At 67.4% G+C, this 55,789-nt stretch carries 53 protein-coding genes, 2 pseudogenes and 1 riboswitch (1 of these 56 running past the window's edge); of the genes and pseudogenes, 30 read left to right on the top strand and 25 right to left on the bottom strand.

Annotated elements, in window-relative coordinates; genetic code table 11:
* Positions 1–34: 34 nt before the first annotated feature.
* Entirely contained in the window at positions 35–1,051 is a 1,017-nt protein-coding gene (locus WT53_RS25125; protein WP_034205619.1) for a 1-aminocyclopropane-1-carboxylate deaminase, read from the bottom strand.
* 195 nt (positions 1,052–1,246) lie between these two features.
* Between WT53_RS25125 and WT53_RS25120 the strand changes: the two genes are divergently transcribed.
* The 3 genes from WT53_RS25120 to WT53_RS25110 all read left to right on the top strand — a co-directional run bounded on the left by WT53_RS25120 (position 1,247) and on the right by WT53_RS25110 (position 4,445).
* Complete coding sequence (locus WT53_RS25120) at positions 1,247–1,747, top strand: Lrp/AsnC family transcriptional regulator (RefSeq protein WP_034205618.1); 501 nt, start codon at positions 1,247–1,249, stop codon at positions 1,745–1,747.
* 145 nt (positions 1,748–1,892) lie between these two features.
* The gene (gene poxB, locus WT53_RS25115) at positions 1,893–3,614 is read left to right on the top strand and encodes a ubiquinone-dependent pyruvate dehydrogenase (RefSeq protein WP_034205617.1); all 1,722 of its coding nucleotides are present in this window, start codon (positions 1,893–1,895) and stop codon (positions 3,612–3,614) included.
* 243 nt (positions 3,615–3,857) lie between these two features.
* Entirely contained in the window at positions 3,858–4,445 is a 588-nt protein-coding gene (locus WT53_RS25110) for a class I SAM-dependent methyltransferase (RefSeq protein ID WP_034205616.1), read from the top strand.
* Between the two features lie 148 nt (positions 4,446–4,593).
* Here WT53_RS25110 and WT53_RS25105 read toward each other — a convergent pair whose 3' ends face one another.
* The gene (locus tag WT53_RS25105) at positions 4,594–5,730 is read right to left on the bottom strand and encodes an acyltransferase (RefSeq protein ID WP_034205615.1); all 1,137 of its coding nucleotides are present in this window, start codon (positions 5,728–5,730) and stop codon (positions 4,594–4,596) included.
* Positions 5,727–6,236: pseudogene (locus WT53_RS25100) on the bottom strand (penicillin-binding transpeptidase domain-containing protein); the annotation flags it as partial. The gene WT53_RS25105 and the pseudogene WT53_RS25100, both read right to left, overlap by 4 nt.
* 89 nt (positions 6,237–6,325) lie before the next feature.
* Here WT53_RS25100 and WT53_RS25095 point away from each other — a divergent pair.
* A complete protein-coding gene (locus WT53_RS25095; protein ID WP_034205614.1) occupies positions 6,326–7,378 on the top strand; it encodes an RNA-guided endonuclease TnpB family protein in 1,053 nt (350 codons plus the stop codon).
* A 5-nt stretch (positions 7,379–7,383) separates the two neighbouring features.
* Here the strand turns inward: WT53_RS25095 and WT53_RS25090 are convergent.
* Positions 7,384–7,692, bottom strand: a pseudogene (locus tag WT53_RS25090) (penicillin-binding transpeptidase domain-containing protein); the annotation flags it as partial.
* Between the two features lie 331 nt (positions 7,693–8,023).
* Positions 8,024–9,175: a porin gene (locus tag WT53_RS25085; RefSeq protein ID WP_060262039.1), complete on the bottom strand. Its 1,152-nt coding sequence runs from the start codon at positions 9,173–9,175 to the stop codon at positions 8,024–8,026.
* A 572-nt stretch (positions 9,176–9,747) separates the two neighbouring features.
* Between WT53_RS25085 and WT53_RS25080 the strand changes: the two genes are divergently transcribed.
* The 3 genes from WT53_RS25080 (at position 9,748) to WT53_RS25070 (ending at position 12,660) form a co-directional block, all read left to right on the top strand.
* Positions 9,748–10,785 carry an ABC transporter substrate-binding protein gene (locus WT53_RS25080; protein WP_034205611.1) on the top strand — a complete coding sequence of 346 codons (1,038 nt, stop codon included), beginning with the start codon at positions 9,748–9,750 and terminating at the stop codon, positions 10,783–10,785.
* Positions 10,786–10,855: 70 nt separating this feature from the next.
* Complete coding sequence (locus tag WT53_RS25075) at positions 10,856–11,824, top strand: proline/glycine betaine ABC transporter permease (protein WP_034205610.1); 969 nt, start codon at positions 10,856–10,858, stop codon at positions 11,822–11,824.
* Between the two features lie 14 nt (positions 11,825–11,838).
* Positions 11,839–12,660 (top strand): glycine betaine/L-proline ABC transporter ATP-binding protein, encoded by an 822-nt coding sequence (locus WT53_RS25070; RefSeq protein WP_052100149.1) that lies wholly within the window; start codon positions 11,839–11,841, stop codon positions 12,658–12,660.
* 158 nt (positions 12,661–12,818) lie between these two features.
* Here WT53_RS25070 and WT53_RS25065 read toward each other — a convergent pair whose 3' ends face one another.
* The 6 genes from WT53_RS25065 to WT53_RS25040 form a co-directional block, all read right to left on the bottom strand.
* Positions 12,819–13,406, bottom strand: coding sequence for a class I SAM-dependent methyltransferase (locus WT53_RS25065; protein ID WP_034205609.1), 588 nt, complete (start codon positions 13,404–13,406; stop codon positions 12,819–12,821).
* 104 nt (positions 13,407–13,510) lie between these two features.
* Complete coding sequence (locus WT53_RS25060; RefSeq protein WP_034205608.1) at positions 13,511–15,178, bottom strand: GMC family oxidoreductase; 1,668 nt, start codon at positions 15,176–15,178, stop codon at positions 13,511–13,513.
* Positions 15,179–15,194: 16 nt separating this feature from the next.
* Complete coding sequence (locus tag WT53_RS25055; RefSeq protein ID WP_034205607.1) at positions 15,195–16,412, bottom strand: mandelate racemase/muconate lactonizing enzyme family protein; 1,218 nt, start codon at positions 16,410–16,412, stop codon at positions 15,195–15,197.
* Complete coding sequence (locus WT53_RS25050) at positions 16,409–17,731, bottom strand: nitrate/nitrite transporter (protein ID WP_257127868.1); 1,323 nt, start codon at positions 17,729–17,731, stop codon at positions 16,409–16,411. The genes WT53_RS25055 and WT53_RS25050 overlap by 4 nt, the downstream gene beginning before the upstream one ends.
* A 106-nt stretch (positions 17,732–17,837) precedes the next feature.
* Entirely contained in the window at positions 17,838–19,262 is a 1,425-nt protein-coding gene (gene aldA, locus WT53_RS25045) for an aldehyde dehydrogenase (RefSeq protein WP_060262037.1), read from the bottom strand.
* A 350-nt stretch (positions 19,263–19,612) separates the two neighbouring features.
* A complete protein-coding gene (locus WT53_RS25040; protein ID WP_011356424.1) occupies positions 19,613–20,551 on the bottom strand; it encodes a LysR substrate-binding domain-containing protein in 939 nt (312 codons plus the stop codon).
* Positions 20,552–20,771: 220 nt separating this feature from the next.
* On the opposite strand from WT53_RS25040, the gene WT53_RS25035 reads away from it, so the two are divergent.
* Positions 20,772–21,677, top strand: coding sequence for a LysR substrate-binding domain-containing protein (locus WT53_RS25035; protein ID WP_060262035.1), 906 nt, complete (start codon positions 20,772–20,774; stop codon positions 21,675–21,677).
* Positions 21,678–21,779: 102 nt separating this feature from the next.
* On the opposite strand, the gene WT53_RS25030 is transcribed toward WT53_RS25035, so the two are convergent.
* The gene (locus WT53_RS25030; RefSeq protein WP_034205604.1) at positions 21,780–22,133 is read right to left on the bottom strand and encodes a hypothetical protein; all 354 of its coding nucleotides are present in this window, start codon (positions 22,131–22,133) and stop codon (positions 21,780–21,782) included.
* Positions 22,134–22,258: 125 nt separating this feature from the next.
* On the opposite strand from WT53_RS25030, the gene WT53_RS25025 reads away from it, so the two are divergent.
* A complete protein-coding gene (locus WT53_RS25025; RefSeq protein ID WP_034205603.1) occupies positions 22,259–22,558 on the top strand; it encodes a type II toxin-antitoxin system RelE/ParE family toxin in 300 nt (99 codons plus the stop codon).
* 129 nt (positions 22,559–22,687) lie between these two features.
* Here the strand turns inward: WT53_RS25025 and WT53_RS25020 are convergent, their stop codons facing one another.
* The 4 genes from WT53_RS25020 to fae all read right to left on the bottom strand — a co-directional run bounded on the left by WT53_RS25020 (position 22,688) and on the right by fae (position 27,286).
* On the bottom strand, positions 22,688–24,061 hold the full coding sequence (locus tag WT53_RS25020; protein ID WP_060262032.1) for an MFS transporter: 1,374 nt from the start codon (positions 24,059–24,061) through the stop codon (positions 22,688–22,690).
* Between the two features lie 154 nt (positions 24,062–24,215).
* Positions 24,216–25,667 (bottom strand): NAD-dependent succinate-semialdehyde dehydrogenase, encoded by a 1,452-nt coding sequence (locus tag WT53_RS25015; protein WP_060262030.1) that lies wholly within the window; start codon positions 25,665–25,667, stop codon positions 24,216–24,218.
* Positions 25,668–25,689: 22 nt separating this feature from the next.
* Positions 25,690–26,712 carry an aldo/keto reductase gene (locus WT53_RS25010; RefSeq protein WP_060262027.1) on the bottom strand — a complete coding sequence of 341 codons (1,023 nt, stop codon included), beginning with the start codon at positions 26,710–26,712 and terminating at the stop codon, positions 25,690–25,692.
* A gap of 49 nt (positions 26,713–26,761) precedes the next feature.
* On the bottom strand, positions 26,762–27,286 hold the full coding sequence (gene fae, locus WT53_RS25005; RefSeq protein ID WP_060262024.1) for a formaldehyde-activating enzyme: 525 nt from the start codon (positions 27,284–27,286) through the stop codon (positions 26,762–26,764).
* Between the two features lie 380 nt (positions 27,287–27,666).
* On the opposite strand from fae, the gene WT53_RS25000 reads away from it, so the two are divergent.
* Positions 27,667–28,626, top strand: coding sequence for a LysR family transcriptional regulator (locus WT53_RS25000; RefSeq protein WP_257127867.1), 960 nt, complete (start codon positions 27,667–27,669; stop codon positions 28,624–28,626).
* A gap of 380 nt (positions 28,627–29,006) precedes the next feature.
* Positions 29,007–29,573: a hypothetical protein gene (locus WT53_RS24995; RefSeq protein ID WP_060262021.1), complete on the top strand. Its 567-nt coding sequence runs from the start codon at positions 29,007–29,009 to the stop codon at positions 29,571–29,573.
* 27 nt (positions 29,574–29,600) lie between these two features.
* Here WT53_RS24995 and WT53_RS24990 read toward each other — a convergent pair whose 3' ends face one another.
* Positions 29,601–30,476, bottom strand: coding sequence for a LysR family transcriptional regulator (locus tag WT53_RS24990; protein ID WP_060262018.1), 876 nt, complete (start codon positions 30,474–30,476; stop codon positions 29,601–29,603).
* Positions 30,477–30,636: 160 nt separating this feature from the next.
* On the opposite strand from WT53_RS24990, the gene WT53_RS24985 reads away from it, so the two are divergent.
* From WT53_RS24985 to WT53_RS24975, 3 genes are all read left to right on the top strand, one after another.
* Complete coding sequence (locus WT53_RS24985) at positions 30,637–31,956, top strand: DUF3422 family protein (RefSeq protein WP_060262015.1); 1,320 nt, start codon at positions 30,637–30,639, stop codon at positions 31,954–31,956.
* A 32-nt stretch (positions 31,957–31,988) separates the two neighbouring features.
* Positions 31,989–32,189, top strand: coding sequence for a hypothetical protein (locus tag WT53_RS24980; protein ID WP_034205595.1), 201 nt, complete (start codon positions 31,989–31,991; stop codon positions 32,187–32,189).
* A 199-nt stretch (positions 32,190–32,388) separates the two neighbouring features.
* Complete coding sequence (locus tag WT53_RS24975) at positions 32,389–32,823, top strand: GNAT family N-acetyltransferase (protein WP_060262010.1); 435 nt, start codon at positions 32,389–32,391, stop codon at positions 32,821–32,823.
* Here the strand turns inward: WT53_RS24975 and WT53_RS24970 are convergent.
* The 4 genes from WT53_RS24970 to WT53_RS24955 form a co-directional block, all read right to left on the bottom strand.
* Positions 32,810–33,715 carry a helix-turn-helix transcriptional regulator gene (locus WT53_RS24970; protein ID WP_060262007.1) on the bottom strand — a complete coding sequence of 302 codons (906 nt, stop codon included), beginning with the start codon at positions 33,713–33,715 and terminating at the stop codon, positions 32,810–32,812. The two genes, WT53_RS24975 and WT53_RS24970, sit on opposite strands and share 14 nt — an antisense overlap.
* Before the next feature lie 544 nt (positions 33,716–34,259).
* Positions 34,260–35,651, bottom strand: a complete 1,392-nt coding sequence (locus WT53_RS24965; RefSeq protein WP_060262003.1) for an MFS transporter — start codon at positions 35,649–35,651, stop codon at positions 34,260–34,262.
* A gap of 213 nt (positions 35,652–35,864) precedes the next feature.
* On the bottom strand, positions 35,865–36,233 hold the full coding sequence (locus tag WT53_RS24960; RefSeq protein ID WP_034205592.1) for a hypothetical protein: 369 nt from the start codon (positions 36,231–36,233) through the stop codon (positions 35,865–35,867).
* Positions 36,234–36,255: 22 nt separating this feature from the next.
* Positions 36,256–36,642 carry a helix-turn-helix domain-containing protein gene (locus tag WT53_RS24955; protein ID WP_060261999.1) on the bottom strand — a complete coding sequence of 129 codons (387 nt, stop codon included), beginning with the start codon at positions 36,640–36,642 and terminating at the stop codon, positions 36,256–36,258.
* Between the two features lie 136 nt (positions 36,643–36,778).
* On the opposite strand from WT53_RS24955, the gene gstA reads away from it, so the two are divergent.
* Positions 36,779–37,417, top strand: a complete 639-nt coding sequence (gene gstA / locus WT53_RS24950; protein WP_060261995.1) for a glutathione transferase GstA — start codon at positions 36,779–36,781, stop codon at positions 37,415–37,417.
* A gap of 5 nt (positions 37,418–37,422) precedes the next feature.
* Here gstA and WT53_RS24945 read toward each other — a convergent pair whose 3' ends face one another.
* Positions 37,423–38,433, bottom strand: coding sequence for a sodium:calcium antiporter (locus WT53_RS24945; RefSeq protein WP_060261991.1), 1,011 nt, complete (start codon positions 38,431–38,433; stop codon positions 37,423–37,425).
* Positions 38,434–38,494: 61 nt separating this feature from the next.
* Positions 38,495–38,669, bottom strand: a riboswitch (yybP-ykoY riboswitch).
* A gap of 116 nt (positions 38,670–38,785) precedes the next feature.
* On the opposite strand from WT53_RS24945, the gene WT53_RS24940 reads away from it, so the two are divergent.
* From WT53_RS24940 to WT53_RS24925, 4 genes are all read left to right on the top strand, one after another.
* The gene (locus WT53_RS24940; RefSeq protein ID WP_012338822.1) at positions 38,786–39,061 is read left to right on the top strand and encodes a metal/formaldehyde-sensitive transcriptional repressor; all 276 of its coding nucleotides are present in this window, start codon (positions 38,786–38,788) and stop codon (positions 39,059–39,061) included.
* A 12-nt stretch (positions 39,062–39,073) separates the two neighbouring features.
* Positions 39,074–40,081, top strand: a complete 1,008-nt coding sequence (gene dmeF, locus WT53_RS24935; protein WP_060261986.1) for a CDF family Co(II)/Ni(II) efflux transporter DmeF — start codon at positions 39,074–39,076, stop codon at positions 40,079–40,081.
* 2 nt (positions 40,082–40,083) lie between these two features.
* On the top strand, positions 40,084–40,269 hold the full coding sequence (locus WT53_RS24930) for a DUF1289 domain-containing protein (protein WP_034205583.1): 186 nt from the start codon (positions 40,084–40,086) through the stop codon (positions 40,267–40,269).
* 98 nt (positions 40,270–40,367) lie between these two features.
* The gene (locus tag WT53_RS24925; RefSeq protein ID WP_060261982.1) at positions 40,368–41,576 is read left to right on the top strand and encodes an MFS transporter; all 1,209 of its coding nucleotides are present in this window, start codon (positions 40,368–40,370) and stop codon (positions 41,574–41,576) included.
* Between the two features lie 24 nt (positions 41,577–41,600).
* Here the strand turns inward: WT53_RS24925 and WT53_RS24920 are convergent, their stop codons facing one another.
* Together WT53_RS24920 and WT53_RS24915 are read right to left on the bottom strand one after the other, a co-directional pair.
* Entirely contained in the window at positions 41,601–43,010 is a 1,410-nt protein-coding gene (locus tag WT53_RS24920) for a heavy metal sensor histidine kinase (RefSeq protein ID WP_060261979.1), read from the bottom strand.
* Positions 43,007–43,678, bottom strand: coding sequence for a heavy metal response regulator transcription factor (locus WT53_RS24915; protein ID WP_060261975.1), 672 nt, complete (start codon positions 43,676–43,678; stop codon positions 43,007–43,009). Before WT53_RS24915 ends, WT53_RS24920 begins: the two co-directional genes overlap by 4 nt.
* Positions 43,679–43,911: 233 nt before the next feature.
* Between WT53_RS24915 and WT53_RS24910 the strand changes: the two genes are divergently transcribed.
* The 10 genes from WT53_RS24910 (at position 43,912) to WT53_RS24865 (ending at position 54,173) form a co-directional block, all read left to right on the top strand.
* Positions 43,912–44,268 carry a hypothetical protein gene (locus WT53_RS24910; protein ID WP_060261967.1) on the top strand — a complete coding sequence of 119 codons (357 nt, stop codon included), beginning with the start codon at positions 43,912–43,914 and terminating at the stop codon, positions 44,266–44,268.
* 88 nt (positions 44,269–44,356) lie between these two features.
* Positions 44,357–44,638 (top strand): hypothetical protein, encoded by a 282-nt coding sequence (locus tag WT53_RS24905; RefSeq protein WP_060262146.1) that lies wholly within the window; start codon positions 44,357–44,359, stop codon positions 44,636–44,638.
* Positions 44,635–46,125, top strand: coding sequence for a TolC family protein (locus tag WT53_RS24900; RefSeq protein WP_060261963.1), 1,491 nt, complete (start codon positions 44,635–44,637; stop codon positions 46,123–46,125). Before WT53_RS24905 ends, WT53_RS24900 begins: the two co-directional genes overlap by 4 nt.
* 1 nt (position 46,126) lies before the next feature.
* Positions 46,127–47,422 (top strand): multicopper oxidase family protein, encoded by a 1,296-nt coding sequence (locus WT53_RS24895; RefSeq protein ID WP_034205577.1) that lies wholly within the window; start codon positions 46,127–46,129, stop codon positions 47,420–47,422.
* A 66-nt stretch (positions 47,423–47,488) separates the two neighbouring features.
* Complete coding sequence (locus tag WT53_RS24890; protein WP_060261960.1) at positions 47,489–47,836, top strand: copper-binding protein; 348 nt, start codon at positions 47,489–47,491, stop codon at positions 47,834–47,836.
* A 14-nt stretch (positions 47,837–47,850) separates the two neighbouring features.
* On the top strand, positions 47,851–48,231 hold the full coding sequence (gene copC / locus WT53_RS24885; RefSeq protein WP_060261956.1) for a copper homeostasis periplasmic binding protein CopC: 381 nt from the start codon (positions 47,851–47,853) through the stop codon (positions 48,229–48,231).
* Positions 48,228–49,169 (top strand): CopD family protein, encoded by a 942-nt coding sequence (locus tag WT53_RS24880; protein ID WP_034205575.1) that lies wholly within the window; start codon positions 48,228–48,230, stop codon positions 49,167–49,169. The genes copC and WT53_RS24880 overlap by 4 nt, the downstream gene beginning before the upstream one ends.
* A gap of 168 nt (positions 49,170–49,337) precedes the next feature.
* Positions 49,338–51,152: an ExeM/NucH family extracellular endonuclease gene (locus WT53_RS24875; protein ID WP_060261952.1), complete on the top strand. Its 1,815-nt coding sequence runs from the start codon at positions 49,338–49,340 to the stop codon at positions 51,150–51,152.
* A gap of 698 nt (positions 51,153–51,850) precedes the next feature.
* Entirely contained in the window at positions 51,851–53,698 is a 1,848-nt protein-coding gene (locus tag WT53_RS24870) for a peptidase S10 (RefSeq protein ID WP_060261950.1), read from the top strand.
* Between the two features lie 82 nt (positions 53,699–53,780).
* Entirely contained in the window at positions 53,781–54,173 is a 393-nt protein-coding gene (locus WT53_RS24865; protein ID WP_230624832.1) for a 2-oxoglutarate dehydrogenase, read from the top strand.
* Between the two features lie 70 nt (positions 54,174–54,243).
* On the opposite strand, the gene WT53_RS24860 is transcribed toward WT53_RS24865, so the two are convergent.
* Positions 54,244–55,323: a zinc-binding alcohol dehydrogenase family protein gene (locus WT53_RS24860; protein ID WP_034205571.1), complete on the bottom strand. Its 1,080-nt coding sequence runs from the start codon at positions 55,321–55,323 to the stop codon at positions 54,244–54,246.
* A 109-nt stretch (positions 55,324–55,432) separates the two neighbouring features.
* On the opposite strand from WT53_RS24860, the gene WT53_RS24855 reads away from it, so the two are divergent.
* On the top strand, positions 55,433–55,789 hold the 5' end (the start) of the coding sequence (locus WT53_RS24855) for a helix-turn-helix transcriptional regulator (protein ID WP_034205570.1). The gene runs 435 nt beyond the window's last position; 357 of the gene's 792 nt are visible here — the first part of the coding sequence; the start codon lies at positions 55,433–55,435; the stop codon falls past the right edge of the window.

Below are 55,789 nucleotides of genomic sequence, written 5' to 3'. Positions count from 1 at the left end.
GGACACGCCGCGCGCGCCGTCTCGACCGGCGCCGTCAACCGTTGCGGAAGATCTCGTTGTACGCGCTCAACGCCGGCGCCCCGCCAAGATGCGCGTACAGCACCTTCGACCCCGGCTCGAATTCCCCGCGCCGCACTTTGTCGATCATCCCGTGCATCGATTTCCCTTCATAGACGGGATCGGTCAGCATCCCTTCCAGCCGTGCGCACAGGCGAATCGCTTCCAGTGTGCCGTCGCTCGGCAAGCCGTACTCGGGGCCGCCGTACCGCGTATCGAGCACGACATCCTGTTCGGCGATATCGCGGCCGAGCCCGACCAGTTCGGCCGTATGCCGCGCGATGCGCGTGATCTGTTCGCGCGTCTGCTCCGGCTTCGCCGACGCATCGATACCGATCACGCGATCCGCGCGCCCGTCGGCCGCGAAGCCGACGACCATGCCGGCCTGCGTGCTGCCCGTCACCGAGCAGACGACGACGTAATCGAACTTGAACCCGAGTGCCGCTTCTTGCGCACGCACTTCCTCCGCGAAGCCGACGAATCCGAGCCCGCCAAGCGGATGCTCGGAGCAGCCGGCCGGGATCGGATACGGCTTGCCGCCCGCCTGTCGCACGCTCTCCATCGCTTCTTCCCAACTGCGGCGAATGCCGATGTCGAAGCCGTCGGACACGAGCCGCACGTCGGCGCCCATCATCCGGGACAACTGGATGTTGCCGACCCGGTCGTATACCGGATCTTCGTAGTTGACCCAGTGTTCCTGCACGAGCACGCACTTCATCCCGAGATGCGCGGCGACGGCCGCCACCTGGCGCGTCTGGTTCGACTGCACGCCGCCGATCGACACGAGCGTATCGGCGCCCTGCGCGAGCGCGTCGGGAACGAGATATTCGAGCTTGCGGGTCTTGTTGCCGCCGAACGCGAGACCGCTGTTGCAGTCCTCGCGCTTCGCATACAGCTCGACCTTGCCGCCGAGATGCGCGCTCAGGCGCTCGAGTGGCTGGATGGGCGTCGGGCCGAACGTCAGCGAATAGCGGGGGAAGCGTTGCAGGTTCATCGGCGGGCTCCGAAAGGGGGAACGAGACGGGAAAGCAGGTCGTTCGGGCGCGGCCGGCAGGCCGGGCTCCGATGCAAAAAATGATAGGCACAAGCGCGGGAAATGAGCTTGCGAAATGAATTGTGTCGACCTACGTTATCGACGATACGAATGTAAATCGAGCAATTTCAATTCGTCAAAATGGGAGTTGGCGCAATGAAATTAGATCGCAGCAGTACATCGCGAGCCGACGCCGCACCGACGCTCGACCGTATCGACCGCGCGATCCTGCGGCAACTGCAGCAGGATGCGTCGATCTCGAACGTGAGCCTTGCCGCGAAAGTGAAGCTGAGCGCGCCGGCGTGCCTGCGGCGCGTCGAGCGGCTCAAGGAAATGGGGCTGATCCGCGGCATCGTCGCGTTGCTCGAACCGAAGGCGCTCGGCGCCGGGATGCTGGTCGTGATCGGCTTCGTACTCGATCGCTCGACGCCGGAAGCGTTCGCCGCGTTCGAGAAGGCGGCGCAGAAAGTGTCGGGGTGTGTCGAATGCCACGTCGTGACGGGAGAATTCGACTACTTCATGCTCGTGCGCACGCGCGACAACGACAGCTTCAACCGGCTGCATGCCGAGCAGTTGCTTTACTTGCCGGGCGTGCGGCAGGTGCGCTCGTTCATGGTGCTCAAGGAAATCCTGTCGACGCACGCGCTGCCGCTGTAGCCCGGCAGGGCGGCGGGTTTCGCGTCGGTCGTCCGTGCGGACCGCATCGCGATTGCACCGTTCATACGTCGTTTCGCATCCTTCACTATCATGGCCGATGCAGGGCAGATGCTGCATGTCCCGACAACCCAACTGTGAGGGCATCATGGCAAGACAGACGATGGCGGAATATCTGGCGAAGACGCTGGCAGCTGCGGGCGTCGAGCGCATCTGGGGCGTGACGGGCGACAGCCTGAACGGCCTGTCGTTCAGCTTGAGCCAGATCGGCTCGATCCGCTGGATGCATACGCGGCACGAGGAGAGTGCGGCGTTCGCGGCCGGCGCCGATGCAGCGTCCACCGGGCGGCTCGCGGTGTGCGCGGGCAGTTGCGGCCCCGGCAACCTGCACCTGATCAACGGGTTGTACGACTGCCACCGCAACCACCAGCCGGTGCTCGCGATTGCCGCGCATATTCCGTCCACGGAGATCGGCCTCGGCTACTTCCAGGAAACCCATCCGCAGGAGCTGTTCCGCGAGTGCAGCCACTTTGCCGAGCTCGTGACGAACGCGTCGCAGTTCCCGCGCGTGCTGGCGCGCGCGATGCGCACCGCGATCGACGAGCGCGGCGTGGCGGTGATCGTGCTGCCGGGCGATATCGCGCTCGGCGACGGTCCGGACGAAGCGCCGGCGTGGACCGAAGCGGCGCCGCCGTCGATCCTGCCGGCCGATGCCGATCTCGACCGGCTTGCGGCGCTGCTCAACGGGTCCGACGCGGTCACGCTGCTGTGCGGCAGCGGCACGCAGGGCGCGCACGACGAAGTGGTCGCGCTGGCCGATACGCTCGGCGCGCCGGTCGTGCACGCGCTGCGCGGCAAGCAGTTCGTCGAATGGGACAACCCGTTCGACGTCGGAATGACCGGGCTGATCGGTTTCAGCTCCGGCTATCACGCGATGGAATCGTGCGACACGCTGCTGATGCTCGGCACGGATTTCCCGTACCGGCCGTTTTATCCGACCCATGCGAAGATTGCGCAGATCGACTGGAAGGGCTCGCAGCTCGGCCATCGCGCGCCGCTCGCGCTCGGGCTCGTCGGCACCGTGAAGGAAACGATCGCGGCGTTGTTGCCGCGGCTCACGCGCAAGACGCAGCGGCGTTTCCTCGAGAATGCGCTGAAGCACTACGCTGCCGCGCGCAAGGGGCTCGACGATCTCGCGGTGGCCGAGCCGCCGGGCCGCGCGATCCATCCGCAGTACCTGACGAAGATCGTCGACGAGGTCGCGGCCGACGACGCGATCTTCACGGCCGACGTCGGCACGCCGACACTCTGGGCCGCGCGCTACCTGACGATGAACGGCAAGCGGCAACTGCACGGCTCGTTCAACCACGGGTCGATGGCGAATGCGATGCCGCAGGCGCTCGGCGCGCAGGGCGCGCATCCGGGGCGGCAGGTCGTGTCGCTGTCGGGCGACGGCGGCCTGTCGATGCTGCTCGGCGATCTGCTGAGCGCACGCCAGTTGAAGTTGCCGATCAAGGTCGTCGTGTACAACAACAGCCTGCTCGGCTTCGTGTCGATGGAGCTGAAGGCGGCCGGCTATCTCGACACGAACGTCGACCTGAGCCCGACCGACTTCGCGGCGATCGCGAAGGGCGCCGGTATTTTCAGCGTGCGCGTCGAGCATTCGGAGAACGTCGAGCACGCGTTGCGCACGGCGTTCGAGCATGACGGGCCGGCGGTGGTCGACGTCGTCACGTCGAAGTACGAGCTCGCGATGCCGCCGAAGATCGAGCTCGCGCATGCGAAGGGCTTCAGCCTGTTCATGCTGCGCGCGATCCTCAGCGGGCGCGGCGACGAGATCGTCGAGCTGGCGAGAACGAATTTGCGGTGAGCGGGCGGCGCAAGCGGGACGAGCGCCGCCCGCCGATCCGGCACGAATTGATCGGATAAATCAGGGACAATCTTCACGTCGCCTTAAGTTTGCTTTTCCTAAAATCGATTGGGTCGCCGCGCCGTGCGGCGGATCGATTCGTCCCAGGAGGATGCGCATGCTCGAGCCCCGTGTCGCCGCAGCCCTGTTCCATGAAGTCGTCGGCATGTCGAAGCCGACGGCGCAACCGCGCGAGGCGCGCCAATGACGTGGCCGAACGCGTGGCGTGTCTCGGCGCTGTTCGTGCGCGAGTGGGTCGAGCGTCCGGCCCTGGTGGGCGCGTTGTGCCCCAGTTCGCGGCACCTGGCGCGCGAGATGGCCGATGCAGTGCCGGACGGCGACGGGCTCGTCGTCGAACTCGGCGGCGGCACCGGCGCGATCACCGCGGCGTTGCTCCAGCGCGGCGTCGCGCCACGGCGCCTCGTCGTGGTCGAACGCTCGCCCGCGTTCGTGCAGCACCTGCGACGACGTTTTCCGGGCGTCTCGATCGTATTGGGCGATGCGCGGCAGCTCGAGCGGCTGCTGCCGCCCGATGCTCGCGTCGATGCGATCGTCTCGTGCCTGCCGCTGCGCACGCTGCCGCGCGAAGACGTGGCGGCGATCGTCGATCAATGCCGTCGTGTGCTGTGGGCCGACGGTGTGATGATTCAGTTCACCTACGATTTGCGGCCGCCCGGCCGTCATCCGCTCGGCGATTCGGCATTCGTTGCCTGCGATAGCCGGATCGTCTGGGCAAATTTTCCGCCTGCGCGCATCGTGACCGTGCGCTGCGCCGCCGCATACGCCGGTTGAGCATGGCTGCGGGGCGCGCTCAGCCGGCGCCCCGTCAAGCCCATTGGTTCGCCGTGCTCATCCATCCGGTTTTCCTTCGTCACGTCGTCACATCGGGTTCCTGCCATCCCGGCCGCGTTCTTCTTCGTTTGCCGTCACCCGCGGAAAGCTAGACTCGCGTGCTGCTCGCCATCTGCACGGCGGGCCGCGACGCGACGCGCTTGATGAAGCGATCGAGCGGCGTCGCATAGCCGCGCGCGATGACTGCACTGAAACCTGCCGAAAGCACCAGATACGCGGCGAGCAGCGCGAGCTTGCCGTCGCCGTGCGTGGCGGACGGCGCCCAGAACGTGCGCAGCGTGCCGAGCACGATCAGATGGAACAGATACAGCTCGTAGCTGAGCCGGCCGCTCCAGCGCAGCGGCGCGAGCATGCGTCCTCGATCGGGCGTGCGTTCCGCATGCGCGCCGATCAATAGCACGGCCGTGCCGAGCGCCATCGCGGAGACGCCGAACACATGGCTTTCGACGATCGGCCACGCGAGATAGAGCGCCGTCATCGCCGTTGCCGCGAGCCATTGCACGGGCGCGGCCGCGAGCACCTGCCAGCGCGCGCGTTCGGCCAGCAGCGCGGTGCAGCAGCCGATCGCGATGCCGTCGAAGCAGGCGAAGTACGCGTACAGGAAGCCGCCTTCGTCGCCCGAATGCGTGTAGCGGTACACGGGGCCGACCGCGGCGACCAGCAGCCAGAACGCGAACAGCAACGCGTCGCGGCGCAGTGCGATGCACAGCAGCGGGAACGACAGGTAGAACACTTCTTCGACCGACAGCGACCACAGTACGCCGAGCGCGTAGTTGACCCATCCGTACGCGCCGATCAGCACGTTCATCCAGAACGTGAGCGACGCAAGGTTCACGAGCCAGTACGACACGGCGACGCCCTGCGGCGCATGGTTCGCGAAGATCGGCACGCCGGCCGCGGCGAGTCCGTTGACGAGCGCGAGCAGCAGAAGCAGGCACGGGACGATCCGCGCGATGCGCGACACGTAGAACGCGCGCACGTCGAGCGTGCCGAGGCTGCCCCAGCGGCGGCGCGTGTTCGACGTGATCAGGTAGCCCGAGATCGCGAAGAACATCGTCACGCCGTAATTGCCGTTGCGCACGATCGCATGGACCGTGTCCCAGCCGAGCACGCGTGCGAGCGCGGTGTCGCGCAGCGGATACGCGATGTTGAAGTGATGCAGCAGGACGAGCAGGATCGATACGCCGCGCAGCAGGTCGATGCGGGCGTTGCGCGGGGCGCTCATTGTGGCCGGGCCGGGTCGGCGAGCGCTGGCAGCGTCGCGAGAAACGTGTCGCGCAAGCGCAGGCCGGCATTCGGCGTATGCGCCTGCTCATCCTGGATCAGGTTCGCGAACACCAGCGTGCGCGGCCCCTTCGTCGCCCAGCCGACGAACCAGCCGTACGCGTGCGCGGCGTCGTACGCGAGGCCCGGCGATCCGGTGCCCGTCTTGCCGTGCACGGTCCAGCCGCCTGGCTGCGCGTCGAGCAGCGTGATGCGTGCGGTCATGTCGTACGCGTGCGCGCTGACGGGCAGCGTGCGGCGGACGATCTTGCGCATGAACGCGACCTGTTCGAGCGGCGAGATCCGTAGCGACGAGTTGACCCACGCGCCCATCACGCCGGGCAGTTCGCCCTGCCTGCTGGTGACGTCGGCATTGCCGTAGCCGAACGCGCTCGTGTACTGCTGGAAGCGCGCCTGCCCGAGCGCCTGCGTGACCTGCTCCGAATACCAGAAGATCGACAGCTTCATCAGTTGCTCCGAGAAACCCCGTCCTTCAGGACGGGGCGGAAAGGATTGCTGTTGACAGACAGCTTCTTCCACGGGTTAGGATCACCGACATGATCCTTGTCTACCGCTACCGCGTGAAATCGCTCAACGGACTGCTTAACAAGCAGAACCGCGCGGTGAACTACGTCTGGAACTTCTGCAACGACACGCAGAAGCACGCGCTCAAGTGGGGCAAGAAGTGGCCTACAGGATTCGACCTGAACGTGCTGACGACCGGCAGCAGCAAGGAACTCGGTATTCATTCCGGCACGGTCAACGCGACGTGCGAGCAATACGCGAAGTCGCGCAGTCAGCACCGTCGGCCCTACCTGCGCTATCGCGGCAGGAAATCTCTGGGCTGGGTGCCGCTGAAGGGGCGTGACTTGAAGCGCGAGGGTGACGCGTTCCGTTTTGCCGGCAACACGTTTCGTGTGTTCAACAGCCGACCGCTTCCCGAAGGCAAGATCAAGGACGGGACCAATTTTGCGCAGGATGCACGCGGCAACTGGTTTCTCAACATCGTGATCGAGATACCGGATGTGCAGGCCCGCCCGATCCGTTCCGGTGTCGGTATCGATCTCGGCCTGAAAGACTTCGCCACACTTTCGACCGGCGAGAAGCTGCCCAATGACCAGTTCGGTCGACGAGCGGCGGAAAAGCTCGCGAAAGCGCAGCGAGCACGAAAGCACAAGCGACATATCGCGAAGCTGCACGCAAAGATCGCCAATGCCCGCGCCGACTTCCAGCACAAGCTCGCGCTCGATCTGGTGCGGCGGTTCGATTACATCGCGGTCGGCAACGTGTCGGCCACAAAACTCGCCAAAACCAGGATGGCGAAGAGCGTCTACGACGCATCCTGGTCGTCCTTCAGAAACAAGCTCCGTTACAAGGCGATGGCGCACGGGGCCACGTTCGAGGAAGTCGACGAAAGCGGTTCTACCCAGTCCTGTTCGTCGTGCGGATCGAAAGACAGCACGACGCGGCCGAAAGGTATCGCGGGACTGCGAATAAGAGAGTGGGCCTGCAGTGACTGTGGTGTCGAGCATGATCGAGATACCAACGCTGCGTTGAACATTCTCCGATGCGGACGTGCATCGCCAGGTGTGGGAATCCTCTCCCTTTAGGGAGAGGAGGACGTCAACCAGCGTGCCGGATCGGTCGGCTCGCGCCACGGCGCACCGCCCCAGTCGGGGTAGCCGGCGTGGAAGTCGAGCGTGGGCGTGTGCTCGTCCTTCAGCACGCCGGCGTCGAAGCCCATCAGGCCGATTGCGACCTTGAACGTCGATGCAGGCGTCACGCGGGTCGTGCAATCGCCTTGCTGCACGAGCACGTTGCCGGTGGCGGCGTCGGCGACGACGGTGCATACGGGATGGGCGCGAGGGGACGCGGCGGCCGCGAGGCCGGCGAAGGCGAGCAGCGCATGACGCCAGTGCTTCAAGTGCATCTCCTTGAAAAGCATGCGGAAGGTGTGCGGAGCGGGCGGGGAGCGGAAGGCCGTGCGCAATCGAAGCGACGGCCTGCATCGACGACGAGGTCGATCGCCGCCGTCGGGATGGCTCACAGTGTATCGGCGGATCGCCGGCTGTCGACCTGTCATGGTTGACGGGGCACGCGTGCGACCTTCGCCGGTTCCGGCGGTTCATGTCGTTCACGCACCCGTTGCCGCGCCGATGAAAAAGCCCGCCGGCAGACCTGTGCCTGCGGGCGGGCGAAGACACCTCGCGCCGACCGGCGCGGGTATCGCGTGAAGAACGGAGAACGGGCTGGTGTCAGAACTTGTGGCGCAGCGCGAGCCGTACGGCCACCTGGTTCGACGTCGACGACGGCGCGTCCGTGCCGGGGATGAATGCGTTGTCGAGGATCGAGTTCGTCCGGTCGCCGGCGATGTGCTGGTACGCGGCCTGGACGTACACGTCGGTGCGCTTCGACAGGTTGTAGTCGGCCATCAGTCCGACCGAATGGATCTTCGGCTTCGCGTCGCCGCTCGATGCGTCGTACTTCTCGAGCGACAGCACGTACTGCGCGCCGACCATGAATGCCGGCGTGATCTGGTACGAACCGTTCACCTCGAAGTTCTGGTACTTGATCGCGCTGACCGTCGCCCCCGGCGCGATGATCGCGCCCGGCGTGCCCAGGTAGCCGTTGCCGGTCGGGTTCTTGTAGTTCGAGTTCGTGTATGCGAAGCCGACCGTCGCCGGCCCGAACGTGTAGTTGATGCCCGCGCCGAACACGCGCATGCGCTCGGCGATGTAGCTCGCGTCGTTCGCGGTGATCGCGCCGGCCGAGCCGTTGCCCGGATGGTTCGCCTGCAGGTACGCGGCGCCGATCAGCAGCCCGCTGTTCTGGTACTGCGCGCCGAAGCTGTACGCGCGGTTGTCGGAGAAACCGGTGCTGTTGCTGAAGCTGTATGCGCCGCCGAACTGGAAGCCGCCGAAACTCGGGCTCGCGTATTTCACCGTGTTGTCGAGGCGGAACGAGTTGTCGGTGTTGTCGTTGTCGAACGGGTGCGCGAGCAGGTAGCCGCCCCAGTTGCCGTTGGCGGTGGTCGGCGCGAGATAGTCGACGACGGAATCGTACTGGCGGCCGAACGTCAGCGTGCCGTACTGCGCCTGGCTCAGGCCGACGTAAGCCTGGCGGCCGAACATGCGGCCGCCTTGGCCGAGCCGGCCGCTGTTCACGTCGAAGCCGTTTTCGAGCTGGAAGATCGCCTTCATGCCGCCGCCGAGATCCTCGCTGCCCTTCAGGCCCCAGCGGCTGCCCTGCGCGTAGCCGCTGGCCATTTCGTAGACGTGGCCGGTGCCGACGTTGTTCGTGTAGTTCAGGCCTTCGTCGATCACGCCGTACAGCGTGACGCTGCTTTGCGCGAACGCGGGCATGGCGAAGGTTGCCGTTACGGCGAGCGCCGTCAGGGTCTTTTTCATTGATGAGATCTCCGGGATATCCAGCTCATATCGGTTGTCGTGAGCGCGTCCGGCGAGGCGCGCCCCGTCATCCGGGGCGATCCGGCGCAGCGCGTGCGGCGCCGGATCGCGCAACGCGCGGCGGCGCGGCACCCGGCAACGTCGGGTCGTGTCTCCTCCGATGACACCGCGCATTCTTCCGAAGCCGAAACGGAATCGAAAGCGAGTAATTTCGATGGATGGGATCGGGTTCGCCAATGGGGGCGCGACGGGCGGTTTCGACAGTGGACGCGGGCGGCCCGGCGCCACGATTCGAGGTCGCCCGGGCAACGGGCGAGCGCCACGCAATGCCACCCGCCCCAGGCCGTGGCCGCACGACCGGAAAACGGCCGGCAGGCCCGCCGTACGGGCCTCGCAGCGGGTCGGGCGATCGATTGGCGCAGCCGATTGCAATGATCGGAATTACTCGTTTCCCTAAACAAATTGGCGGCTCAAACATGCAGGCTGACCGGGCGTGGACGCATTCGCGATGCGCCGGTCGCCGCGCCTGCCGCGACGCACAAACAACAGATTCGATTTGGAGACGACCCACCATGCAGATTCGACGACTGAAAACGGCCTTTCTCGCCGCCGCGGCGATCCTGTCCGCGCCCGCGGCCCACGCGGCCGGCGGCGCGTGCACCGACGGCAAGACGGTCCATTTCGCGAGCATCACGTGGGAGAGCGGGGCGTTCGCGACCGAGGTGCTGCGGCAGATCATGGAGAAGGGCTACGGCTGCAAGACGGACGTCGTGCCGGGCAGCACGGCCGCCACCGAAACGGCGCTCGCGCGTAACGACCTGCAGATCTGGGCCGAGCAGTGGACGGGCCGCAGCGAGATCACGGCGAAGGCCGTCGCGTCGGGCGCCGTGAAGCTGATCGGCGACACGCTGCCGGGCGGCACGACGGAAGGCTGGTTCGTGCCCGACTACGTGGTGAAGGGCGATCCGGCGCGCCACATCAAGCCGGTCGCGCCGGGGCTCGTGTCGGTCGACGATCTGCCGAAGTACAAGCAGGTATTCGCCGACGAGGAGGAGCCGGACAAGGGCCGCTTCCTGAATTGCCCGACCGGCTGGGACTGCGAGCGCGTGAACACGCGACTGCTGCGTGTGCTGAAGCTCGACCAGTCCTATACGAACTTCCATCCGGGCACGGGTGCGGCGCTGGACGCGGCGATCGCGTCCGCGTACCAGCGCGGCGCGCCGATCGTGTTCTATTACTGGGGCCCGGCCGCGCTGATGGCGAAGTACAAGTTCACCGCGCTGAAGATGCCGGCCTATAACGAAGCATGCTGGAAGACGTTGCGCGACGAGAGCAGCACGCACCAGTGCGCGTCGTCGTACATGGTGTCGCGGCTGACGGTCGGCGTGTCGAAGCCGTTCGCCGATGCGAACCCCGATCTCGTCGGCGTATTCGGCAATGTGCGTTTTCCGATGGACTTCCTGAACCAGACGATCCTCGAGATGACGACGAAGAAGATCGACGGCGCGGCGATGGCCACGCAGTTCCTGAAGACCCGCCCGGACATGTGGAAGCAGTGGGTGCCGGCCGACGTCGCGCAGAAGATCGCCGGCAGCCTGAAGGGCGCGTAACCTGCGCGCGGCGGCGGGCTCGCGCTTGCCGCCGCCGTCATGCGCCTTCGCGGCGCGACGGAGAATCAACATGGACGGTTTCTTTCTGCACCTGTCGATCGCCGACTGGGTCAACGGCGCGCTCGAGACGTTCGTTGCGCAATACGGCGACGGCTTCCATCGTTTCAGCGTGCTGGTCCTGCGCTACCTGCTCGTGCCCCTCGAAGGCGCGCTGCGCGCGGCGCCGCCGTGGCTCGTGCTGCTGGTCGTCGGCGCGATCGCGTGGAACGCGACGCGCCACATCGGGCTCGGCGCGCTCTTCATGCTGCTGCTCTATGCGATCGGCTGCTTCGGCCTGTGGGACAAGCTGATGCAGACGCTCGCGCTGATGCTCGTCGCGACGGTGCTGTCGGTCGCGGTCGGCGTGCCGCTCGGCATTCTCGCGTCGCGCAGCGCCTGGCTGCGCAGGATGCTGTTGCCGGTGCTCGACGTGATGCAGACGCTGCCGAGCTTCGTGTACCTGATTCCGGTGCTGATGCTGTTCGGGCTCGGCAAGGTGCCCGCGATCCTCGCGACGATCATCTACGCGCTGCCGCCGCTGATTCGCCTGACCGATCTCGGCATCCGCCAGGTCGATCCGGACGTGACGGAAGCCGCGCGAGCGTTCGGCACCACGCGCTGGCAACTGCTCGTCAACGTGCAGTTGCCGCTGGCGCGGCCGAGCATCATGGCCGGCATCAACCAGACGACGATGATGGCGCTGTCGATGGTCGTGATCGCATCGATGATCGGCTCGCGCGGGCTCGGCGAGGACGTGCTCGCGGGCATCCAGACGCTCGACGTCGGCAAGGGCACGCAGGCCGGCCTCGCGATCGTGATTCTCGCGATCGTGATTGACCGGATCAGCCAGGGCTTCGGCCAGGAGCGTCGCGCCCGGCGGCGGCTCGCGCAGCAGCGCCGGCAGCGGGGCGCGTCGCGGGTGCCGTACCGGGTGCCGGGCAAGGCGGCATCGTCGGCGGGCGTCGATTCGAATCAGGCGACGCAATCGTCGCGCGCATAGGAACGGAGGCGAACATGGCGACCATCGACGTCAAACACGTGTACAAGCTGTTCGGGCCGCAGGCCGCGCATGCGCGCGTGCTCGACCTGCTGCGGGCCGGCAAGCGCAAGGCCGACGTGCTGGCCGAAACGGGCTGCAACGTCGGGCTCAACGACGTGAGCCTCGGCATCGCGTCGGGCGAGATCTTCGTGATCATGGGGCTGTCGGGCTCGGGGAAATCGACGCTCGTGCGGCACTTCAACCGGCTGATCGAGCCGACCGCCGGCGAGATCGTGATCGACGGCCGCGACGTGATCAAGCTCGACGCGCACGGGCTGCGCGAGCTGCGCCGCTACAAGGTCAGCATGGTGTTCCAGAACTTCGGACTGCTGCCGCACCAGACGGTGCTCGACAACGCCGCGTATGCGCTGCGCACGCGCGGCGAGAAGCGGCACGACGCGGCCGACGCGGCGCGCAACTGGCTGACGAAGGTCGGGCTCGACGGTTACGGCGACCATTATCCTGACGAGCTGTCGGGCGGCATGCGCCAGCGCGTCGGGCTGGCGCGCGCGCTGGCGGCCGACACCGACGTGCTGCTGATGGACGAGGCGTTTTCCGCGCTCGATCCGCTGATTCGCACCGAGATGCAGGATCAGTTGCTCGAACTGCAGGCGACGCTCGCGAAGACCATTGTGTTCATCACGCACGATCTCGACGAGGCGCTGCGCATCGGCGACCGGATCGCGATCCTGCGCGACGGCACGCTCGTGCAGGTCGGGACGCCGGACGACATCCTGTCGCGGCCGGCGGACGATTATGTGAGACGGTTCGTGGAGAAGCGCACGAGCGTGGCTTGAGCGGCCCGATCGCTGCGTGAATGAAAGACGGCGCATCGCGATGAGCGGTGCGCCGTTTTTTACAGGGGTTGGGCGACGGGATTTGCGCGACGAGCGGCGCTTCCCGCCAGTTGCCGATGCAGCGAACTCGTCGGCACGTGTCTTCACGCCACGCCCGCCTACTTGCTGCCGAGCACACAGGCAAGCGGATGCGACGCCGTGCCGTTGCGCTGCACGGCGACGGACCCGAAGCCCGCGTCGCTCATCAGCCGCGCGAGCTTGTCGGGCCGATAGGCATCGTAGGGCGCGCGGTCGAGGTCGCGGACGGTGATCGCGACGATCCCGCCGCGCCGGACGATGCGCCGCAACTCGCGCAGACCGTGTGCGGGCGCGGGCCAGAAGTAGATGCAGTTGATCGAGAACGCCTTGTCGAACGCGTCGTCCGGGAACGGCAGCGCGTCGACGGAGCCGAGCGCGAGGTTCACGCGTCCTTGTTCGATGGGTACGCGGTTCAAGCGTTTCGCGGCGGCCAGCATGGTCAGCGAGTGATCGACGCCGGCGACGTGGCAGGACGGCGCCGCTTCGGTCGCGAGCCGGATCGCGTCGCCGGGGCCGAACCCGACTTCGAGTACCCGGTCGCTGTCGCCGATCGCCAGCAGCGACAGGGTCCACACGTTGTCCAGCCGGTTGTGCCGGCGCATGATGCGGCCGGCGATGCGCCCGGCGAGGCCGCGCGGCCGGCCGGGTTGCCCGAGATGAGTCGCCATGATGTGCTCTCCTTTCCGGCCCGGGCGAGCAAGCGGCGTGCCGCCGGCAGGGCCGCGGCGGCGGCCGGGGAGAGCAGGGAGCCGCGCGGGCCCCGTTCGCGGGATCAGGGCGCGACGGTTTCCCGTTCGCCTTCGCGCGCGCCGGTCGTCTCGCCGGGCCGCGCGTCGGCCAGAATCAGGTCGGCCCCTTTCTCCGCGACCATCATCGTCGGCGCGTTGATGTTGCCCGACGTGATGTTCGGAAACACCGACGCATCGACGATCCGCAGCGCCTGCAGCCCGTGCACGCGCAGCGACGCATCGACGACGGACGTCGCCGCATCGGGACCCATCGCGCACGAGCCGCACAGGTGGTAGATCGAACCCGATTGCTCGCGGAAGTATTGCAGCATCGCTTCATCGGAATCGACTTGCGGGCCCGGCGAAATTTCCTCGACGGTCATCGATTTCAACGCCGGCGCGCGCATCAGCGCACGGATCAGCTTGCTGCCCTGCACGGCTTCGTCGAGATCCTTCTGCGTGGTCAGCGCGTTGATGTGGATCCTCGCGGCATCCTCCGCGCGGTTCGACGCGATCTCGATCGTGCCGCGGCTCGTCGGCCGGCACGGGTTGAACGCGATCAGGAAACCCGAATACGGCTCGGGCTTGATGCTCGCGCGCTCGCTCTTCGGGATCCGGTACGACAGCGGGTTGAAGTAGAGCTGCAGGTTCGGTTCGTGCGCGTCGCCCGACCCGCGGAAGAAGCCGCCGGCCTGGTTCACGCTCATCGCGAGCGGGCCGCGCTTCGTCAGCAGGTAGCGCAGCCCGATCTTCATCTTGCCGAGCAGCGTGCCCATCTCGTCGTTCAGCGTCGGCCGGTTCGCCTTGAAGTAGAAGCTCACGCACAGGTGATCCTGCAGGTTGCGGCCGACGGCCGGCAGCGCATGCACGAGCGGCACGCGCCGGCGCGCGAGCAGCGCCGGATCGCCGACGCCCGACAGTTGCAGCAGCTTCGGCGTATCGACTGCGCCGGCGGCGAGAATCACCTCGCGCGCGGCGACGAGCGTTTCGTCGCCGTGCGCGCCGGCGACGACCACGCCGGTTGCACGCGTGCCGTCGAACGTCACGCGCCGCACGAGCATGCCGGCACGCAGCGTGAGGTTCGCACGACCCAGCGCGGGCCGCAGGTACGCGAAGCTGCTCGAACAGCGTTCGCCGTGCTTCGTGTTCAGGTCGTAGATGCCCGCGCCTTCGAACTGCGCGCCGTTGAAATCGTCGGTGCGCGGCAGGTTCAGTTGCCCGCAGCCCTTCAGGAACTCGTGGACGATCGGATGCACGTCGGCCTTCATCGACGTGACGTGGATCGGCCCCCTCGCGCCGTGATGCTGCGGATCGGTCGTGCCGGCCGCGTGGGTTTCGAGCTTGCGGAAGTACGGCAGCACGTCGTCGTACGCCCAGCCCGGATTGCCGGCCTTCGCCCAGTCGTCGTAGTCGCTGCGCTGGCCGCGCACGTAGACCATCGCGTTGATCGAGCCCGATCCGCCGACCACCTTGCCGCGCGGGCAGTACAGCTTGCGCTCGGCGAGCTGCGCTTCGGGCTCGCTGTAGTACATCCAGTTGTAGCGGCGGTTGTAGTAGGTCTTCGTGAAGCCGACCGGTACCTTGAACCAGAACGACGCGTCGCGCTCGCCCGCTTCGAGCAGCAGCACCGAGTGCCGGCCCGATTCGCTCAGGCGATTCGCGAGGATGCAGCCGGCCGAGCCCGCGCCGACGATGATGTAGTCGTAGGTCATGTCGCTTCCTCTGCGCTCAGCCCTTCGCCGGGGCGAGATCCTTCACGTCGGCGGGCTTCTCCCCCATCTGCAGGTGCAGTCGCTCGCCCGTGTACGGCGTGTGGCGCTTCACGACGTCCATGTTCAGTTCGATGCCGAGGCCCGGCTCGTTCGACGGAACGATGTAGCCGTCTTCCCAGCGGATCGGCGTCTTCACGACTTCCGAATGGAAACCGCCCCACGTCATGATGCTTTCCTGGATCAGGAAGTTCGGCGCGCAGGTCGCGAGCTGGATGCTGGCGGCAGCGCCCACCGGCCCGTTGTACAGGTGCGGCGCGATCTGCGCGTAGTGCACTTCCGCGAGCGTCGCGATCTTCTTCGCTTCGAGCAGGCCGCCCACGCGCGCGACGTTCAGTTGCAGGATCGATGCGCCGCCCGCCTGCAGCAGCTTGTGGAATTCGTACTTGGTCGTCAGGCGCTCGCCGGTCGCGATCGGAATCGACGTGTGCTTCGCGACTTCGGCGATCGCTTCTTCCTGTCCGGGCGGCACGGGCTCCTCGAACCACAGCGGGTCGTACTTTTCGAGGCGCTTCGCGAGCCGGATCGCCGACGACGGCACCATCTGCCCGTGCGTGCCGAACAGCAGGTCGGCCTTGCTGCCGACGGCTTCGCGTACGCGGCGGCAGAACAGTTCGCAGCGGTCGAGGACTTCGAGCGACAGCTGGTGGCCGGAATAGGCGGTGTACGGGCCGGCCGGATCGAACTTGACGGCCGTGAAGCCGAGCTTCACGTTCTCGGCCGCGCATTCGGCGGCCAGGTCGGGATCGTCGTAGTCGTATTCGCCGCGCGCGTTCTTCGGATACAGATACGTGTACGAGCGCAGCCGCTCGTGGATCCTGCCGCCGAGCAGTTCGTACACGGGCTTGCCGGCCGCCTTGCCGACGATGTCCCAGCACGCCATTTCGAGGCCGCTGACCACGCCCATCATCGTCAGGTCCGGCCGCTGCGTGAAGCCGCTCGAATACGCCTGGCGGAACAGCCGCTCGACGTGGTGCGGGTCGTGGTTCAGCAGGTAGCGGTCGAACACGTCGTCGATGATCGGGCCCATCGCCTTCGGGTGGAATGTCGCCGAATAGATCTCGCCGACGCCTTCGATGCCGTCGTCGGTCTTCAGTTTCACGAAGATCCAGTACATGCCGCCGATGTGCGGCGGCGGTACGGCGACGATATGGGTTTCGAGCGAAACGATCTTCATGCGGACTCCTGGATGCGGTTGAGGCGGGTTTTGAGGAACGCGGCGGCGCCCGCTCCGCAGAGCGCCACGGCCGCGATATAGCCGAAATAGAGCTGGTAGCCGTGCGCGCCCGGCCAGGTCTGCGTCACGTAGCCGTTGATCAGCGGCACGAACACGTCGGGCGAATAGCCGAGCACCGAGATCAGGCCGATCGCGAGGCCCGCGCAGTGCGTCGGCACCTTGCAGTCGTCGAGCAGCGACCAGTACAGGCCGCGGATCGCATAAGTGAGGATGCCGATGAACAGCACGAGCACGACGAGCATCGCCTGCGGGCTGTGCGCGGGCGCCGCGATCAGCCCGACCAGCGACAGCGCGGCGAGCACGAGCGCCCAGAACAGCACGGACACTTTCGACACGCGGTCGCCGAGGAAGCCGCCGCCGATGCCGCCGACGGGGCGCATCCACAGCTTGAGCGTCGTGATGAAGCCGGCCGCCGTCGCGCTGAGCCCGAAATTGCCTTCGTGCAGGTACGCCGAGAAGCTGTAGGTCGCCCAGAACACCTGGTAGCCGCAGAACACGATCGCGGCGACGAGCCACAGTTCGGGAATCGCCGCGAGCGTTTTCAGGTCGCTCAGGACGTTGCCCCTGGCGCGCTTGATGGCGGCCGCACGGTCGTCGGTGCGCGCCGGATCCTTCACCAGCGCGAGCACCACGCCGAGCCCGATGCAGCAGAACGCGTACAGATGCACCACGAGCTTGAAGCCGGCCGCATCGGTACCGCCGTGCGTGTGCGTCACGTAGGCGAACAGCGTGATCGCGATCGTCGCGAGCAGCGCCTCGACGAGCCCGCGGCCGCCGTCGAGCAACCCGAAGAAGCGGCCCTGTTCGTCGCGGCCCGCGATCGTGTTCACGCGCTTGATCACGGCCGCCCAGAACGTGAGGCCGGTCGTCAGCCCCCAGCCGGCGAAGATCGCCACGAGCGTGTTGAACGACGGCCCGGTCGCGTAGATCAGCCCGAGCGCGCCCGTCGCGAGCAGCGAGAAGCAGATCAGCCAGCGCGGCGACAGGCGGTCGGCGAGCCAGCCGCTCGGCAGGTAGCTGACGAGAAAGATCGTGCCGAGCGACGAGTACAGGTAGCCGAGCTGCACGTCGTCGATCCGGAAGAACTGCAGCATCGTCGGCTGGTACACCTGCCGCAGATACAACATCGGATAGATCGCGCCCGCGGCAATCACGAGCAGCAGCAGTTGCAGGTAGCGTTGCGAGCGCGAATGCGGCGACGCATGGGCGTCGTCGTGCAACGCGAGCGACGCGGCGGGCGTCGACGGTTGGGTCGGCATGATGTCTTCCTCCATCAGACTTCCGCGATTCGGAGGTCTGCAGATTTGTTTTGTGTCGGATCGGGGGCGGTGCGCGCGCCGGCGACGGTGCGCCGGCGCGGCGGCGTCAATACTTCATGACGACGAGGCGCGTCTGCGTGAATTCGAGCATGCCGTGCTTGCCGTCGTCGCCGCCGAGGCCCGAGCGCTTCCAGCCGGCGTGGAAGCCCTGATACGGATCGGCCGGCGTGCGGTTCACGTACAGCTCGCCCGCCTCGATCGCGTTCGCGACGGTCATCGCGGTGCGGTAGCGCTCGGTGTAGAGCACCGACGACAGGCCGAACTGGTGATCGTTCGCGAAGCCGATGGCCTCGTCGAGCGTCGTGTAGCGCAGCACCGGCATGACCGGGCCGAAGGTTTCCTCCTGCACGATCTCCATGTCCTGCCGGCAGTTCGTCAGCAGCGTGGCCGGGTAGAAGAAACCGGGGCCGTCGGGGATCGTGCCGCCGGTTTCCAGCGTCGCACCCGCCGCGACCGCGCGTTCGACCATTCCGTGGATGTGCGCGCGCGCTGCCGCACTGACGAGCGGGCCCATCCGCGTGGCGTCTTGCGCTCGGTCGCCGCTGCGCACGGCGGCCATCTTGTCCTTCAGCAGCGCGACGAAGCGGTCGTGCACGCTGTCGTGCACGTACACGCGTTCGATCGCCGTGCACAGCTGGCCGCAATGCGTCGTCTTCGATGCGACGAGCGCGGCGGCCGCGCGTTCGAGATCGGCGTCGGGCTCGATGATTGCGGGCGTCTTGCCGCCGAGCTCGAGCGACGGCTTCGCGATGTTCGCCTTGCAGTAGTCGAGCACCTTGCGGCCCGCGTTCACGCTGCCGGTCAGCGCGATCATCCCGACCGCCGGATGCGTGCACAGCGCTTCGGCCGTCGCATGGTCCATCGTCAGGATGTTGACGACGCCCGGCGGGAAGCCGGCCTCGTCGACGGCCTTCGCGATCTCGAACGCCGACACCGGCGTGTGATTGCTCGGCCGCACGACCACGGTGTTGCCGGCGATCAGCGCGGGCGCGACCTTGCGCAGCAGCGTGTACACGGGATAGTTGAACGGGATCAGGCACGCGACGACGCCGATCGGTTCGCGCTGCAGGAACAGGTTCTCGTCGGGCGTATCGCTCGGAATGATCTCGCCCTCGATCCGGCGCGCCCACTCGGCGTGGTAACGCGTGATCTGCCCGGCGTAGACGGCTTCGTTCGATGCGTCCTCGACGCTCTTGCCGGATTCCTGCGCGAGCGCCGCGCCGATCTGGGGCGCGCGCGCGGTCAGCGCGTCGGCGAAGCGGTGCAGGTATGCGGCGCGCTCGGCGCTCGGCAGCGTGCGCCACGCCTTTTGCGCGGCGGCGGCAGCGTCGACGGCGGCGAGCGCGTCGGCCGGCGTCGCGGCCGGCACGCGCGCGAACGGCGCTTCGGTGGCGGGGTTGCTGACGACGATGAACGCGTCGCTTTCCGGGGCGACGAAACGGCCGTTCACGTAGTTGCGTTCGGTGCGCATGAAGTGACTCCTCCGATGGATGCCGGCGGATCGCTTCGGGTGGCGACACGCGTGGCACGGGACGGAGTCATTCTCTTCATGCGTTTATCGCACGACAAACGACTTATTTTTGCGTCGACCATGAGAAAAACGCACGTTACTCGGCGAATCGGCCGGAATCGCCCGTCAGGCAAGGCGATGACGGCTGGCGGGGCGCGTGGCGAAGGTGCGGGCCTTCGGGTATTTTCCGACTGGTCCGAGTGCGGACGGACGCGCGAGCGGGTAAGGTGTCGCCCGCGGACACGTCCGTATCCGCGTCGCGTCGCGTCCGCGGGCGGCGGGCGGCGGGCGGCGGGCGGGCCGGGCAGCTCTCAGGCCAACGGCACTTGCGGCAGCGGCGACGACGGTTCGAGGTGGCGCTTCGCGAGCCACACTTCCTGCTGCAGCCAGTCGCGGAACTGCACGATGTGCGGCAGGTTCGTCTGCTCGGGTCGCGTGACGAACCAGTACGACTGGTGGCCGTCGACGTGCACGTTGAGCACCTGCATCAACTGCCCGGTCGCGAGTTCGCGCGCGACCATGTGACGGTCGGCGATGGTGATCCCGAGGCCGTCGATCGCCGCGCGGATCGCATGGTCGAGCAGGTCGAATTCGTAGCCGCCGCGCGTGTCGACGTCGGCGATGCCGGCGGCCTTCAGCCAGTGCTGCCAGGTCAGGTAGCGCTGGTCGTCGGTCGCGAGCACGTGCAGCAGCGTGAAGCGGTTCAGGTCGATCGGCGCGCCGTCCTGCCGCAGCCGCGCATACAGCGCGGGCGCACAGACGGCGATATGCTGCTCCTGCATCAGCAGCGCGTTGTCGAAGCCGTCCCATTCGCCGTCGCCGAACCGGATCGCGCAGTCGAGCACGCGGGATTCGCCGAGGCTGTCGTGGATGCGCGTCGTGAGGCTCAGCTCGAACTCGGGATGCGCGTCGCGCAGCCGGCCGAGGCGCGGCATCAGCCAGCGCGCGGCGAAGGTGGGCGGCACGTTCGCGCGCAGGCGGTTCAGGTGGGTTTTTTCCTGCAGGCTGCGCACCGTCAACTCGATCTTGTCGAACGATTGCTGCAGCGCGCGCAGCAGCACGCGGCCGGCCGCCGTCAGTTCGAGCTGGTGATGGCGGCGCTCGAGCAGGGTTTCGCCGAGCTGGCCTTCGAGCTGGCGGACCTGCCGGCTCACCGCGCTCTGCGTCACGTTGAGCAGTTCGGCCGCGCGCGTGAAGCTGCCGGTGCGGCCGGCCATCTCGAAGGCTTTCAGCGCATTCAGCGCCGGCATCTTGCGTCTCACGGGGCAATGTCGTGTTTGGTGCGGGATGCTTATTGTAGGCGGGAGGCCGGCGCGGCGGGGCGATGAATGACGGAGTGAAAGGCGCCGGGCCTCGGGGTTTTCACGGCATGACGGCCGGCGCGCTTTTCTGCGATAAAGCTGCCCGCGGAATGGCCGGCGGCGCCGGCCGGCAACCATACGAACGATACGAACGAAGGGGACACACATCATGCGACGCCTGCCATCGTTGATCGCGCTGCGATTTTTCGAGGAGACCGCGCGTCATCTGAGCTTCAATCGCGCGGCGGTGTCGCTGTGCGTGACGCAAGGCGCGGTGAGCCGGCAGATCCGGCTGCTCGAGGAAGCGCTCGGCGCACGTCTGTTCGAGCGCGATCACAAGGGCGTGCGGCTGACCGACGTCGGCCAGCGGTTGCTGCCGTTCATCGGGCAGGCGTTCGACACGATCGAGCGCGGCGTCGGCGAAATCGCCGCGACACGGCCGGGCGCGAAGCGGCGCCTGACGATATCGCTGCCGCCGACGTTCGCCACGCAGTGGTTTTCGCCGCGGCTCGGCACGCTCGCGGAGGCGCTGCCCGACGTCGAGCTGTCGATCCGCACCGAGCCGGCCGACGATTGCGATTGCCATGTCCGCTTCGGGCGTGCGGCGCGGCCGGGCATGCATTCGGAGCTGCTGATGATGGAGCGGCATGCGCTGGTCGGCGCGCCGCGCTACCGAGGCGACACGCTCGATGCGCTGCTCGGCCGGCTGCCGTCGCTGCACGTGCTGCACGAGGGCCGGCGCCTGACGCTGTGGGCCGACTGGTGCGAGCAGGCCGGCATCGCGCCCGAACGAATCGGCGACGGCATCGAGTTCTCGACGCTCGAACAGGCGATCCGTGCGGCGCGCAAGGGCGCGGGGCTTGCCGTGGTCGATCTCACGATGATCGAGGAGGAGATCGCCGAAGGCAGCCTCGTGCGGTTGTCGCCGGTGCAGCCGATCGGGCCGTTCGGCTATTGGCTCGATATCGCGCCGGAGAGCGTCGCGGTCGAGCCGGTGATCGCGTTTGCCGCGTGGCTGCGGGAGCAGGCGGCGAGGAAGGGGGAGGGGACGACGTCGCCGTTGAGACGCGGCTGACGGGCGGGTACGAAAGGATGGTCCCGTCCGAGCCCGACACGCGCGCCTCCCCGCTTCGCTATCCGTCAACGACTGTCACGGCGCCGGCTATCGGCCGCCGGGTCATTGATCGGGATCCAGGCCGAAATGGAGGAGCGTTTCCCGCCGTCCGACGGCCCTTGCTTCCTCTTCCGAAATGATCGGCAGCTGACTCTTCGCATGATCCATGCGTCCAACGTCGAATACCTTTCGTTGCGACCGTGATGCAGGCCCGTTGGCCGGTCGCGCACCGTATCCGGCCGCGAAATCGCGCATGATGCGCGCCAGGCCGTGATGGAGCGCATTCGCGACGGACGTATCGATGAACTGCCTGGCTTCCGCCCGACGAATGGCGCGATGTTCGCTTGTCGAGCGGCCGCGCTTCACCGCAGCGCGCGTCATCCGGAAGCCGATGATGGAACCGTGCTTTACCGTCATTCGTACATCTCCTTTTCAATCAGGTAGTCGCGCAACGCCCGCAGAGACGCCCGGCGCGGATCGACGTCGAATGTCGTGTTCGATCGTCTGGAAGCGAAGTATCGGGCGCAGGCGGATCGTCAGGCGTGATCGTGCGCCTGTCCGGTTTTGCGATAACCGAACTCGAGCTGATCACCGATTACGTCGCACGCGATAATCCGCAACGTGCGATCACGTTCGTGCGGGAACTTCGCGAAAAATGCCTGAGCCTCGCCGAGATGCCGTTCGCGTTCCCGCTGGTGCCGCGCTTCGAAGCCCACGGCGTGCGGCATCGCGGATACGGCAATTTTCAGATCTTCTATCGGGTCAAAGGCGATCCCCCCGTGCAGATCGACGTGCTTCACGTACTGCACGGCGCGCGGGACTGCACGAGCATTCTGTTCTGAGCCGAGCGGCGGTTTCCAGCTTTTTCGTCAGTGGCAAAGTACGCGTTACAAACGGAGAACCCGGCCGTGGCCGGGTTCCTTCGTTGCGAGCGCGATGCCGCGCCTCCTGCCGTCGGCGCCGCGCTCGCCTCAATGCCCCGCCGCCTCCTCCAGCGTCAGATGCTTGGTCTCCGGCGCCCACGCGATCGACACGATCATCCCGACCAGCAGCACGCCGGCCAGCGCGAACATCGTCGCGTGAAAGCCGAGCGTCGCGATGCCGACCGGCAGCAGGAACGTGCCGATCGCCGAACCGAGCCGGCTGCACGCGATCGCGAGGCCCACGCCGCTCGCACGTACCTCGGTCGGGAAGCACGCGGGCGGGAACACGCCGACGAGATTGCTGAACGCCGACATCGTCAGCGTGAAGATCGCGAACGCGACGATCATCGCGACGGCCGCCGACGACGGCAGCACGGCCAGCGCGACGAGCGACGCGCACGTCACCGCGAACGAGCCGATCAGGAAGCCGCGACGCGACAACCGGATCGTCAGCCAGATCCCGATCAGCGCGCCGAGCACGAGGAAACCGTTCAGCAGCAGGTCGGCGCCGAAACCTTCGGCGAGACCGATCGTCTTCAGGATCGTCGGCAGGAACGTGTAGATCGCGAAGTACGGAATCACCAGGCAGACGAAGAACGCGCAGTTGAAGACGGTGCGGCGAATCAGGTCCGGCCGGAACAGTCGCGCGAAGCCGCCGTGCGCATGCGGTTCGGCCGAACCGTCGAGCATCACGTGCGGCCCGAAATGCTTCGCGACGATCGCGCGCGCCTCCTGCACGCGGCCCTTGCCGAGCAGCCAGCGCGGCGATTCGGGCGTGCCGATGCGCAGCACCAGCACGATCAGCGCGGGCAGCGCGGCCGACGCGAGCAGCCAGCGCCATGCATCGGGCGCGGCGTCGCTGTACGCGAGGCCGAGCACGTTCGCGGCGACATAGCCGATCGTCCAGATCACGCTGAACGAACCGAGCAACGCGCCGCGATGCTTGCGCGGCGAAAATTCGGCGAGGATCGCGTGGCCGACCGTGAAGTCGCCGCCCATCCCGAAGCCGATCAGCACGCGCAGCACGCACAGTTCGAGCGGCGAGCTCACGAAGAACTGCGCGAACGCGGCCGCGGTGATGATCACGAAGCTCGTCAGGAAGATCTTCTGCCGGCCCATCCGGTCGGACAGCCAACCGAACACGAGGCTGCCGAAGAAGATGCCGATCAGCGCGGAGCTGCCGATCATCCCCATCCAGAACGCGTCGATCGGCATCTGCTTGCCGAGCGCGGCGAGCGCATAGCCGATCGTGCCGAGCGTGTAGCCCTCGGTGAAATGCGCGCCGAACGTCAGGCCGGCGATCTTCACGTGGAAGCGGTTGAGCGGCACGTCGTCGAGCGCGACGGGGCGGTGCGGCACATCGGCGCCGCGCGACAGCGGCAGCGCGCGTGCGGTGCCGGATTGAACGTTGGCTTGATTCAAGCAGCCTCCTGGATTGTTATGTGTGTCGTCGTCGCAAGCGGTGCGCGACGAACCGACGTCGTCGCGCGACCATGCGACGCGCCGCGCCGCGACGCGCCGCGCAGCCGGACGGCGCGCGGCGCGAGCCGTCCGCCGGGCGGCGGCCGGGCAGCGCTCAGCGGCCGAGGCCGGCCATCAGCGTGTACTTGAGTTCCACGTATTCGTCGAGGCCGTACTTCGAGCCTTCGCGCCCGAGCCCCGATTGCTTGACGCCGCCGAACGGCGCGACTTCGGTCGAGATGATCCCGTCGTTGACGCCGACCATCCCGCTTTCCAGCGCGCCCGACACACGCCATGCGCGGCCGAGGTCGCGCGTATAGAAATACGCGGACAGCCCGAACGGCGTGTCGTTGGCCGCGGCGACGGCTTCATCCTCGGTCGCGAAGCGGAAGCAGCCGGCCACGGGGCCGAAGGTTTCCTCTTCGGCGATCAGCATGTCGGGCGTCATGCCGGTCAGCACGGTCGGCTCGTAGAAAGTGCCGCCGAGCGCGTGGCGCTTGCCGCCGGTGAGCACGTTCGCGCCTTTCGCGGTGGCGTCGGCGACGTGCCGCTCGACCTTGCCGAGCGCCGCTTCGTTGATCAGCGGGCCCTGGTCGACTTCGCCTGCGAGCGCGTTGCCGACCCGCAGCTTGCGCACGGCGTCCGCGAGCTTGCGCGTGAACGCGTCGTACACGCCGTCCTGCACGAGGAAGCGGTTCACGCACACGCAGGTCTGGCCGGTGTTGCGGAACTTCGACGCGATCGCGCCGTCGACCGCCGCATCGAGATCGGCGTCGTCGAACACGATGAACGGCGCGTTGCCGCCGAGTTCGAGCGACAGCTTCTTCAGCGTGTCGGCCGACTGCTTCGCGAGCAGCTTGCCGACCCGCGTCGAACCGGTGAACGACAGCTTGCGCACGACGGGCGAGCTCGTCAGCGTCTCGCCGATCGCGACCGCGTCGCCCGACACCACGTTGAACACGCCGGCCGGCACGCCGGCGCGCTCGGCGAGCACCGCGAGCGCGAACGCCGACAGCGGCGTTTCCTCGGACGGCTTGAGCACCATCGTGCAGCCGGCCGCGAGCGCCGGGCCGGCCTTGCGCGTGATCATCGCGAGCGGGAAATTCCACGGCGTGATCGCCGCGACGACGCCGACCGGCTCGCGCGTGACGACGATCTGCGCATTCGGCTTCGGGCTCGGGATCACGTCGCCGTACATGCGCTTCGCTTCTTCCGCGAACCATTCGAGAAAGCTGGCCGCGTAGGCCACTTCGCCGCGCGCCTCCGCGAGCGGCTTGCCCTGTTCGCGCGTCAGCAGCTCGGCGAGCGCATCGCGGTGTTCGAGCATCAACTCGCCCCAGCGCTTCACGCGTGCGCCGCGCTCCTTCGCGGTCAGTGCGCGCCATGCGGGAAACGCGCGGGCGGCCGCGTCGATCGCGCGCTGCGTGTCGTCGGCGCCGCCTTTCGCGACCTTCGCGATCGTCTCGCCGGTCGCCGGGTTCAGCACCGGATAGGTCGCATCGCTCGCGCCATGCGATTCGTGCCATTCGCCGCCGATGTAATGGCCGGTCCTCAGAAATTCGTTCATCGTATGTCGTTCCTTCAATGCTTCAGTCGGCCGCGAAGCTGCCCTGCGCCGGGCGCGGCTCGCGCGCGATGCGCTTGCCGGCCGTGTAGTCGTTGATCAGGTCGCACGGCGTGTAGTTGCGCTCCAGTTCGTGCAGTTCCTCTTCGGTGAGCCGCGTTTCGAGCGCGCCGAGCGCGCTGTCGAACTGCGCGACGGAATCCGCGCCGACCAGCATGCTCGCGACGCCGGGACGGCTCAGCACCCACGCCTGCGCGATCTGCGCGGGCGGCACGCCGCGCCGCTTCGCGACCTTCGCGACCGACGCGGCGATCGCGAGCGACGACGCGTCGCCGTACATCTGCGCGGTGAAGAAGTCGGTCTGGTTGCGCGTCGATTGTGGCTCGCAGGTCAGCAGGCCGCGCGCAAGCGGGCTGAACACCGAGACGCCGACGCCCTGGTCGATGCAGTACGGCACCATCTCGCGCTCTTCCTCGCGATACGCGAGATTGAGCTGCAGCTGCATGTTGATCGGCTTGTCCCAGCCGTTTCGTTCGCAGGCCTGCATGATCTTCGCGAACTGCCACGTGTACATCGTCGACACGCCGATGTAGCGTGCCTTGCCCGCGCGCACGACGTCGTGCAGCGTGCTCATCGTTTCCTCGACGGGCGTGTTCACGTCGAAGAAATGCAGCATGAAGATGTCGACGTAATCCATCCCGAGACGCTTGAGCGAGCCGTCGATGCCGTCGAGCACGTGCTTGCGCGAATGGCCGCCGGCATTCGGGTCGCTGCCCATGTCGTAGCCGACCTTGGTCGTCACGACGAGCTCCTCGCGGCGCGCGTTGCGCTTCAGGATGCGGCCCACCACTTCCTCGCCGACGCCCGTCGAATAGAAATCCGCGAGATCGATGAAGTTGACGCCGGCATCGAGCGCGCGACGCACGATCGGTTCGCTCTGCGCTTCGTCGAAGATCCACGGCTTCCACTCGGGCGTGCCCATGTTCATCGTGCCCAGACACAGGCGGGACACCTTCAGGCCGGACTGGCCGAGGCGGACGTATTCCATGCTTCCTCCTGATGCGGCCTGGCCGGCCGCGCGTTGTCGGTCGGTTCCGTCAGTTCTTTTTCGGCGTGTAGAACGGGTTCGACACGTCGCGTGCGGCGGCGAACACCGCGTCGCGATGCGGCAGTCCTTCCATCGCCGCGACGATCGCGTTGCGGCATGCGCGGTAGTTGTTCTCGAACACGGCATCGAGATCGTCGGTCTGCGGGTTCACCCAGTTCGCCGACACGACGACCCAGTCGTTCTCCGCTTCGGGCGGCAGCGTGCCGTTCTCGAGCGCTTCGGCCACGGCCTTCGCGATGCCGGCCTGCGACGCGCCCCACGTGGCATTGCCGTGGAAGTCGCCGGCGATCTGCGCCTTGTTCACGTACAGCGTGAGCGGCTTGGTCGGTATGCCCGGCTGCGCGATCACGACGAACGGCGCATGGCCGGCCGACGGCGTCGCGAGCGCGGTCGCGAACGCCTGGCCCGCCGGGCCGTTGCGCGGGCCGACCAGCACGTTGATGTGCGCGAGATTGACGCCGGGGCCTTCGAAGCCTTCGCCGATGTAAAGCTGCCTGGATTGGGATGCGGTCATTGCAATGTCTCGTCCATGAGGTTGGGTGTGAGGCGATTGTGGTGGGCCGCGCTGCGGCCGGTGAATCGATGTTTCCTGATCGAGGTATGAGTTTTCGTCGTCTCCGGGAAAGCCCCGAGCCCGGCGCGCGGCCGCCCGCCGGGCGGCCCGCGGCGGCCGTCGCGACGCGCCGCGGCGCACCGGCGGCGAAGGGGCGCTCGCGTGCCGGCTCCGGGTTTGTCATACCCGGGCAGGGGTTGGAGGGCCGCGTGCATCCGGGCAACAATCGGCGTACTCCGAGCCCTATCTTTCGTGTTCCCTTCCATTTTCGAAAGCGAGTAATTCCGATGGCTGCCATTGAGAAATCTGGCGCACTGCGCCGGTCCCCCGAGGCGGGGCCCGTGCTCCTGGGGGTTTCGTCCGGGTCGGAGCGCCCGGGGCGGCCCGACGTTTTCTCGAAGCCCGACTGGTCGAAACTGACGTCGCTCGACCCGGAGCTGATCCGCGCGTTCGTCGCGGTCGTCGAAAGCGGCGGCTTCACCGCGGCGGCCCGGCAACTGCACCGCACGCAATCGACGATCAGCCTGCGCATCCGCACGCTGGAGGAGCGGCTCGACACGCACCTGTTCATGCGCAACAGCCGGCGGCTCGAACTGTCGCGCGACGGCGAGAATTTCCTGATCCACGCGAGACGGATCATCCAGGTGCAGAACGACGCGATCCGCGCGCTGAAGCAGGCGAGCAGCGATCGCGGCATCGTGCGCTTCGGGCTGCCGGAGGACTACGCGGAGCTGTGGCTGCCCGACCTGCTGAAGTCGTTCTACGCGCTGCGGCCGGGCGCACGCCTGCACGTGCATTGCCGCACGTCGCTCGAACTGATCGAGCGGCTGCAGGCCGGCGAGCTCGACGTCGCGCTCGTCGTGCGGCACGGACCGAACGCGGGCGGACGGCTGCTCGGCCGTCACGACGTCGTGTGGGCCGCGCATCGCGATTTCGCGCTCGCGCCCGATGCGTCGGTGCCGCTCGCCCTGTTTCCCGAGACGTGCTGCTACCGGCAACGCGGGCTGCAGGCGCTCGCGACGGCCGAGCGGCCGTATCACGTCGTCTATACGAGCCAGAGCCCGACCGGCATCAGGATCGCGGTGAACCACGGCGCGGCCGTGACGATGATCGATCGCTGCACGTTGCCCGAGAGCTGGCGCGTGCTCGACGAGGCGGACGGGCTGCCGCCGCTGCCGGCGGCCGATCTCGAACTGCATCGCTCGCCCGGCATCTGCGATCCGCTGACCGACGATCTCGTCTCGCTGATCGAATCGATGGTCGACGAGCGGCGGCGCGCGTCGCTCGCGGCGTTCGCGTAACGCGACGCCCGCGACGCGGGTGACGCCGCATGCACATGCGTGCGCGGGGCGCGATCCCGGCGCGCATGCCGTTTTTTGCACGGCAACCCCGTTTTTTTGCACGGCATTGATACGATCTCTTCTAAGCTGGGGGCGTGTCGAACAGTCGGGACGGCTTGCGTCCATGTCATGACCTTCATGCATCCCTTTCCGCCTTCGATGTCGCCGGCCGCCGATCGCGCGCCGGTGGCGGGTCGCGGCGCGCGCCCGTCGAGCCGGGAACGGCGATTGCTCGGCTAATCCGCCGCCGATTCGCCGGCCGCCGTGCTGTCCGCCGGCCGGCGACGGTGGCCGTTTGTGCGCTGCGTCGAACGCGGCGCTACCCCGAACAGGGAGGGCCCATGTACCTTACGGAAGAAGTGCGTATCGCGCGCCCGGCGGCTCGTCGCGCGCATGCCGCGGCGTTGCCGTCGGGCAGGCAGCTTGCCCGGCAGTTGATGGTGACGGTTCGCGCGGCGGACGTGCTGTTGCGCCAAGCGATTCGCGTGCCCGATCGCCATCAATGGTCGGTCGACGCCGAGCGCGTCGACGCGGCCGGCGGGCCGCTCGCCGCGTGGGATTCCCACGTGACGTTCCGCATCGTCAAGGTATGCGCGCCGGCGCTCGATGCGCACGCGTGCGCGGCCGACCCCGATCAAGTGGCGGTCGAAATCCGATTGTTTCTTCCCGAACAGGCGTACGTCGCCGAGCGGCGCATCGGCATCTTCGGCCGGCGGCACGGCCAACGATTCAGCGCGACGCTGTCGGTCACGGCCGGTTCGCAGTGGGGCGGCCGGCGCAGCGAGCGCGTGCCGCCGACCGGGCGGCACGTGCACGGCGACACGCTGGAAGCGCTCGTCGATACGGTGGCCGGCATCGTCAATGCGGCACTGGGCGTGGCCGCGCATGGCGCGAGCGCCCACGGGTGACGCCGCGGCGAGTGGGCGCGGCCGGGCTCAGGCCTCGCCGGCCTGTCCGGTCTGCCGTTGCAGGTCTTCCATCAATTGTTCCGCGAGGAAGTCGCACGGCGGCCGTTTCGACTTGGTGCTGCGCGCGAGGATCAGCTCGAGCGGCGGCAGGTCGGGCAAGCCGTGCGAGCGGCCGAGCATCGACAGTTGCGCGGGAATCGCGCAGCGGGCGAGCGGCGCGACCGCGAGGCCGGCTTCGACCATGCTGAGCAGCCCGAGCAGGCTCGGGCTTTCATACGACGTGCGGTACGGCACTTTCGCGCGTTCGAGGCTGCGGATCGCGTTCTCGCGCGCGACGCTGCCCGGCATGAACACCGCGATCGGCAACGGCCGTTCCTCCCAGACGCGCGGCCCGTTCGTCATCGCGGCCCACGCCATCGGCTCGTGGCGGATGAAGTCGCCGGTGAGCCCCTTGATGCGCGTCCCGCATACGAGATCGACGGTGCCCTCCTTGATCAGCGGCGCGAGCGCGCTGCTCGGCAGCCCCATCACCTGGATCTCGACCTTCGGATAGGTCGCGGAGAATTTTTTCAGCACCGACGGCAGCAGCGACGACGCATAGTCGTCCGGCACGCCGATCACGACCTTGCCGGTCACCTCCGGCCGCACCACGGCCGCCCATGCCTCGTCGCGCAGCGCCAGCATTCGTCTGGCGAATCCCAGCAGCACCTCGCCCTCGCGCGTCAGCACGATGCTGCGCGGCTTGCGCACGAACAGCGGCCGGCCGATCGCGTCCTCCAGGCTCTTGATCTGCATGCTCACCGCCGACTGCGAGCGGTTCACGGCCTCGGCCGCGCGGGTCATGTTGCCGGTTTCCGCGACGGCGACGACGGTGGCCAGGACGTCGTGATCGAGCATCTTCATGGGTATCAGGAAAACTGAACGTAACGATCAGCATTATGCGTTTTTATTGTTGCTGCGTGTCTGCCATAGTGCCATCACGTTTGCGCATCGCCCCACCATGGCGCGGCGCTCGGGCCGGACGTCCGGCGTGCGGGACTGAACAGGAAAGCGTGGTGAATCGATGATGGACCATCCGTTGCGCGCCGCACTGGCTGCGGAATTGCATGCCCGGCCGTTCCTGCGGCTCGCCGAAGCGGTGTCGCTTACGCATTACGCGATCTACGCGGACGGCCAGCCCGACATCCACGAAACGCTGCTGCACGCGCTGTGCCGCGACACGGGCATCGACGCGCCGCATGAAGGCGCGACGCACCATGCGGTGCGCTCGCCGTGCGGCTGGCACCTGAAGTGGGAGCGCCACACCGAATTCTCGACCTTCACGTTCGTCGCGCCGCGTCGCGATACCGGTTATTTCGACGATGTCGCGATCGCCGGCATTCCGGCAGCGTGGTTCGCGCGGCTGGCCGGCATCCGTTTCGTCGCGGTGCGGATGGAACTGCTGTCGGGCGACGCCGCGCGGCGCGTGTGCGGCGATCTGCGGCGCTGGATCGACGGGCCTGCGCTCGTCGGTAGCCGCGTGCTCGGCGGCGGCAAGGTGTTCTGCGACTGGCACGTGCGCGACGACGGCTTCATGCGCTTTCTCGTCGTCGACGAGGATTTCCGCGAGGAGCAGGGCGGCCGGCTGTTGCAGCGTCTGTACGAAATCGAGACGTACCGGATGATGGCGCTGCTTGCGCTGCCGGTCGCGCGCCGGATGAGCCGCGAGCTCGACGAGATTCACGCGGCGCTGCATGCGTTGATGCAGCGGATGGACGCGAGCGGCGCCGACGGCGACGACGCGGCGCTGCTCGTCAAGCTCACGCATCTCGCGGTGCGGGTCGAATCGTTGTCGGGATCGGGGGCGCGCTTCAGCGCGTCGCGCGCATACGAGAAGCTCGTGCTGGCGCGCATCCAGGAGTTGCGCGAGGAGCGTATCGAAGGGATGCCGACGATCGCCGAATTCATGGAACGGCGCTTCGCGCCGGCAATGGAAACGTGCCGCAGCGTATGGGCGCGCCACGAACAGATCGCCGCGCGGATCGCGCGAGCGGTCGACCTGCTGCGCACCCGCGTGAATCTCGCGCAGGAAAAGGACGTCACGCGGCTGCTGGCCGGCATGGAGCGCACCGCGCGCAACCAGCTTCATTTGCAGCACGCGGTCGAAGGGCTGTCGGTGGCCGCCATTTCGTACTACGTGCTGTCGCTCGCGACGGCGGCGTTCAAGGCGCTGCACGTGATGAACCTGCCGGTCGATCCGGAACTGGCGGAAGGGCTGCTGATCGCGCCGGTCGTGTTCGCGGTGATCCACATCACGCGGCGCACGCGTGCGCAGCTTGCGCGGTCCGAAGCGGCGCATGGCGGGGAGCCCGTGCACGCGGTCGCGTTGAAGCGGGCCGGCTAGAACAGACGACATATCAAAGCAAAGGAGTGGAGATGACTTTCATGCAAACGCAACACGCATGCTTCAGCGGTATCGATGCCTTCGACGAACCGGCCCAGGATGAAACCGGCGCACCGGAAGACGTGCGCGTGAGCTCGTATCAGGCCGTGCTGCAGGAGCCGACGACGTCGCTCGTCGGCGGGACGATCGATCGGCCGGAGGTCGCGGCGGTGGCGATCCTCGGGTACAACTGACGCGCGTTTCCTGCGCATCGTATCGACGTAGCGCGGGCGTTGCGTTCGAGTGAGACGGCGTGGTCGTCCTGGCCTGACGACGGCGCCGGCAATGGCGTTCGCGGTGGCGTGAGCGCACGACGTCGCGCTATAGTCGTGCGATGCCCGCCCGCCGCGGGTGCCGCACGCCCGGCGCTCCATTCACTCACGCGTTCGCCCGATGACACCCCATCCCGACGTCACCCTGCAATTGACCGATACCGGTCAATCGGCCGCCCGAGACTTCATCAGCCGCAAGCTCGGCGAATTCAACCATGCAATGACGGGGCGCGCCGATGCATCCGCGCTCGACATCTACGTGACCGACTCCGCGACCGGCGAGGTATTGGGCGGCCTCACCGGCCGGACGTCGCTCGGCCTGTTCTTCATCGACCTGTTCTATTTGCCCGACTCGCTGCGCGGCGGCGGTTTCGGCAGCCGGCTGCTGCGCGAGGCGGAAGCGGAAGCGAAGCGGCGCGGATGCGCGCGTGCGGTGCTGTACACGATCTCGTTCCAGGCGCCGGATTTCTACCGGAAGCACGGTTACGAGACGTTCGGCGAAGTGCCGTGCGAGCCGGAAGGCGCGGCGCGCGTGTTCATGGTCAAGGTGCTTTGAGCGGCAGCGGGCAACCCGCCCGTTCGCTATGCGACCCGGTACGCGCGCCGGCGACGGGGAGTACGGCAGTCGCCGCGCCCCACGCGGCGAGTTCGCGCTTCGTGCGCACGCCGAGCTTCGCGAATGCGCGCTTCACGTACGACTCGGCCGACGCGATGCGCACGCCGAGAATCCCGGCGGTTTCCGGCACGGTCTTGCCGGAGAGCAGGTGCTTGCAGGTTTCGTATTCGCGTTTCGACAGATTCACGCCGTCGGCCGTGAGCCGCGCATCGAATTGCGCGAGCGGATGGACGTCGGGCGCCGCGTGCGCGATGCGCCGCGCGGCAGTGGTCGACGCATGCAGTTCGAGCAGCGGAAACAGCATATCGCTGATGCTGCGGAAGCGGTTCATTTCGGCGAGCGTGAACGGCGGCCGATCGCGGCCGCGCTCCAGTGCGATCGAATGCTGCGAATAGCGCGTGCCGCGCGCGAGCACGCATTCATGCCCGATATGCACGTCGTCGAACAACCGCTGGCGGAATTCGCCGGGCGGAATCGCGTCGATGTCGCGCACGACGAGCATCGTGCCTGTCTTGCCGCGTAGCCCCGCGAACAGCGGGTCGCTGTCGAGAAAGCGCTCGTAGTAGAGCGTCATCACGTCGGAGATGTCGGCGGACGCGGCGCCGATGCCGCTGCTGCCGATCCATTCGCAACGGTAGCCGGTGGGCATCGTGCCGTCGACGCGCGAGCGTTCGACGTGTGCGACGTCGAGCGGCACGATGTCGTTCAGCAGTTGCGTGAGGCGCGGCACGAAATGCGGCGTGCCGACCGTCTCGATCAGCTCGCCCAATGTCTTGAACGATACGTTGAAGCGATCGTCGTCGCGGTGGGAGGCGTTCACGTTGAGCAGCATGCGGTTACCAAGGGACTGTTCCGCCCATCATGCACGTTCCCCCGATACGAAAAAAGCGCGCGCGAGGGCCGGGCATCGGCACGGCCGCCCGTCGTTGGCGGAAGCAGGGCCTCGAAGCGGCTGGATTCTAGCGCTTGCCGCGACGGACGTCATCAGGGGGAAATACCGGCAGGCGTCGGCCGATCCGTTCGCCCCGTAAAACGTCGCGGGTCATTCCGAAGCGGGCATGCGGGAGCAGTGTAAGCGAGGAACCGTGCCCCCGCCGTTTTCAATCGATCGACATACGATTCCGAGAACTTCCCCGAGCACGGACGACCTGCCGCCTCGCGCATGCATGGGCGAAGTCGAGACGCGCGACTTCGGAGGAGCGCAAGCGGCCGGGGGGCAACGTGCGGATCGTCGGCATCGGTACCGATACATGTGCGTCGCCGACTGTGCAGTCGGCTATCCTCACGACCATCGCACGCGATGGGTGTCGGCGGTGGCGACGCCGCACGGGCGCAGCGATCGAGCAGGGCGGCGCGCATGTGCCGCCCTCGTGCGCTCATGCGTCGATGCGCTCGACCTTGCCGACGAGCAGCCCGTACGACAGGCTGCCCGCGAGCGCCATCGCGGCGATGTAGGTGATCGCGCGCGAGAAGTCCGCGCCGTCGACCAGCAGCCCGATCACGATCGGCGTCGCGATCGCGGACAAGTTGCCGATCAGGTTGAATACGCCGCCCGTGAGGCCGAGCAGTCGCGCGGGCGCGAGCCCCGACACGAGCGACCACGTGATCGACGCGAAGCCGTTGCCGAAAAAGGCGATCGTCATGAATGCGATCACCCAGCCGGTGGAGCTCACGTAGTTCGCGCCGATGATGCAGGTCGAGATCAGCAGCCCCGAGATGATCGGCAGCTTGCGCGCGAAGCCTTGCGAGGCGCCGCGCCGCATCAGCCAGTCCGACAGCACGCCCGAGCAGAGCACGCCGACGAACGCGGCGAGGAACGGCAGCGATGCGAGGAAGCCCGACTTGATGAAGTCCATCCCGCGATACTTGACGAGATAGGTCGGAAACCACGTGAGGAAGAACCACAGCGTCGAATTCAGCGCGAACTGGCCGACGTAGATGCCCCACAGCTTGCGCCGGCCGAGTACGACGCCGAGGTCGCGCCACGTCGACGGCGTGCGTTCGCTGCGCGCCGCGACGCGGTCCTCGAGATCGACGAGCCCGCCGCCGTCGCGGATCAGCGCGATTTCGGCCGCATTGACGCCGCGAAACGCGCGCGGCTCGCGATACACCGCATACCAGATCGCCGCCCATGCGATGCCGGCGAGGCCGGTCGCGACGAACACCATGTGCCAGCCGAGATGCGCTTGCAGCCATGCGAGCACCGGTGTGAGGAACGCGAGGCCGACGAATTGCCCCGACGTGTAGCCGCCGATCGCGCTCGCGCGCTCGCGGGTCGGGAACCACGTCGTCACCACGCGGTTGTTGATCGGATAGGCCGGCGCTTCCAGCGCGCCGACCGCAAGACGCAGCACGATGAGCCCGACGAACGAACCGGCGAAACCGAGCAGCAGCGTCGCGGCAGACCACAACGCGAGCGCACCCGCATACAGCACGCGCGGCGACACCTTGTCGACGAGCCAGCCGCCCGGGATCTGCATCAGCGCATAGGTCCAGCCGAACGCGGAGAACACGAGGCCCGCGCGGACCGGATCGATGTTCAGTTCCTTGAACAGCTCGGGCGCGGCGATCGACAGGTTGCTGCGGTCGAGATAGTTGATCACGACGGTGACGAACAGCAGCGCGAGGATCAGCAGCCGCTTGCGGCTCGGCGGCGTGGCGGGGGCCGCTGCCACGGTCGCGCGGGCGGCGGATTCCGATGATGGGCCGGTGTGCGCGGACGGCCGCGCGTTCGGGGTGGCATGGGTGCGTGACGCGGATTGGGCCACGGTCGTCTCCTGTGTTCTATGCGCCGGCCGGCGCTCGCGAACGAGGCGGCCGAATCGAATGGCGTTGGGGCGAACGTTAGAACCGTGGTGCGGCGTGCGTCAACATTTGGGCAGGCATCCCCATTAATGGGACGTTCGGCGCTCAATATGTGGGAACGGACGCCGACAGGCGTGTGTCGGCGTCGTCGCGAACGAGGGCGGCCAGGCGACCGTTCAGCCGCGCGTGCCGTCGTCGCGATAGCCGTTCTTGCCGACGAAGATTTCCTTCAACGCGGCGCGCAGCGTGACCGGATCGTACTGGCCGGGCGCGAGATGAATCACGTAACGCGTGTGGCCGTCGAGACGTGCGGCGATGCCCGGCTCGATCTCGACGTCGATCGTATCGTCCGTCAGCCGCACCGACAGATCTTTGACGCGCACGTTGAGCTGGTCGCGCACCATCACTTCGATCAGCGTGTCGTCCGGAAAGCGCGACAGCGCGAAGCAATAGTCCTGCTCCGCATCGTGACAGTAGATGTTGGCGAAGCTTTCGTCGTCGTCGAGGTCGGACGTGGCCGCGCCGACGGTAGCGTGAAGTTCCATGAACGAAGTTCCTGCCGAAGGGTTAGGTGTGAGTGTGGGCGTGCGTCGTCGTGTCGACTGCAGCGGCGCCGTCGGGCATCGCGTCGGCGTGCGCGTCGCGCGCCTTCAGCCACAGCCCGAATTCGCGCATGACGTCGACCACCGGCCGCAGCCGGTCGCCGTCCGCGGTGAGATCGTACTCGACGCGCACCGGCACTTCCGGATAGACGGTCCGCCGCACGAGCCCCGCGTCTTCCAGTGCGCGCAGGTCGAGCGTCAGCATGCGCTGCGAGATGCCCGGCATGTCGCGCCGCAGGTCGCTGAAGCGGCGCGGCCCGTCGAGCAGATACGACACCAGCAGCAGCCGCCAGCGGCCGCCGAGCAGGCGCATCGCTTCTTCAACGGAACATCCTGTCGCACTCGTTTTCATCGTGCCGAATCCTGGTCGGTAAATTTGTTGTGACTACGGCACAAACGACTGCCGTCTTCCCGGCGCTGCGCCGATGCGAGATATTAGCGCCCGCGTCGCGGCGAATCGATACATGGACAACCCACGAAGGAAACGCATGAAGCTCTATCACGCTCCCGGCAGCTGTTCGCAGGCGATCTGCATCGTGCTGCGCGAAGGCGGGTTCGACGCCGAGATCGTCAAGGTCGACGCGCGCAAGCATGTCGTCGAAGACGGCCGCAACTACTACGACGTGACCGAACTCGGCTACGTGCCGCTGCTCGAGCTCGACGACGGCACGATGCTGCGCGAAGGGCCGGTGATCGCCCAGTATCTCGCCGACCAGCGCCCGGAAGCCGCGCTTGCGCCCGCTTACGGCACGCTCGCGCGCTACCGGCTGATGGAATGGCTCAACTTTCTCGGCACCGAGATCCACAAGGGCTTCATCCCGCTGCTGTACGCGGTGCAGGCGGGGAAGTACGTGGAGCCCGTGCGGCAGAAGCTCGACGACCGCTTCGCGTGGATCGACCGCCAGCTCGACGGCAGGACGTTCGTTACCGGCGACACGTTCACGGTCGCCGATGCGTACCTGTTCGCACTGACCGGCTGGGGCGAGGCCGACTGGATGCGTTCCGTGTACAACGCGGATATCGACCTGAGCCGGCATGCGCATCTGCGTGCGTGGTACGAGCGGGTGCGCGAGCGGCCGGCCGTGCAGCAGGCGTTGCAGGCCGATGCACGGCCGAACGCGGCCTGACGCATTCAGCGCGCCAGCGTCAACGCCAGATACCCCGCATAACCCGCGCCGTTCGCGAGCAACGCCCAGGTCGCGAGGCCGCGCGTATGCGCGTTGACGCGCAGCCAGGCCGCCGCCGCGAGCGTGATGATCACGCCGGTCAGCACTTCGGGGCGCGGTTCCCACGGCGTCAGCATGATGCCGATCGCCGGCAGCAGCGTGCCCTGGAACACCATCGCGCCGGTGATGTTGCCGAACGCGAGCGTGTCCTTCCCGCGGCGGATCCACAGCACGCTGTTGACCTTCTCGGGCAGTTCCGTCGCGATCGGCACGACGATCAGCGACAGCAGCAGCGCCGATACGCCGAGCACGTGCGATACGCCTTCCACGCCGTGAATGAAGCCCTTCGCCCCGCCGACCAGCAGCGCGACGCCGATCAGCAGTTGCAGCACGATCGTCGCCAGGTTGATCGGCAGGCCGACGCGCGACAGGAACATCGCGTGCGGCGCCTCGGTGCCGTGCCCGGCATCGACGAGGCCGGTCGACGCGCGCAACGTCAGCGCGACGTACATCACGTAGAGGCCGACCAGCATCGCGGCGAGCAGCGCGCGCACGGCCCAGTTGTGATGCGGAACGAACATCGCGACGGTCGCCAGCGAGAACGCGGCGAGGAAGGTGTTCATGTCGCGCACGAAGCCCGTGCGTTCGGGGGCGATCGTGCCGCGCAGCCCGCGCGAGCGGATCACGGCGAGCGTCATCAGGAACGTGGTGAGCGTCGCCAGCATCAGCGGCGCGCCGAGAATCGCGCCGACGCCGATCTCCTCGTTCACGGCCGGGTTCGACGTGCCGCCGGCCAGCGCGAGCAGCGGCACCATCGTTTCGGGCAGCGCGGTGCCGACGGCCGCGAACAGCGAGCCGGTCACGCCTTCGGAAATCTTCAGGCGTTCGCCGAGATGTTCGAGCGCATTGGTGAAGACCTCGGCCGCGACGAGGATGACGACCAGCATGAACGCGAGTTCGACAAACATGAAGGTCATGCGGCACCTCCGCAGGCAGCGGTGGCGTGAGGAAAGCGAGCGAGGAGGAACATGGGGACTCCGTGGTCGGACGCTGACGAACCATCGCACATCCGCCGCCGTCCGACCAGGAACGACGCGATGTGCCGATGGTCTCGCCAAGCCGATCGGCCGAACGCGCCACGGCCGCAGGCCGAGTGTGTTGACGCGTTCGCTTTCCGGGGACGGAAAGCAGGCTACTCCCCAAAAACGGAAAGCAGTCTAGCCGAGCGGTTTTCTTTCGACAAGCCTTCGTCTCGAAAAAGAATACCCCTCCATGCTACAGGGGCAGCCTTCAGGAGATATACTCCCCTACCCTATACAGGAGCCATCGATGAGTCATACCGTTCGCGAAAAACAGAAGTTGCTGAACCGCGTGCGCCGTATCAAGGGACAGGTCGAAGCGATCGAGCGGGCGCTGGAAGACGAGCGCGGCTGCAACGACGTGCTGCAACTGATCACGAGCTGCCGCGGCGCGATGAACGGCCTGCTGGCCGTCGTGCTGGAAGACCACATCCGATCGCATCTCGTCGATGCGGACACGCCCGATGCACACGAAGGCAGCGCGACCGAGCAGCTCATCGATGTCGTGCACAGCTATTTCAAGTAAGCGGATCGGAACATGAACGAATTCAAGCGCCCGGCGACCGGCGGCGTGCACAGTCACGCGTTTCTGGGCACCGCCCATGCGCAGAACGAGCGGAAGACGTGGATGGTCATCGGCCTGTGCTCGGCGATGATGATCGCCGAGATCGTCGGCGGCTCGTTGTTCGGTTCGCTCGCGCTGGTCGCCGATGGGCTGCACATGTCGACGCACGCGGGCGCGATGCTGATCGCGGCGCTGGCCTATACCTATGCGCGCCGGTACGCAGACGATCCGCGCTTCGTGTTCGGCACCGGCAAGCTCGGCGACCTGGCCGGCTTCACGAGCGCGATCGTGCTGGCGATGATCGCGTTGCTGATCGGCTACGAGGCGATCGCGCGGCTGCTGGCGCCGGTGCCGATTCGCTTCGACGAAGCGATTCCGATCGCCGTGCTGGGGCTCGCCGTGAACCTCGCCAGCGTGTGGCTGCTGAGCGGCGATCACCATCACGGGCATCGTCATGGTCACGATCATCCGCATGATCACGACCACGACCACGACCACGACGACGCGCACCACGCGCATCATGGTCACGCATCGCACCCGGCCGCGCATCGCGACCACAACATCCGGTCGGCCTACGTTCACGTGATCGCCGACGCGGCTGTGTCGGTGCTGGCGATCGTCGGCCTGCTGCTCGCGCGCGCGTTCGGATGGGTCTGGATGGACCCGCTCGCGGGCATCGTCGGCGCGCTGGTGATCGCCAACTGGGCGTACGGGCTGATACGCGATACGGGCGGTGTGCTGCTCGACGTCAACGTCGATCGCAAGCTGACGGACAACGTCCGCCGCGCGATCGAGGCGCTCGGCGACCAGGTCAACGATCTCCACGTGTGGCGCGTGGGCCCCGGGCACATGAGCGCGATCGTGTCGGTCGAATCGGCTGACACCGCACGCGATGCGCGTTTCTACCATGCGTTGGTCGCGCGCTTCGACGGCATGTCGCACGTGACCGTCGAAGTGACGACGCCTGCGAAGGCGGCCTGATCGTGGCCGTGAAATCGCCGTGTATCGACCTGTGCGCATTCGACGGCCGCACGGGCTTTTGTGTCGGCTGCCTGCGCACGCGCGACGAGGCGCGCGACTGGAAGAAGCTGACCGACCATCGCCGCCACCAGATACTCAACGACCGTCCGCGCCGGCAGGCGAAACTCCGGCGCGACGACGCACAATAGCAAGGGCGCACGCGCTGCCGAAGCCGGCGATCGGCGTCACCGGCCTGCGGTAGTATCGCTGGCATCCAGTATCGGGATTCCCGACCCGGGAGCGACCCATGCAGACCGACTCGTCGACCGGCATTCTTCGCCAGATTCCGCGCAGCGTGTGGGTGCTCGGCTGTGTCAGCCTGCTGATGGACGTGTCGTCCGAAATCATCCACAGCCTGTTGCCGATGTTCCTGATGACGGGGCTTGGCGCGAGCGCGACGGCGATCGGCCTGATCGAGGGGATCGCCGAGGCGACGTCGCCGGTCGTCAAGGTGTTCTCCGGCACGCTGAGCGACTACCTGCGCAATCGCAAATGGCTCGCGGTGACCGGCTACGCGCTCGGCGCGCTCAGCAAGCCGCTGTTCGCGATCGCGCCGACGATTGGCGTCGTCGTGACCGCGCGGATCGTCGACCGCGTCGGCAAGGGGATTCGCGGCGCGCCGCGCGATGCGCTCGTCGCCGACGTCACGCCCGTTCATCTGCGCGGCGCCGCGTACGGGTTGCGCCAGTCGCTCGACACGGTGGGCGCGTTCCTCGGGCCGCTGCTGGCCGTCGTCATCATGCTGGCGTGGCGCGACGATTTCCGCCTCGCGTTCTGGCTGGCCGTGATTCCCGGCGTGCTGGCCGTGGCGCTGCTCGCGTTCGGCATAGACGAGCCGGCGCATGCGCCGGGCGCGCGGCGCGTGAACCCGATCCGCCGCGAGGTCGTCGCTCGACTCGGCGCCCGCTACTGGTGGGTGGCGGCCGTCGGCGGCGTGTTCGCGCTGGCGCGTTTCAGCGAGGCGTTTCTGGTGCTGCGCGCGATGGGCAGCGGCGTGCCCGTCGCACTCGTGCCACTCGTGATGGTCGCGATGAACGTCGTCTATGCGTTGTCCGCTTACCCGTTCGGCAAGCTCGCCGATACGACGAGCCACACGAAGCTGATGGTGGTCGGGCTCGTCCTGCTGATCGCCGCCGATATCGTGCTGGCGCACGGCGCGTACTGGCCGGCCGTGCTCGTCGGCGTCGCGCTATGGGGCCTCCATATGGGGATGACGCAAGGGCTGCTCGCGACGATGGTCGCGCATGCCGCGCCGGCCGAATTGAGAGGGACGGCGTTCGGCGTATTCAACCTGATCGGCGGCATCGTGACGCTCGTATCGAGCGTCGTCGCGGGCTTCCTGTGGGACCGGGTCGGCGCCGCTGCCACGTTCTACGCGGGCGCCGCGTTCAGCGCGGCGACCATCGTGCTGCTCGTGTGTGTCCGCACGTCGTTTGGCGCAGGACAGGATCGTTAGCGTCGAACGTGGAGAGGCGCGGGGCTAACCGTCCGTGCCGCGCGGGAAGTGGAGCGCGAACGTCGTGTGCCCGTCGCGGCTCGCGACCTCCACCTTGCCGCGATGCAGCTCCATGATCGATTTCACGATCGCGAGCCCGAGCCCCGCGTTGCGCGCCGCGCCGTGCCGCGACGAATCGATCCGGTAGAAGCGCTCGAAGATCCGCTCGACCTGTTCGGGCGGAATCGCGGCGCCGCGATTCGTGACTTCGACGACCGCGTAACCGCCTCGTACGGACACGGCCAGCTCGAGCGTCGACGCAGCTTCCGCGTGTTCGAGCGCATTCGACGCGAGGTTGCTCACCGCGCGCCGGAACAGCGTGGCGTCCGCGACGACCGGCGCTTCGCCATGCACGTCGATGCGCACGCCGGCCTCGTCGGCCAACGCCTGGAAGTACGACGCGAGCCGGCGCAGTTCGCTGCCCGCGTCGAGTTCGGCGGTCTTCAGGTGCTGTTGCGCATTGTCGGTACGGGCGAGAAACAGCATGTTCTCGATCATCCGCTGCAGCCGTTCGCACTCCTCGATGTTCGATTCGATCAGCGCTTCGTATTCGTCGGCGGTGCGGGCGCGCGATAGCGTGATCTGCGACGAGCTGATCACGTTCGCGAGCGGCGTGCGCATGTCGTGCGCGAGATCGGACGAGAATTGCGACAGCCGCACGAACGCGCGTTCGAGGCGATCGAGCATCCGGTTCACCGACGTGGCGAGCTCGCGCAATTCGACCGGGCCGCCGCGCGCGTCGAGGCGTGCGTTCAGGTTGTGCGCCTCGATGCGCGACGTCTGCCGGCCGAGGCTTTCGACCGGGCGCAGGCCGCGCGACGCGACCGCGTAGCCGAGCGCGCCGACCAGCAGCGCGCCGACGGCCGCCGCGAGCCAGATGTCGACGCGATAGCTTTCGAGTAGCGACTGGCGATCGGTTGCGGTGCGCGCGAGCGCGACTTGGATCGCTTCGCCGGACGGCAGCTTTTCGCGTGCATGCACGCAGCGCGACGTGCCGATGCCGGGCGGCGCGCACGTGAACGGGATACCGGCGCTGCCAGCCGGATGCGGCGCTGCGATCACCGACGCGAGCGTATTGCCGGCTTCGTCGGAATGCTCGACGAGCGGACGACGTTGCGCGTCGTAGATGCCGAGATAGACGCCCGGATGCGACAGCAACACGTCATGGAAAACGGCCGGATCGGCGCGCAGCGCGGCGGTCGAGCCGCTGGCGCGTGCGAGTTGCAGGAACTGGTTGAGCTTGGCGGCGATCTCGATGTCGTCGCGCCGCGTCAGTTCGGCGGACAGCGAACGATAGAGATACGCGCCGGTCAGCGCGAACACGAGCGCCGCGACGGCGGCGAACGCGAGCGTCAGGCGCCGCAGCAGCGAATACGGCGCGGGGCGCGCGGTCACGAACGATCCTCGAGCACGTAGCCCATGCCGCGAATCGTGTGGATCAGTTTCTTCTCGTACGCGTTGTCGATCTTCGCGCGCAGGCGCTTGATTGCCGCATCGACGACGTTCGTGTCGCTGTCGAAATTCATGTCCCAGATCTGCGACGTGATGAAGGTGCGCGTCAGCACCTCGCCTTCGCGTTCCGCGAGCAGTTGCAGTAGCGCGAATTCCTGCGCGGTCAGGTCGATGCGGGTGTCGGCGCGCCGCACGCGACGCTTGAGCAGGTCGATCTCGAGATTGGCGACGTGCAGGACGTCGCGCACGTTGCGCGGCGCGCGCCGCAGCAGCGAACGGATGCGCGCCAGGAACTCGGCATACGCGAACGGCTTGAGCAGGTAATCGTCGGCGCCGAGTTCGAGCCCGGCGACCTTGTCCTCGATCGCCTCGCGGGCCGTGAGCAGCAGCACGGGTGTCTGCTTCTGCGCGCGCAGCCGCCTGAGCACCTCGAAGCCGTCCAGCTCCGGCAGCATCACGTCGAGCACGACGAGGTCGAAATCCTCGTGCAAGGCGAGAAACAGCCCGTCCCTGCCGTTTTCCGCGACGTCGACCGTGTAGCTCGCCTCCGTCAACCCCTTCCGGAGGTACGACGCCATCTTGGGTTCGTCTTCGACTATCAGTATCCGCATGGTCAGGCAGGCTGTCCGTGATTCGAGCCGGTCAGTGTAAAGCCAGAGCGTACGGCGTCGCGCGTGCGCGAAGGATGACGGGCGGATGACGGAATTGTCATGAAAAGCCCGTCATGTTTCGGCCATGCCGTCGTCACCGCGGCGGCGATAAGCTGCGGTCGTCTTGTCCCCGGCGCGCGCCGTCACGGCGCCGCGACGGCCCGAACGATCGCTGTCTGCCCGATTTCGTCTCCATGTCGTACTGGCGCACCTTCCTCGTCGTCGTATTGCTCGCGCTGAGCCTGCCGATCCAGTCGTTCGCGGTCGTTTCGATGCCGTGCTCGGGAGCTGCCGTGCGGCATGCGGACAACGCGTCGCACGCGATGCCGGCCGCGCAGGACGTTCATCACGATCACGGCGACCATGCACGAGGTGCGTCGTCGTGTGCCGCGTGCGTGTCCTGCTGCATCGGCACGGACATGTCGGGGGCGCTCGCGGTGCCTGCCGCGGCGAGCGCCGGCGTCACGATCGTCGCGCCACCGCCTTCGGCCGGAGGCGTGTCGTTCCTGACCGGCGGCATCGACCGGCCGCCGCGCCGGATGCCCGCCTAGTCCCTGCCCGCGGCCGACGCGCCGCGATCCGCCATGTGCACCGGGCGCCGTATCGGGCGCGCCGGAAGACTTACGACGAGACATGTTCATGCGATTGATCATTGCGGCGCTATGGGGCGCGGCGGCCCTCGTGCCGACGCTCGCGCCCGCGCAAACCCCGTTGCCCGATCCGGCGGACGCCGCCGCGACGGTGCCGGACGTCACCGTGACCTCCGCGTTCGACGGCTACCGTCCGTATCGGGACGACGCAGGCCCGGGCTGGCAGCAACTGAACCGGGACGTGACGGAGCGGCCCGCGAAAGCACGCACGACCGGCGACGCGGCCGGCCACGGCGCCGCCCATTCGACGCACGGAGGGGCCGCGCGATGACGACGTTCGCGATATCGCCGAGGATCGGCGTGGCCGCAGCCGCGCTGGCGTTCCTCGCGGGCTGCACGACGTTTTCGAAGGACGGCGGGTTCGACGCCGTGTCGTCCGTCGCATCGGAACGCATCGGCAAGGACGCGGTGGTGATCAGGACCGACGCCGACCGCGAAGCCGTCGACCGGCGGACGAAGGAACTGCTCGGCAAGCCGCTGTCGATCGACGACGCGGTGCAGGTCGCGCTGCTGAACAACCGAGGCTTGCAGGCGTCGTACGCGGAGCTTGGGCTGTCGGAGGCCGACCTCGTGCAGGCGGGCCGGCTGCCGAACCCGCGCTTCGCATTCAGCCGCACGCGTGCCGGCGACGGCGAGCTCACGCTCGGGCGCACGTTCTCGGCGAACGTGTTCGCGCTGCTGACGATGCCGCTTGCAACGAAGATCGAGCGCCGCCGTTTCGAGCAGACCAAGCTGGAAACGGCCGATGCGATGCTGAAGGTCGCGGCCGAGGCGCGCCGCGCGTATGTCGAGGCCGTCGCCGCGGAGCAGGCCGCGAACTATGCGCAGCAGGTGCGCGACGCCGCGAGCGCGGCCGCCGAACTGGCGTTGCGCATGCGGCAGGCCGGCAACTTCAGCCGGCTCGACTACGCCCGCGAACAGGCGTTTCATGCAGATGCGGTCGCGCAGCACGCGAAGGCGCGCCAGCAGGCCGTCGCTGCACGCGAGAAGCTCACGCGTGCGATGGGGCTGTGGGGCGAGCGCGCGCGGTACGCGCTGCCCGAGCGCTTGCCGGATGTGCCGAAGGCGCGCCCGGACCTGCGAGATCTCGAACGTTTCGCGATGGGCAACCGCCTCGACATCCAGGCGGCGAAGCTGCAGACGCAGGGTGTCGCGTCGTCGCTCGGCCTGAGCAAGGCCACGCGCTTCGTCAACGCGGTCGAGCTCGGCTACGTGAACGACTACGAAACCGGCAAGGGCCACGAGCACGGCTACGAGATCGGCGTCGAGATTCCGCTGTTCGACTGGGGCGGCGCCAAGGTCGCGCGCGCCGAGGCCATCTACATGCAGTCGGCGAACCGGCTCGCGAAAACGGCCATCGATGCGCGCTCCGAAGTACGCGAATCGTACGCGGCGTACGTGACGAGCTACGACGTCGCGACGCACTATCGCGACGAGGTCGTGCCGCTACGCAAGACGATCTCCGACGAACTGCTGCTGCGTTACAACGGGATGCTCGCGAGCGTATTCGAGCTGCTGACCGATGCGCGCGAACAGGTCGGCGCGGTCAACGGCTACATCGACGCGCTGAAGGACTACTGGCTCGCCGAAACCGATCTGCAGATGGCCGTCGGCGGCCGGTTGCCGTCGCCGGACGCGACGCATTCCGGCCATTCGGCATCCGAATCCACCCCAACCGCCGACGCTGCGCCGCAGCCGGCATCCACGCCCGCGGCGCCGTCGGCGCCCGCGACGCAACCGCATCCGGAAGGTCATTGACATGGTGTCCCGTCGACAATTTCTCAGCGGCTCGGGCGCCGCGCTGCTCGGTGCGACGATGGTCGGCAAGGCCGGCGCCGCATCGCTGCCCGAAGCGCCGACGATGGCGAAGACCGGCACGCAGCCGCCGCTCGTGCCGCCCAACGGCCGCCCGTATACGCCCGTCGCGACGCTGAACGGCTGGTCGCTGCCGTGGCGGATGAAGAACGGCTGGAAGGAATTCCACCTGACGGCCGAGCCCGTCGTGCGCGAGATGGCGCCCGGCATGAACGCGAACCTGTGGGGCTACAACGGTCAGTCGCCGGGCCCGACGATCGAGGCCGTCGAAGGCGACAAGGTCCGCATCTTCGTGACCAACCGGCTGCCCGAGCACACGACGATCCACTGGCACGGGCTGCGGCTGCCGAACGGGATGGACGGCGTCGGCGGTCTCACGCAGCCGCATATCCCGCCCGGCAAGACCTTCGTCTACGAGTTCCAGCTCGAAGCGCACGGCACGTTCATGTATCACCCGCACGCCGACGAGATGGTGCAGATGGCGATGGGGATGATGGGCATGTTCGTCGTGCATCCGAAGGATCGCGGCACGATGCCGGTCGATCGCGATTTCGTGTTCCTGCTCGCCGCGTACGACATCGATCCCGGCAGCTACACGCCGCGCGTGAACGAGATGACCGACTTCAACATGTGGACCTTCAACTCGCGCGTGTTCCCGGGCATCGATCCGCTGCCGGTGCGCGCCGGCGACCGCGTGCGGATTCGTTTCGGCAACCTGACGATGACGAATCACCCGATCCACCTGCACGGCTACAGCTTCGAGGTCGCGGGCACCGACGGCGGCTGGATTCCGCCGGCCGCGCGCTGGCCGGAAGTGACGGCCGATGTCGCGGTGGGCCAGATGCGCGCGATCGAGTTCACCGCCGATCGCCCGGGCGACTGGGCGTTCCATTGCCACAAGTCGCACCACACGATGAATGCGATGGGCCACCAGGTGCCGAACCTGATCGGCGTACCGCAGAAGGATCTCGCGAAGCGGATCGGCAAGCTCGTGCCCGACTACATGGCGATGGGCAGCACGGGCGGCGCGATGGGTGGCATGGAGATGCCGCTGCCCGACAACACGCTGCCGATGATGACCGGCACGGGCCCGTTCGGGCCGCTGGAAATGGGCGGCATGTTCACGGTGCTCAAGGTGCGGCAAGGGCTCGGCCGCAACGACTATCGCGATCCGGGCTGGTTCCGGCATCCGAAGGGCACCGTCGCATACGAATACACCGGCGAAATGCCGGACGGTTGAAGCAGCACGCGGCGGCCGCGCCGATGCGGCCGCCGGTTTCCATTCACTCACACGGGAGTCGACACGATGAAGAAGGGACTGGTTTTGATGGCGACGGGGTGCGCGCTGGCGTTCTCCGCTGCGTCGTACGCCGCCGGCGACATGGCCGGCATGGACATGAGCGATGGCGCGAAGCAGGGCGCCGCGGCGGCGTCGCGCATGTCGCACGGCGAGATCCGCAAGGTCGACACGGCGGCCGGCAAGCTGACGATCAAGCACGGCCCGCTGGAGAACCTCGGGATGGACGCGATGACGATGGTATTCAAGGTGAAGGACCCGGCGATGCTGTCGCAGGTCAAGGCGGGCGATACGGTCGACTTCGTCGCCGAGGACGTGGACGGCGCGCTGACCGTCGTCGAACTGAAGAAGCCGTGACGCGGAGTGCGAACATGACCAGCACGATTTCCGGACGGCTCGCCGCGTTCGCCGCGGCTGGCGCCCTCTTCGCGATGACACCGGTCGCGGCCTCGGCCCACGGCAAGCTCGAAGGCGCCGCACCCGCAGCCGGCAGCACGGTCGACGCGTCGCCCGACACGGTGCGGCTGACGTTCAACGAAGACCTCGAACCGGCGTTCAGCTCGGTGAAGGTGTGGGATGCGAGCGGCAACGCCGTCACGCAGGACAAGGCGAAGGTCGACGCGTCGAATCCGCGCGTGATGGCCGTCGCGATACCGAAGCTCGCGGCCGGCGCGTACACGGTGCAGTGGACGGCGATGACGGCCGATGCGCATCGCACGAAGGGCACCTATACGTTCCGGGTGAAGGAATGAACGACGGCATCCTCGGCCTGTTGCGGCTCGTGGCGGTGGCGATCCAGAACGCCGGGTTCGCGGTGGTCGTCGGTGCGCTGCTCGGTCGCCACTGGCTCGCGCGCGGCGCGTCCGCATGGCAGCACGACGTCGGCCGGCGGCTCGTCGCGACGCTGCGCATCGCATCCGTCGTATCGCTGCTCGCGAGCGTCACCGCGTTCTGGGCGCACTGCGCGCTGATGAGCGAAGTGTCGCTGCTCGACGCGGGGCCGGCGGTGTGTTCGATGCTTGCGCGCACCGGGTTCGGTCATGCGTGGCTGGCCGGCACGGTGTTGATGCTCGTCGTCGTGCTGCTGTCGTTCGTCGGGCGCGCGAACGACACGCGGTTTCCGTTCGCGATGGCGGCCGCGCTTGCCGCTGTCGCGCTGGCGCGCAGCAACGGCGGCCATCCGGTGGACGCCGGGCTGTTCAGCGTGCCGGTGTGGGTCGACTGGCTGCATCTGCTGGCGATCAGCGCGTGGGTCGGGCTCGTGCTCGTGACGGCGTTCGGCCTGATGCCGCGGCTCGCCCGCATGCCGACGAGCGAGCGCATGACGGGTGCGGCGTTCGTGCAGTCGCTGTCCGATGCGTCGACCTGCGCGTTGATCGTGCTGTTCGCGACCGGCGCGTACAACGGCTGGCGCGGCGTCGAGACGCCCGCCAACCTGCTCGCGTCGACGTACGGGCAGATCCTGCTGCTGAAGCTCGCGCTCGTGCTGCTTGCCGCGATGCTCGGCGGGCACAACCGCTTCTTCGGGATGCCGAAGCTGCTGGACGCGTTGAAGGACCCGGCCGCCGCGATGCCGGCACGCGCGTCGAAGCAGTTCGGCGCGGTGTTGCGGATCGAGGCGGTCGTGCTCGGCGGCGTGCTGATGGCGGCGGCCGTGCTCGTGTCGAGCGCACTGCCGGGGACGGTCTAGCGCGGCGGGTTTTCGTCGGAAGATCGGCTGCATTGTCGAGACATGACCGGACGACGCAGGGCGATCGCGGCGCGATGACGCCAATTACATCGGCCTGTCTGCCGATTACCGGAAACTGTCATTGAGCGCAGCTAAGCTTTCGTCACCCTCACAACCGGGATTCCCTCCATGCGCTCGACAATCCGCCTGTTTGCCCCGCTATTGCTGCTCCCGACGCTCGCCGCGCCGGTATTCGCCGCGACCGCCGCGCCCGTCAGCTCGAACTGCGGCGGCAGCACGACGCCGATCGCCGACATCCAGGGGCCGGGCGCACCGTCGCCGCTCGCCGGCCAGAACGCGTCGATCGAAGCCGTCGTCACCGCCGATTTCGGCGGTACGGACGGCTTCGGCGGCTTCTTCGTCCAGCAGGCCGACGCGCAGCGCCGCAACCAGCCGGGCGTGTCCGAAGGCCTGTTCGTCTATGCGCCGAAAGCGCGCGCGAAGGCCGGCGATCTCGTGCACGTGACGGGCAAGATCGAGGAGAAATACGGGCAGACGCAGCTCACGCTGTCGGGCCCGATCGCGGTGTGCGCGAACGGCCAGACGGTCACGCCCGCGACGCTCACGCTGCCGGTCGACAGCCCGAACGCGTTCGCCGCGTACGAAGGGATGCTCGTGCGCCTGCCGCAGACGCTGAGCGTCACCGACAACTACGAACTCGGCCGTTACGGCAGCGTGATGCTCAGCAACGGCCGCCTGCGCACGCCGACGAGCGTCGTGCCGCCCGCACAGGCGCAGGCGCAGATCGACGCGAACGCGCGCAACCGCCTGATCCTCGACGACGGCTCGAACAAGCAGAATCCCGCGACCGTGCCGTACCCGGCGCCGGGCCTGTCGGCCTCGAACACGCTGCGCGCGGGCTACACCGTGCGCGACGTCGAAGGCGTGCTCGAAGTGCGTTACGGCGCATGGCGCGTGCAGCCGCTGCCCGGTGCAGCAGTGCCGGCGTTCGAAGCACGTACGAACCCGCGCACGAACGCGCCGGCGCGCGATCCGAAATCGAACCTGCGCGTCGCGTCGTTCAACGTGCTGAACTACTTCAACGGCAACGGTCTCGGCGGCGGCTTCGACGATCCGAACAATCGCGGCGCGAAGACCTTCCAGGAATTCCAGCGCCAGGAAGCGAAGATCGTCAGCGCGCTGAAGGCGATCGACGCCGACGTGATCGGCCTGATGGAAATCCAGAACAACGGTTACGGCGAACTGAGCGCGGTGCGCCAGCTCGCGGCGAAGCTCGGCGACCACTGGCGCGTCGTCGATCCGGGTACGTCGCGGCTCGGCGGCGACGCGATCGCGGTCGCGATGATCTACGACAGCCGCAAGGTCGAGCCGGTCGGTCGCGCGGCGACGCTCGCGATCGACGACAAGAACCGTCAGCCGCTCGCGCAGTCGTTCCGGCTGGTCGGCGGCAACAAGCAGGCGCTGACGGTGGCCGTGAACCACCTGAAGTCGAAGAACTGCCCGGACGCCGCGAACGACGATCTCGACCAGGGCGATGGCCAGGGCTGCTGGAACCCGACGCGCACGCGCGCGGCGGCGAAAGTCGCCGACTGGCTGGCCGGCAACCCGACGGGCGTCAAGAGCCAGGGCGTGCTGCTGATCGGCGACTTCAACAGCTACACGTACGAAGACCCGATCCGCGCGCTCGAGTCGCGCGGTTACCGCAACCTCGTCGCGCGCTGGATCGGCGCGAACGCATACAGCTACGTGTACAACGGCGAAGCCGGCTATCTCGACCACGCGCTCGCGACGCTGCCGCTCGCGTCGCACGTGAAGGCCGTGCACGAATGGCACATCAACGCGGACGAGCCGCTCGCGCTGCAGTACACGCTCGCGTACAAGTCGGCCGAGCAGCAGAAGACGTTCTACGCGCCGGATGCATATCGCTCGTCGGATCACGATCCGGTGCTGATCGATATCGCGCTGCCGGGCGGCGGGAAGTGACGATGGTTTGAGTGCCTGCGACAGGCGCGACGCGCGGCAATGCCGTCCGTCGCGGCCTGTCCGGGAAAGCCGTTCGAATGCCGGGTAAATAATGCCGCGCAGAATTAATCGAACCGGTATTTTATGGATGACGCAGTGCACATCGTTTCTGCAATTGAAGCGCGATTGAAGCGAATCGAATTATCGAATGACGTGCGCATGTCGCTGCACCGTCCCGATCGATACGGCGATAATAAAAATGAAAGAATGGTCCTGTCGATCCGAAGGCTTTGAACGCGATGCGCCAATGCAGAAAAGGCTTCCGCGTTGTGCGGGAAAAGTAAAATATTCGGCGCGGCATTGCCGATGAAGCATACCTTGCACGAATAATCCTGTTTTCTTTCAAATTCCAGACACTGTCCGCCCTTCGCATCATTGCTGGATTTTTAATATCCGAATGATCTTTGACAACGCGGCGCAGCACCGCCTATTTTTGTCATGTCGTAAATTTCAGTAATACAAAAGTGGTCCAAACTGCAGGGGGCGCGTCCTGGCATCATTCTCGCCGGCAGTTTGCTGTGTCTGTATCAAGTTCAGTCTCTTAGAAGTCCGATCCAACCGCCGATTGCCGACCGTGCAACGCGAGTGGCGGGTACGCCTGCGCGTTTCGCGGGCGTCGGCGGCCTTTGTGACGCGGTATCCGAAATCAAAGGGCAGAGATGAAACCAGACAGGAGCAGTACCGGCATCCGCCGGGTTCGTCGCGGCCGGCTGGGCGGGCTAGGCGCATTGACCGCCATGACACTGGCGCTCGCGGCATGCGGCGGCGACGATTCGTCGTCCGTCGGCGCGTCGAGCCTCGCACAGGCCACCGCGAGCCAGCAGGCCAGCGCGCAGGCGGCCGGCACCCAGGCGCCGGCGGCCAACCAGCCGTACGTCGACCTGGTCGCGTATTCGATGAACGCGACCGACGGCCTCGCGCCGTCGCAGGTGGCCGAGAAAGCGGCCGTCATGCATTACCAGTGGAAGGGCGGCGGCAAGACGATCGACTACACGACGACCACCGGCCACCTGACCGCGCAGGACGCGAACGGCAATGCGGAAGCGTCGATGTCGTATGTCGCGTACACGGCGCCCAGCACGAACGGCAAGCCGCGCCCGGTCACGTTCGTCTATAACGGCGGGCCGGGCTCGTCGTCGATCTGGCTGCGGCTCGGCTCGTTCGCGCCGACCCGCGTGGCCACGCCCGATCCGCTGTTCGGCAACAACTGGCCGAACTATCCGCTCGTCGACAATGCGGAAAGCCTGATCGACACCACCGACCTCGTGTTCATCGACCCGCCCGGCACCGGGCTGTCGGAGGCCGTGTTGCCGAACACCAACCAGAAGTACTGGGGTTCCGACGCGGACGTGAACATCATGCGCGACTTCATCCAGCGCTACCTGAACGTCAACAGCCGCGGCACGTCGCCGATCTACCTGTACGGCGAATCGTACGGCACGCCGCGTACCGACATGCTCGCGCTCGCGCTCGAATCGGCCGGCGTGCACCTGACGGGCATCGTGCTGCAGTCGTCGATCCTGAACTACTTCGCGGATGCGGTGGAAGCGGTGGCGATCACGCAGTCGACCGAAGGGCTGCTGCTCGATACCGACACGGTGGCCGGCTATCTGCCCGGCTACGCGGCGGTCGCGGCGTACTTCAACCAGGTCTCGCCGGCGCCGGTGAACCAGGATCTGTACGCACTGCAGACGGAATTGTTCACGACGCTGATCTACAGCCAGTTGCAGAAGTACTCGCAGTCGTGGGTGTTGAGCCAGCTCGGCATTCCGGATGCGCTCGGCACGCCGGTGTTCCCGAGCGATGCGACGCTCAGGCTGTGGTCGATCCCGTCGAGCCTCACGCAGCAGGCGCTGCGCGGCTACTTCAACGCGAATCCGTTCGGCACGAGCCTGCTGCCGGGCACGACGATCGGCCGGTATGACGGGCGCGTGTCGTTGCCGAATTCCGATCCGCGGCTGCAGACCGACGGCGATCCGTCCGACATCCTGATCTCGCAGCCGTTCACGAACGCGCTCGCGACGCAGATGCCGGACTATCTCGGCTACACGGCCCCGAACGCGACGTACCTGCCGCTGAACGACAACATCATCGGCGTCTGGGACTTCTCGCACGACGGCCAGCCGATGCCCGACACGATCCCCGATCTGCTCGGTGCGCTGCAGCTCAACCCGAAGCTTCGCGTGCTCGCGGAGAACGGCTACCACGATCTCGCGACGCCGTTCTTCAACACGGAGAAGCAGCTCGCGCGGCTGCAGACGGTCAAGGGCCTGAATCCGAAGCTGCAGGTGAACTTCTTCCAGGGCGGTCACATGACTTACCTGGATGACGTCGCCCGTCCGCTGATGAAGCGGGACCTGCAGACGTTCTACAAGGGCGCGCGGATTCCGACGGCGCTGACGCTGCGCATGCTGCCGCCGCCGTGGCCGGACGAAAACCCGCCCAGCGTGCCGACCGGCAGCGTCCCGGGCGCGACGGCCGCGACGACGCTGGCGGCCGCCCCGTGAGCGACGGACGCGTTGTCGGCGGAACCCTCTATTCATCCATTGAATGCGAGCGATCATGTCCCTAATCCAATTGATGCGGCGTATGTCCCCGTTGATCGTGCTCGGTGCCGTGATGAGCAGTGCCTACGCGTTGCCGCCGCAGGCGGTGGCGCCGGTGAAGCTGCCGCACGGCGGGCGCGGTGTCGACGGTCCGTTCTTTCCTGCCACGCGGGCGGCGCCGGTGTTGCCGTCGACCGGCGCGGCCTTGCAGCAGCAGGCGCAGCAGCGCGTCGACGCGAGGCTCGGCGGCAATACCGTGCTGAGCAACGGCGCAGCCGTGACGAAGGCGCAGGCGCAGAGTAGCGGGCTCGGCTTCGTGTCGAAGCACTTCGACGAGATCGATGCGAAGCACACCGGTCGCGTGACGATGAGCGACGTACGGCAGTTCATCCGGCAGCGGCAGGCGCAGGCGCAGCAGGAACAGCAGGACGAGTGACGTAGCGGGCAGGACGGCGGCCGGTGCGGCTTGTCGGGCGCACCGGCCGTCGAATCGTCGGCGGGCGCGGCTAAGGCGCGATCACCGTCATCCTGAACGGCCCGCCGTGCTCCGCCGCATGCGTAACCGCGTCGTTCGCGTCGTCGAGCGCGAAGGCCGTCACGTCGAATTGTCCGAGGTCGAGCAGCCCGCCGCGAACGAGCCCGGTCATCAGCGTCACGGCTTGCGTCGGGTACATCCATTTGCCGCGCAGCGTGATGTCGTTGCGCATGATCCACGGATACGGCAGCTCGAGCCCGGCCCCGCCGAGCATGCCGACGCCGCCCATCAGCACCACGCGCCCGTACGGGCGAACCGCCATCACGGCCGCGCGCACCGTCGTCGCGGGCACCGACGGCGGCATCAGGTCGATCACGCAGTCGATCGGCCCCGGCGCCGCCTGCTGCATGCGGAGGCGGTCTCCGGTTTCGTCGCCGGTCAGCTCGACCGTGCGCACGCGGTCGCCGAAGCGGCGTTCGAGATCCGCGAGCACGCGCACGTTGCGGCCCGGCGCGACCACGCAGCGCGCGCCCATCGCCAGCGCCACCGCGACGCAGGCGCTGCCGAAATGACCGGTCGCGCCGCTGACGAGCACGATTTCGCCGGCGCGCAGGTCGGATGCCAGCAGCCCGCCGTAAGGCACGAGCAGGGTATTGAGCGCGCACCAGCGTGCGGCGTCGGCCGACGCGATCGCGCCGATGCGCACCGCGTTCTCGGTCGGCACGCGCAGCCGTTCGGCGAACGGACCGTCGTGAAAATAGCGCTGCAACTGCTTGCCGCCTTCGCCGCGCGTGCTCCAGCCCTGCAGCACGATGTCGGGCATTCGCGCGTCGTCGCGCGAGCGGACGGTCGGGTCGCAGAACACCCAGTCGCCCGGCTGCAATTGCGTCGCGTCGGGGCCGGTTTGCCGGACCCGGCCGATCGCGCCGCAGCCGGGCACGATCGGCAGCTCAAGCGGATAGCGGCGCTCGCCGCTGAATACTTCCCGCGCATAGGGCAGAACCGGCGTCGCGACGACGTCCACGACGACTTCGCCCGTGCCGAGCACGGGGTCCGGCATCGTTTCGATCGCGAGCGGCGTGCCGAACGACTTCAGAATCGCAGCTTTCATGACGCTTCCTGACGGTGGAGATGCGTCGATTCTGGCAGGCTTAGAATCTGCAACAAGGCCCGGCGCGAGCCCAGGATGGGCCGATACCACCCTGCCCGGAGCGAACCCGATGACCGTCACCACGCGAACCCCGTTCGGCGATTTCCTGCGCTCGCGGCGCAAGAAACTGCGCCCGGAAGCCGTTGGCCTGCACGGCGGCCCGCGCCGGCGCACGCCCGGCCTGCGGCGCGAGGAAGTCGCGGAACTCGCGGGCATCGGCGTCGACTGGTACGTCCGGCTCGAGCAGGGGCGCGACGTCAACCCGTCGGAGGCGACGCTCGACGCGCTGGCGCGCGCGTTGCGGCTCGACAAGGCCGAAGCCGTCCATCTGCGCACGCTCGCACGGCGCGACGGGCCGCGTGCGTTCGTGCCGGAACACCTGCCGCCGACCCTCGCGCGGCTCGTCGCGCATCTTCGGCAGCCTGCC

The organism is Burkholderia sp. MSMB2157WGS, from assembly GCF_001532755.1.
GTDB lineage: Bacteria > Pseudomonadota > Gammaproteobacteria > Burkholderiales > Burkholderiaceae > Burkholderia.
Note: the sequence above shows the minus strand (reverse complement) of the source record. Positions and strands in the feature narration are given on the sequence as shown.

What these genes read in the sequence shown, in the direction of transcription:
- WT53_RS25070 (WP_052100149.1), top strand. Translation starts at nt 11,839, where the DNA reads ATGGCGACCATCGACGTCAAACACGTGTACAAGCTGTTCGGGCCGCAG.
- WT53_RS25125 (WP_034205619.1), bottom strand. Translation starts at nt 1,051, where the DNA reads ATGAACCTGCAACGCTTCCCCCGCTATTCGCTGACGTTCGGCCCGACG.
- WT53_RS24895 (WP_034205577.1), top strand. Translation starts at nt 46,127, where the DNA reads ATGGTGTCCCGTCGACAATTTCTCAGCGGCTCGGGCGCCGCGCTGCTC.
- WT53_RS25075 (WP_034205610.1), top strand. Translation starts at nt 10,856, where the DNA reads ATGGACGGTTTCTTTCTGCACCTGTCGATCGCCGACTGGGTCAACGGC.
- WT53_RS24890 (WP_060261960.1), top strand. Translation starts at nt 47,489, where the DNA reads ATGAAGAAGGGACTGGTTTTGATGGCGACGGGGTGCGCGCTGGCGTTC.
- WT53_RS25105 (WP_034205615.1), bottom strand. Translation starts at nt 5,730, where the DNA reads ATGAGCGCCCCGCGCAACGCCCGCATCGACCTGCTGCGCGGCGTATCG.
- copC (WP_060261956.1), top strand. Translation starts at nt 47,851, where the DNA reads ATGACCAGCACGATTTCCGGACGGCTCGCCGCGTTCGCCGCGGCTGGC.
- WT53_RS24990 (WP_060262018.1), bottom strand. Translation starts at nt 30,476, where the DNA reads ATGAAGATGCTCGATCACGACGTCCTGGCCACCGTCGTCGCCGTCGCG.
- WT53_RS24915 (WP_060261975.1), bottom strand. Translation starts at nt 43,678, where the DNA reads ATGCGGATACTGATAGTCGAAGACGAACCCAAGATGGCGTCGTACCTC.
- WT53_RS24985 (WP_060262015.1), top strand. Translation starts at nt 30,637, where the DNA reads ATGATGGACCATCCGTTGCGCGCCGCACTGGCTGCGGAATTGCATGCC.
- WT53_RS25095 (WP_034205614.1), top strand. Translation starts at nt 6,326, where the DNA reads ATGATCCTTGTCTACCGCTACCGCGTGAAATCGCTCAACGGACTGCTT.
- WT53_RS24880 (WP_034205575.1), top strand. Translation starts at nt 48,228, where the DNA reads ATGAACGACGGCATCCTCGGCCTGTTGCGGCTCGTGGCGGTGGCGATC.
- WT53_RS25085 (WP_060262039.1), bottom strand. Translation starts at nt 9,175, where the DNA reads ATGAAAAAGACCCTGACGGCGCTCGCCGTAACGGCAACCTTCGCCATG.
- fae (WP_060262024.1), bottom strand. Translation starts at nt 27,286, where the DNA reads ATGACCGCATCCCAATCCAGGCAGCTTTACATCGGCGAAGGCTTCGAA.
- poxB (WP_034205617.1), top strand. Translation starts at nt 1,893, where the DNA reads ATGGCAAGACAGACGATGGCGGAATATCTGGCGAAGACGCTGGCAGCT.
- WT53_RS25120 (WP_034205618.1), top strand. Translation starts at nt 1,247, where the DNA reads ATGAAATTAGATCGCAGCAGTACATCGCGAGCCGACGCCGCACCGACG.
- dmeF (WP_060261986.1), top strand. Translation starts at nt 39,074, where the DNA reads ATGAACGAATTCAAGCGCCCGGCGACCGGCGGCGTGCACAGTCACGCG.
- WT53_RS24910 (WP_060261967.1), top strand. Translation starts at nt 43,912, where the DNA reads ATGTCGTACTGGCGCACCTTCCTCGTCGTCGTATTGCTCGCGCTGAGC.
- WT53_RS25065 (WP_034205609.1), bottom strand. Translation starts at nt 13,406, where the DNA reads ATGGCGACTCATCTCGGGCAACCCGGCCGGCCGCGCGGCCTCGCCGGG.
- WT53_RS25030 (WP_034205604.1), bottom strand. Translation starts at nt 22,133, where the DNA reads ATGACGGTAAAGCACGGTTCCATCATCGGCTTCCGGATGACGCGCGCT.
- WT53_RS24980 (WP_034205595.1), top strand. Translation starts at nt 31,989, where the DNA reads ATGACTTTCATGCAAACGCAACACGCATGCTTCAGCGGTATCGATGCC.
- WT53_RS24875 (WP_060261952.1), top strand. Translation starts at nt 49,338, where the DNA reads ATGCGCTCGACAATCCGCCTGTTTGCCCCGCTATTGCTGCTCCCGACG.
- WT53_RS24975 (WP_060262010.1), top strand. Translation starts at nt 32,389, where the DNA reads ATGACACCCCATCCCGACGTCACCCTGCAATTGACCGATACCGGTCAA.
- WT53_RS24870 (WP_060261950.1), top strand. Translation starts at nt 51,851, where the DNA reads ATGAAACCAGACAGGAGCAGTACCGGCATCCGCCGGGTTCGTCGCGGC.
- WT53_RS25010 (WP_060262027.1), bottom strand. Translation starts at nt 26,712, where the DNA reads ATGGAATACGTCCGCCTCGGCCAGTCCGGCCTGAAGGTGTCCCGCCTG.
- WT53_RS24955 (WP_060261999.1), bottom strand. Translation starts at nt 36,642, where the DNA reads ATGAAAACGAGTGCGACAGGATGTTCCGTTGAAGAAGCGATGCGCCTG.
- WT53_RS25040 (WP_011356424.1), bottom strand. Translation starts at nt 20,551, where the DNA reads ATGCCGGCGCTGAATGCGCTGAAAGCCTTCGAGATGGCCGGCCGCACC.
- WT53_RS25110 (WP_034205616.1), top strand. Translation starts at nt 3,858, where the DNA reads ATGACGTGGCCGAACGCGTGGCGTGTCTCGGCGCTGTTCGTGCGCGAG.
- WT53_RS24970 (WP_060262007.1), bottom strand. Translation starts at nt 33,715, where the DNA reads ATGCTGCTCAACGTGAACGCCTCCCACCGCGACGACGATCGCTTCAAC.
- WT53_RS24860 (WP_034205571.1), bottom strand. Translation starts at nt 55,323, where the DNA reads ATGAAAGCTGCGATTCTGAAGTCGTTCGGCACGCCGCTCGCGATCGAA.
- WT53_RS25035 (WP_060262035.1), top strand. Translation starts at nt 20,772, where the DNA reads ATGCGACGCCTGCCATCGTTGATCGCGCTGCGATTTTTCGAGGAGACC.
- WT53_RS24945 (WP_060261991.1), bottom strand. Translation starts at nt 38,433, where the DNA reads ATGACCTTCATGTTTGTCGAACTCGCGTTCATGCTGGTCGTCATCCTC.
- WT53_RS24995 (WP_060262021.1), top strand. Translation starts at nt 29,007, where the DNA reads ATGTACCTTACGGAAGAAGTGCGTATCGCGCGCCCGGCGGCTCGTCGC.
- WT53_RS25060 (WP_034205608.1), bottom strand. Translation starts at nt 15,178, where the DNA reads ATGACCTACGACTACATCATCGTCGGCGCGGGCTCGGCCGGCTGCATC.
- WT53_RS24960 (WP_034205592.1), bottom strand. Translation starts at nt 36,233, where the DNA reads ATGGAACTTCACGCTACCGTCGGCGCGGCCACGTCCGACCTCGACGAC.
- WT53_RS24900 (WP_060261963.1), top strand. Translation starts at nt 44,635, where the DNA reads ATGACGACGTTCGCGATATCGCCGAGGATCGGCGTGGCCGCAGCCGCG.
- WT53_RS24905 (WP_060262146.1), top strand. Translation starts at nt 44,357, where the DNA reads ATGCGATTGATCATTGCGGCGCTATGGGGCGCGGCGGCCCTCGTGCCG.
- WT53_RS25015 (WP_060262030.1), bottom strand. Translation starts at nt 25,667, where the DNA reads ATGAACGAATTTCTGAGGACCGGCCATTACATCGGCGGCGAATGGCAC.
- WT53_RS24940 (WP_012338822.1), top strand. Translation starts at nt 38,786, where the DNA reads ATGAGTCATACCGTTCGCGAAAAACAGAAGTTGCTGAACCGCGTGCGC.
- WT53_RS24865 (WP_230624832.1), top strand. Translation starts at nt 53,781, where the DNA reads ATGTCCCCGTTGATCGTGCTCGGTGCCGTGATGAGCAGTGCCTACGCG.
- aldA (WP_060262037.1), bottom strand. Translation starts at nt 19,262, where the DNA reads ATGCGCACCGAACGCAACTACGTGAACGGCCGTTTCGTCGCCCCGGAA.
- WT53_RS25055 (WP_034205607.1), bottom strand. Translation starts at nt 16,412, where the DNA reads ATGAAGATCGTTTCGCTCGAAACCCATATCGTCGCCGTACCGCCGCCG.
- WT53_RS25080 (WP_034205611.1), top strand. Translation starts at nt 9,748, where the DNA reads ATGCAGATTCGACGACTGAAAACGGCCTTTCTCGCCGCCGCGGCGATC.
- gstA (WP_060261995.1), top strand. Translation starts at nt 36,779, where the DNA reads ATGAAGCTCTATCACGCTCCCGGCAGCTGTTCGCAGGCGATCTGCATC.
- WT53_RS25050 (WP_257127868.1), bottom strand. Translation starts at nt 17,731, where the DNA reads ATGCCGACCCAACCGTCGACGCCCGCCGCGTCGCTCGCGTTGCACGAC.
- WT53_RS24925 (WP_060261982.1), top strand. Translation starts at nt 40,368, where the DNA reads ATGCAGACCGACTCGTCGACCGGCATTCTTCGCCAGATTCCGCGCAGC.